We start from the raw sequence: 54922 nt of genomic DNA, 5'->3' as shown, positions 1-54922 counted from the left end.
AGACCGACGGGTTGCTCGGTGCTGAGGTTGCCGCTGGCAGTTTGACCGGTACAAATCCCGGTGTTTTATCCGCTCGCTGCGCTTCACTCATCCAGCGCCGGACCATGTTGGCGTTGAGGCCGTTATCCAGGGCGATCCGGGAAACGGAAGCACCGGGTTCCAGGCATTTGGCGACAATCTGCGCTTTGAATTCGCGGGAAAAACGGCGACGGCGTTGGTAGGGCTTGGTTACGCTTAATTCGTTCATGTTAAGTGTCCACTAGAAAATAAGTGGACACTATCCTGACGGCGGCAGCGCCTGGCTCAAGATGGGATTACCGGACGCTTACGTTTTTCAGGCACGGAGGAAATTTGCGGAGTTAACAGCAACAGCTCCTGATCGGCAAAGCTGATTTCGGGAGTGAGCCCTTGCATGACTTCGTCACCGAAGGCAGAACGTTTGCCCAGAGGGATAACAATGCGAGTTGCCAAATCGCTCAGAAGGCTGCTTTGAATATCCACAAGGTAAGGGTAGTGAGCCTTGCTGATTTTGCTCGGGTTGGGGTACACATCGAACTGTGCCATCAGAACTCCCTGAATTCGTCGCCGAAGCATCCATGTTGTTCGACGAAATCGTTATAGCTTTTTATCGCAGCGCGATTTTCTTCAACCCATTGAGCGGCTTCGCGTTTCGAAAGCTCTTCTTTCAGAGCTCGTTCCAGGGTGGCAGACAAATTAATGTTCAGTTCCCGGGTTTTACGCAGCAGATCGCTGTTGATTGAGAGGTTCGCTGCTTTTTTGGGGGCGGCTGAATTATAGAGTTCGGCCATGAGGGCCTCCGAGAAGGTCTAAAAGACACCATTTTATCTTATGCGCATGACCATGCGCATGCAAGCATTTAACCAATGGCTGTTGTCAGACGCGCCTGCGCTGGCGCTCCGGCACGCCGCAAAGCCAGGGCGTTACACCTTATTGATCTTGCCTTGACGATAGTACGGCAACGCCGTATATTTTGGCAATGCTATTCATCGAAACCTCAACGTTCACCAAGCTATTGCCGAACTACCTCACGGACGAGGAATATCGTGGGCTTCGAACCTACCTCTTGCAGAAGCCGGATGCCGGGGATCTAATCAAAGGCTCTGGTGGCGTTCGTAAAGTTCGATGGGCACCAGCGGGTTCGGGAAAGAGCGGTGGTATCAGAGCCATTTACTACTGGAAGAAGTCTGACCACGAGATATGGATGCTCACGCTGTACAGTAAATCAGAGCGCGTCAGCATTCCTGGCCATACGCTCAAGCAGATAGCGGAGGCAATCAAAAATGGGTGACAGGAACCTTGGGGCAGAGATTCTTGATGGCATCAATGAAATCAAGCAGTTCAAGAAGGGTAAATTGGCTCTACGAACCCATGAGCTATCAGAGCCCTCACCGCCTAAAGTGATCAGGCTGAAGTTGAACATGTCGCAATCTGCGTTTGCCGGTCTTATGGGCGTGAGTGTGCGAACCCTTCAGGATTGGGAGCAGGGTCGGCGTGAACCGCAGGGGCCTGCGGTTGCGCTTCTGCGCATTGCTGAGCAACACCCGGAAGTTTTCAATCAGCTTCACTGACCAAAGTGAGGTGTAACCAGGCCATGCACCGGATGCCAAACCCTCTGCTTCGCTGCGGTTTTGTCACCGGTGATGGCGGGCGTTATGCAATACGTTCGTCTTGACGTACGTACCCAAAAGCGTACACTTAATTAAAAGTTAAACACGCAAGAGGTGCGTCATGACCGGAATCACAGCAACTGAGGCGCGCAGTAACCTTTATCGGTTGATCGATGAGACTGCCGAGTCCCACCAACCAATCGTCATCATGGGTAAGCGGAACAAAGCTGTTCTGGTTTCCGAGGAAGACTGGTCTGCAATTCAGGAAACACTTTACCTGCTCTCCGTACCAGGTATGCGGGAGTCTATTCGTGAGGGGATGGATACCCCCGTGGATGAATGCGATGAGGAGCTGGACTGGTGACATGGAAGTTGGTTTACACCAAGCAAGCCCAGAAAGATGCAAAGAAGTTGGCTTCCAGCGGCCTTAAACCAAAAGCTCAGGAACTTTTAGCGCTGATAGCGGAAGATCCATACCGTAAGCCGCCTCCGTTTGAGAAGCTCATTGGTGATCTTTCGGGGGCCTATTCACGCCGCATTAATATTCAACATCGTCTGGTTTATCAGGTACTGGAAGACGAGCGGGTGGTGAAAGTTCTCAGGCTCTGGAGCCACTACGAATAATGCATAACCAGCCTCTGTTGCCGGACAATTTTTCCACCGCAGCGCGGCTCCAAAATTGCCGCAAAGTTTCGCGTTAGCTGTGATTGCCCCACCTGAAAAGTGATACTATAGTGGCACTGTTAGTCTGATTCAGGGTGAGCCCATGAAAGTTGAGCTGGTTACGAACCTCAAGCGCCAAGCCACAAAGATTCTGGCAGATCTGCACCTGACTAAAGAGCCGATACTGATCACGGAGCACGGTCAGCCATCCGCATACCTTGTCGATGTGCAAGATTACGAGTTTATGCAGCGCCGACTTGAGCTGCTTGAGGGGCTCTCACGAGGAGAGCGGGCTGTACTTGAGGGAAGAACGTACAGTCAAAGTGAGGCCATGGAAAAAATGAGTAAATGGCTGAAGTAATCTGGACGGAGCCCGCCCTTCAAGAACTGGATGCGATCGCTGAGTACATTGCTCTGGATAATCCTGCAGCCGCAAGTCACCTGGTCCAAGAAGTTTTCGATAAGACCGAGCGCTTGGAAGATTTTCCCCAATCCGGACGGATTCCACCAGAGCTCCCTAATTCAGTATACAGGGAGATAGTGGTTCCACCGTGTCGCATTTTTTATCGTGAGGATGATAAGAGAGTTCTCATTCTCTATGTCATGCGAGAGGAGCGACAGCTTCGGGCGTACATGCTTGGGAACAGCTAACCAGGCGCGGCACTCGGATGCCTTTGTCTCCGCTTCGCTACGTCAAAGTCACCGGTGCGCTTCGGCGTTAAAGCTGAAAAGCCGAGTCGTGGCACCTGGTAGCCATCCGTGTCAAAATTGAGTGATATGTGAACGAGAGGTTTTGTCCATGAATCTCCAGAAAATTGAAGACGAGGCGCTCCACCTCCCTAAAGAGGAGCGAGCCCAGTTGATCCAGCGACTGGTGTTGAGTCTGGAGTCTCCGTCAGAAGAAGAGCTCAGGTCCGATTGGTTGCTTGAGGCGCGGCGCAGGGGTGAAGAGCTCGACAATGGCACAGTTCAGGCTGTGTCTGGTGAGGATGTCATGAGGAAGGCTAGAGCACTGATTAAATGAACTATTCTTTTCACCCGGCAGCGGAAGCCGAGTTCCTGGAATCAGTTGGTTATTATGAATCAAAAGTTCCGGGATTGGGTGGTGCCTTTATAGAGGAATTTGAGGCCCTGGCCAATTTAATTGGCGAGTCACCAAAAGCCTGGCAAGCTGAGTTGCCGCCAGATATTCGTAGAGCGCCCCTTCACAGGTTTCCCTTGTCTATCGTTTACCGAGAGAGCCATGATGGTTTTCAGGTTCTGGCTGTTGCCCATGACCGCCGGCGTCCGCAGTACTGGCTGGGAAGGCTTTAACAATCGGCTGCACAGCGACTGATTTTCCGCCGCTTCGCGGCTCTAAACCGGCGCGTGAGCCTGGCGTTATGCAAGGAGGAATCATGAAGCCACGGATTAGTATGATCACTCTGGGCGTGGGTGATATACAGCGGTCGATTGAGTTCTATGAAAGGGGCCTTGGCTTTCCCCGAATGGACTCTCCGCCGGAGGTAGCCTTTTTTACTTTGAACGGCACATGGCTGGGTTTGTACGGTCGTGACGCACTAGCGGAAGATGCGCAGGTAGGTGCAGTTTCCGGTGGCTTCGCTGGGTTCAGTCTGGCGCACAATGTAAGTTCAGAAGGTGAAGTTGACCAGGTCATGTCTCAGGCTGCTTCCGCGGGCGCTGTTGTCACGAAGTCCGCGCGAAAGACGGAGTGGGGTGGCTATGCAGGCTACTTTTCAGACCCTGACGGCTATCTTTGGGAAGTCGCACATAATCCATTGTTCTGGGTCGGTCCTTCCGATAAACCCGCATAACCAGTTGCAGCCGTTTGCCGCTAATCTCATTCGTTAAATGTTTAGAGGGATCTATGGCAGGGTGCGGGTCGCAAAGGTGAAGCGTGAGTATGGCATTAACCAGCCATTCATGTTCGTTCTGCACTTCCCTCTCAGGCCATGGAAGGGGTTCTGATGACTGCTCATTTCGGCTCTTGTCTGTGTGGCACCGTAAGCTTTGAGGTAACAGGTGATTTCGAAAGCTTCTACCTGTGCCATTGTCAACACTGCCAAAAAGATACAGGTTCGGCTCATGCCGCAAATCTGTTCTCGCATTCCGCTACATTGGTCTGGCAGTCGGGTGCAGATGCGGTGACTTGCTTTACGCTGCCAGGCACTCGTCATCACAAATGCTTCTGCAAGTTGTGTGGCTCAGCATTGCCGAGCACTCAGATCGCAGGTTTGCTTGTCGTTCCGGCAGGGTGTTTGGACACTGAAATCCCTATGTTGCCAACGGCGCACATCTTCTCATCCAGCAAAGCCGTATGGGATGAGGGATTAGAGGATGTGCCAAAGTTCGAGGGTCTGCCAGGTTGAACCACCGCAGCTAATCGGTGGCTGTATTCAGACGCGCCTGCGCTGCCGTTCTGCCGCAGATCAGGCACCGCACTCGCTTTGAACCCTCGCCGTGAACTCACGACGAAGACGCTCGTTCTCCTCGTCGTCCACGTACACCCGTTCGCCGTCGTTGTTGATCCGGTAAATCTTCGACACGCTTTTCAGATACTTCAGGCGGCCGCGCAATTGCTCGCAGCGGGCTTGCCGCTCTTCGGCCGCAGCTTCCTGGCGGGCCTTCGCCTCGTTACGCTCGGCCCGCTGTTTCTCACTCTGTTCCAGGAATTCGTTCACCCTTGCTTTACGTGCACGAGCAGCGGCGTCCTCGTCTACCGGCGCCGGGGTCACTTTGACTTCATCGGAAACGGCGCCCGCCGGTGGCCGGTCGCCAAAATGCGTCTGGCCGTTTTCATCGACCCAGCGGTAGGTGCCTGCTAAGGCGGCGACAGGGGTAGCAAGAAGGCAAAGCAACAGCAGGAAAACGTTCATGGGTTCCCGGTCCTTGAGTGTATAAGTCCTTTTTGAGGATGTTACCTCGAATATTACTGTCTGATTGAGCTACATTCGAGGTTTTCCGGCCACTGACCGCCAAGGACAAGGAGCGCCCACCACCATGAAAATAACCAGGAAACACCTCAACGACGCGGTCAGTGAGCAGATCCTTACCTCGCAGCAGGCAGACCGGCTGTATGACTTCCTGGGGCAACAGCCCGGCGTGGGCCCAGCGTTCAACCTCACCAACGTGCTTTACTACCTTGGTGGTCTGATTGCCATCGGTGCCATGACGCTGTTCATGAATCTGGGCTGGGAGGCCTTTGGTGGTTGGGGCATTTTCTTTATCTCGCTGCTGTATGCCGGCGTGGGACTGCTACTGACCGGGCGCTTCCGGTCCATGGACCTGGCCATCCCTGCCGGCATCTGTGCGACCTTTGTGGTAGCACTGACGCCGCTGGCCATCTACGGGTTGCAGTTAGCCCTGGGCGTATGGCCGGATGACAGTGTTTACCGGGACTATCACCGCTACATTCGCTGGCACTGGCTCTATATGGAGATGGGCACACTGGCTGTCGGGGTTGTGCTGGCCTGGATCTATCGCTATTCCTTTATGATCATGCCCATCGCGGTTACCCTCTGGTACCTGTCGATGGATGTTGCCGCCATGCTGATGACCGGGTATTACGACTTCCAGTTCCGTGCGCTGTTCTCCATGTACTTTGGCCTGTTGATGACGCTGACCGCCTTCTGGGTGGATTTCCGATCCCGGTCAACAGCGGATTACGCCTTCTGGCTGTATATCTTTGGTGTTCTGACTTTCTGGGGCGGGATGACGGCGCAGGATTCGAGCAGCGAGTTGTCCCGTTTTCTCTATTTCTCCATCAACCTTCTGATGATCACTATCGGCGTGGTGATTGTCCGGCGGGTCTTCGTAGTCTTCGGCGCGCTGGGTGTGTGTTTTTACCTTGGCCACCTGGCGTGGGAGGTTTTCGAGGATAGCTGGTTTTTCCCGATGGCACTCACGGCCATCGGCCTGCTGATCATCTACCTCGGAGTTTTGTGGCAGAAGAATGAGGAGCCGATTTCCCGGAAAGCCCGGTCTGTGTTGCCAGCCGGGCTCCGGGAGTTGCTGGCAGCCCGGTCTGACTGACACTTTCGGGGACCGTGCTATATTGGGTTCGCACTCCCGCCTCGCTGGCCATGACTGGCCAGCCCATGCGCACAGGAAAGACCGACATGAGCACCGAACGCAGCTCTGATACCACCGGTAGTTCCCCGCGCGAGCCGGGCAATAAGCTGTCTCACCCGCCCCGTTCAGCCGACCTGATCGGTACCAGCCGGCTGATCATTGACGCCTTCGACGGGGTAACAGACATTGTCGAGGTGATGCACCGCAATATTTCCGGGCTCGCGCCGATTATTGGCCCCGGGCGGCCCGGCCCGACCAGGGGGATCACCGGCCTTGTCTACCGCAACATCCGTCGGGTCTCCGCCCTGACCGGCCAGGGCCTTGAGTTCACCCTCAGCCGGTTCGCCCCCATGCTCGCCAACCAGGAATCGACCGCACGGAGGGAGGCCCTTTTAGCCGCCATCAACGGCGTACTCGGGGACTACCTGGTGGCCTCTGCCAATCCTTTGGCGATTCCCATGGAACTGCGATACGGCGGAAGGCGCTTAATGCTGGAGCACCAGGCACTGCTTGCGACCATTCCGCACCCGTCGAACCGCCTGCTGGTCATGGTTCACGGCCTGTGTATGAACGACCGGCAGTGGTTCCGTAACGGCCATGATCATGGCAAGGCGCTGGCCCACGATCTTGGCTTTACACCCTTGTATCTGCGCTACAACAGCGGGCTTGCGGTGCTGGAGAACGGTCGGGATTTCGCCCTGATGCTGGAAGCGCTGATCAGCGAATGGCCGGTACCCGTTGAGAAGCTGGTGATCGTCGGGCACAGCATGGGCGGACTTGTCACCCGCAGCGCGTGCCTGCAGGCGCAGCACGCCGGCTACCACTGGCCAACCCGACTCCGGAAAGTGGTTTTCCTCGGCACCCCTCATCAGGGCGCACCACTGGAACAGCTGGGGAATGGGCTGGAATTCCTTCTGGGGGTCAGCCCTTACAGCGCGCCGATTGGCCGACTTGGCAATATTCGGAGTGCCGGCATCCGTGATCTCCGTGAGGGTACTATTGGCCAGGTTACCGGCCCGGAGCCCGGGAGCAGAAAAGCACCAGAAATCCCTCCCCCCGGCACCCGCTACTACGCTGTTGCGGCAACCATTCGGTCTTCCCCGGCCGCTGCCAGCACGTTGATCCCCGGGGATGGCCTGGTCCCGCTCAGGAGCGCACTTGGCCAGCACCGTGACCCTGCGCGCTGCCTGCCTATCCCGGAATCCCGACAGGCAGTTTTTAATGGCCTGAACCATTTCGACCTGCTCGATAGCCAACCGGTTTACCAGTGCCTGCTGGGATGGGTGACTGAAGACGGAAGCCCTGAAAGTTGAACGGACCGGGTTTTCAACAGGAGGCCGGAAGTTATGGCTGACGACCTCCAAGACATGATGTCGTTTATTGCGGGATCCAATGCGTACCGACTATTGTCGCCGGTAGTACTCGAGGACCTCCCCGCTCCGCGCTGCTTCTACGTGACAACATTCGAGCACTTTTTCCCGGAGCAAGGCCCTGCCCCGGCTGACCCGGCTTTTGGCTGCCGACGGCGACAACCCGGTTTCGCGGGCCCAGGCCGCCACACTGCGGCCTTCAATGGCGGTGGCCAGGAGGGCCTCACTGTATTTTCCGGGCAACTGGTCGATAAACGGCCTGAGGCAAAGTGCAAGGGTTTGTTCAGGGGGCAGTGAGAAAGGCTCCCCCGCCTCAAGATCGTTGGGTATCACTTCGACGGGGCGTTGACGACGGTAGTGGTCAATCAAGGTGTTACGAGCAACACGATACAGCCAGGCCGAAATATTGGCAGGCTGTTCACCTTCCTCGAGCGCCCGGGTTGCTTTTTCGAATACCTCGTGCAGCAGGTCTTCTGCCAGTGACGGGTCATGAACATTGGTACGCAGAAAGCCCAGCAACCCACTACGAAAGGTAAGGTAGGCATCTTCCACGCCCGTTGCGGATCGAGCGACTACCGCCCGATCCGTGGCACCGTTTGTCCCCAGGGTCTGACTATCCACAACAGGTTTTCTCCGCTCCACTGCCTGATGTTCCTGTCGGTTTATCCACGGTTTCCGCCAGCACAGGTGGACTGCCGAAGTGGCGTATTTCGCCCATGGTTACGAAGTGCTCCCAGGGCACGCCCTGAGGGTCCATGAGCCAGTGCTTTTCACTGTTTGCGTAACAGCACTGGGTTGTGCCTTCGTCCAGGATGGCGGCATCCGCATTACGAGCACGCTCGCGCAACCGGGCCAACTCATCACCATCATCCATTTGAAACCCAAAATGATCCAGCCCGGATGAGGCTCCGCGGGTTGAAATAGCGAAGTTGATGCGTGGGTCATCCAACATCCATTTGGCGTAGTCATCTTCCCGGCGACTGGGCGCCTGACCAAACAGGGTGGTATAGAACCGGATATTGGAGTCCAAGTCCTGGACTGACAGGTGCACATGAAAGCGTTTCATCAGATATCTCCGTCTCGTCATTGGTTTGCTGTATCGCTACAGGTAAGACGCAGAGACATCCGGATGGTCGCAGAATTTTCCAATCACCCGCCTTTCACACTCCGATATCCTCGTTCCATAACTCGGGGTTCTCCCGGATAAATTGCTCCATCAGTGCGATGCAGTCCGGGTCATCCAGGACCTCCAGCTCCACACCACGGCTTATCAGCAGGTCTTCTTCACCCCGGAAGCTTTTGTTTTCGCCAATGACCACATGGGGGATGCCATAAAGCAGGATGGCGCCGGAGCACATGGCGCAGGGGGACAGGGTGGTATACAGGGTTGAGCGGGCGTAGACAGCGGCCGGGTGACGACCGGCGTTCTCCAGGGCGTCCATTTCCCCGTGGCGGATAGCACTGCCCAGCTGTACCCGCTGGTTACGACCTGAACCCAGCACCTTGCCATCGCACACCAGTACAGAACCAATGGGAATGCCGCCCTCCGCCATGCCTGCCTCGGCTTCAGCCATTGCCAGTTCCATAAATCGGTCCATAGTGCCTCCGCTATCGGTGGGGTTGTATCGAAGATAGCACACAGCAGTTCACCAGGGCCGGTGTGTTGCGAAAGGCTATCCCGTGCCCTGGCATGGCACCTGGGAGGCATTAATCGACCGTTTCCACCCTGTTGCGGCCTTTCTCCTTGGCCCAGTAAAGGGCCTGATCTGCTCTCTGGATCAGTGAGTTTTCGGGTTCCTGCAGCTTGAGCTCCGCGACACCGATACTGACGGTGATCGGCCCCAGGGGAGACGCCACATCGCTGGCTATGGCAACCCTCAGGCGTTCGGCAAGTTCTTGGGCCTCACCAAGCGCCGTTTCCGGTGTAAGCACAGCAAACTCCTCACCACCCCAGCGGCAGACAATATCGCTCTCCCGGGCAAGCTGTCTCAGCAGGTTCGCCACCTGACGCAGCAGCTCGTCGCCAACGGTATGCCCGCACTGGTCATTCACCGGTTTGAAATGGTCAATGTCCAGGAACAGCAGGGAAAGGGGGCGCCGGTAACGGGCAGCGGTGGCAATGGCGCCCTTGAGCAAGCGGTCGAACCCCCGGCGATTATAGATGTGGGTCAAGTGGTCCCGCTCCGCCGTCCTGCGTTCGGTAAGGTCCCGGACCAGGGCATAAAACCCCATTACGGTGTCGTTGGCGTCATAAACCGGGATGTACTCGGCTTCAACCGGTCGGGGCCCGCCCCTGGAATAGGGGACCGTCATCTCAAAGCGCACTCGCTCCCCGGCCAGGGCTGTGTCCACATAGTGTCGTATTTTGTTGAAGGCGGTTTCGCCCAAAACGTCTTCAACCTTCCTGCCAAGTATCTGGTCCGGATGAACATCGAACCACCGGCTGTAGGCGGCGTTGATTTCGCCATAGCGATACTGGTTGTCCACAAACGAAATCAATATCGGCAGTGCATCGACCAGCAGGGTGCGGCGGTCCTGCTCACTCTTGAACTGGCGCGCATCATACAATGAGGCTGCCAGCACATGGCTGGCCATTTCCAGCAGTTTCAGCTGGTCACGCTGAAAGGCGCCGGGCTCACTGGAGTATACCTTCAGGGCGCCAAAACAATGATCGGCATGGAGCAGGGGCACCAGCATGCCCGAACGGAAACCGGCCTGTTCGGCCTTGTCCTGGTCGACACGGCTATCCAGGTGTACATCCGCACAGAAAATCGGGATCTGTGCCTTGTAGCAGGTTCCTGACAGACTGGCGTCCACTGGTAACCGAAAACCTGCCACCGACCGTGCCCGGCCTGCAACGGCGGTGTACACCAGCATGTCCCCTTGCACTTCCTCGACCGCTGCCGCTTCGGCAGCGGTTGCATCCATGGCTACATCGACCACTTTCTGGCGTAGTACCCTCAGGTCAAGGCCTGCTGTGCTCACCTTGCGCTGCATACTGGCGAGGAGCTCAAGCTGCGCCTGCCGATGTTCCAGCGCACGAGGCTGGGTGAGGTCACGCAGGACGGCAATACGATAAGCGGGGGATTCGGCCGACGCCGGGGAACGGATCGACCACTCCACGTGAAGCGGCGCGCCACCCTTGCGATAATTCAAAACCTCGGTGGGTGTGGTGTTACCCGACCGGAATATGCCCTGCCAGTCGGCAGGCGTGTCCTTACCTTCCAGCAGCGCCGGTGTCTTGCCTAACACCTCGGAAGCCGAATAACCGGTAATGGCGTAAAAGGCTGCATTGGCGTAAACAATCGTTAACGACGGATAGGGCCCGGTAATGAGCACTCCGTCTGATACCGTTTCCAGAGCGGCCTCAAGCACCGTTGTATCTTTAATGGCAGAAGTCATTGCGGTGTCGCCAGTGCAGGCTAAAGCTGTTGATACGTAGTCACTATATACACCTAAAGTCAAAATAACACAGACAATGACTTGAGAACCCCAGAAAGAAGCAGGGCCAGGCTGCCTTTACCGCTCAGCACTTTCCGGTTAGTGTTCAGCGAGCACTGACCGGGGAGACACCATGAGTTTTGCCGCCATCCATGAACGGGCCATTTCACGCAAGGGTGGCCCGGATAGTCTGAGCGCCCTGCTACCGCGAGTCGCTACGCCGGACGAACTGACCAGCCTGGGCGATGATCGTTACCTGGCCGAACTTACCCGCTGCGTGTTCCGGGCCGGTTTTGTGTGGCGGGTGATCGACAACAAGTGGCCAGGCTTCGAGGCAGCCTTTGACGGCTTCGTGCCACTTTACTGGCAGCAGGTTCCGCCGGAGGTGCTGGAAAACCTGGCCGGCGATTACCGCATCGTGCGCAACCTGCAGAAAATTCGCACCGTACCCGAGAACGCCCGCATGGTGGTTGAGGCCGCCCGCGAATATGGCAGTTTCGGTAACATGCTGGCCCAGTGGCCATCCGACGACCAGGCCGGACTGCTGTTGTGGCTGAAACGCCACGGCGCCCGCCTTGGCGGCAACACCGCCCAGTACTTTCTGAGGATGGTGGGCTGGGACGGGTTTATCCTGTCACAGGATGTGCTCGCCGTGCTGCGCCTGGAAGGCCTGCTGGATGCCTCACCGGGCAGCAAAAAGGCGCTGCTGCAGGCCCAGAGTGCCTTTAATGACTGGCATCGGGAAACCGGCCTGCCCTACAGCCATCTGTCAAAGATTGCGTCCTGCAGCATCGAGCGTTAAGAGGTTCAGGCGTCTGCGGCTTCGTCTGCATTGAGGAGTTGCGGCTTCTTCAGGGCTTTCTGGAACAGGTCCTTGTTCTCGGCAATGGCCAGCGCGCAGCGATCCGCGGTCTCTTCATCCAGGCCTTCCACCTTGCGAGTAAGGAACTCCCGGATCTCCTCGGACAGTTCCAACACCTTGTCACGGGCATCGGCGTCGGCCTTGTTGGAGAACAGCAGGGTGTCAGGGTGCTTCAGTGCCATGTCCAGCCCATCCTTATCGGAGAAGTAGACTGCTTGTACCGCCATGGGAGTGCCTCGCAGTGATGGTGGGTTAATTGCTGTATGAATTTACAGTAATTATACCGCGGGCACAATGTTTGTGGGAGGGCCCAACCTTCACCGTAAGCGAGCGCTTCCCGACCGTTGCTCAACGGCAGGCAGGATGTACCGCTCCATCAGGGCATCCAGTTTCTGGGTAAACGACGGGGAGGATGGGGGCGACGGGTCCGATGTGATCACGGCGGTCACCGCCAGGTCCGGCACCACATAGAGCATCTGGCCGCCGTAGCCCCGGCCGTAGTAGACCTCATATCCGTGCAGTTTGGTCACAAACCAGCCATAGCCGTACTGGTCATCGGTATAGCGGGATTCACCTCTTGGTTGCCAGGAGGTGTTCACCCAGCCTTCAGGCAGTATCTGTACGCCGCCGTGACGACCGTCATTTCGATACAGCTCGCCGATGGCAAGCAGCGCCAGGGGTGACAGGCGCATGTCATTGCCTCCGAAGTAGATGCCCTGGGGGTCGGTTGGCCAGGAGGGAATGGTGATATCCAGCGGTTCGCCCAGCCACGACCGGGCCAGGACCAGCGTGCTTTTCCCTGTGGTTTCTGTCAGCGCGGCGGAAAGAATATGGTAGCTACCCGTGGAGTACAGCATGTCGCCACCGGGTTCATCTACAAAGGGTTGCGTCAGCGCGTGGTTGACCCAGTTGTCGCTATTCACCCAAGGACCGTAATGCGGACCAGAAGTCCGCTGCAGTCCTGCCTGCATGGAGAGCAGATGGCCGATAGTGATCTTCCGTACCCGCTGATCGGCAGCTGGCGGTACAGAGATCACCTCGGTAATCGGCTGCTCCGGTCCCTCGAAAACACCTTCCCTGACCGCCACCCCCACCAGTGCTGCCATCACCGTCTTGGACAGGGACTTGATATTGACCGCTTTATCCAGCGCCGGGCCGCGCACCACCTCGGCCAACACCGGTTCACCGTCCACGGCAACCAGCACGCCGTGGAGTCTCTCCAGGCTCCGGGCCTCCTCAACGAAGCCATCGATTTCCAGGGGGTTATCCGGGTTGCCGGCCCCCTGGGCGGCGGCGGACGCGAGTAGTAAGCCGGTGAGGGCAAGAATTCGGCGAAGCCAGTGCGGAATCATTATAGTTGCTGTCCCTGTTAGCATCATGCTTACAGCTACGACCGTACCACACTGACCGATCAGCCCCCTCCCCTGTTTGATCAGCCAACGATTACCGTCGGGTTGCCGACAACGATAGTGCCGCCATGGACGGTTTTATCGCCAACACGAGCGACCGCCTGGCCGTTGATGAATACGGATGAGGAGCCCTTGGCAATGGTGTCCGCGGGGCCGCGGCAGACGACCTTGTCGCCCACACGGGCAGCAGGCATGCCACCTATCACCACGTTGGAGGAGCCGGCCACAATGGGGCCGCCTATATGGTCTTTCTTTCCGGTTTTATCGGGACAGGTGTGATAACAACTGAGCGTTGCGGCGGGCTTGCCCATCCTGGGGTTCCTCCCTGTGTCGTCCATGATTACGAAGAGCTTTACCGGCGAAAGTATATACTGCGTCAGGTGCGGGTCCAATGACCCGGTTGGCAATCCAGGCTTCGGGGCGTCACCGCGGCGGGGACGTTGCGTCACGGCCTGGCCATAAGGATATCCTCAACCAGCCTTGCCAGCTCAAAGACGTGTTCATCGTGGGCGCCCATCTCGGACAGCGCACCGGCCAGTTTCAGCAGGTAGTCCGCATTCGGCCCGCTCGGGCCATGGGAACGGGCAATCTGCTCGGCCATTTCATCCACCGGCGCCGGCCCCAGGAAGGCAGCGTTGTCCGCACCGGCGACGTAGACCAGGCCGTCCACTGATTCCTCCTCGCTGAACCACAAAGGCGTAAAAAACCTCAGGTAGCCGTTCTTTTCACGGTGGTCAAGATGTTCGAAGGTTCGGGGGGATACCCGGTAAGCCACACCCATGCATTCGACTCCCGGAGCCTCCACCAGCGTAGCGACGCGGCCCGGGGACTCCGGGGTACCCCGGTGGTCGTGGGAGCCTTGCCAGAACCGCCGGGCCCAGCCTTCGATGGTGGCAACGCGCTGCTCCAGGTAGGGAAAGTCCACCTTGTAGATCAGCGAGCCATAGCCGAACAACCAGACATCGTCCAGGTGATCCAGGTTATGCCGTTGGCGGTTCAGGGCCGAGGTATCGAGTGCCATGCAATTGCTCCGGAATGCGGTCAATAAGTCGATCCGCGCCACCTGCTGGCGGGACCATCCACCAGACAGGGCGAAAAATGACCAGACAAAGGCTATTCTGCAGCGTTAAGCTTGAACCATCAAAGTCCGGCTGGTGGCCGTGATTGCGAGCCCGGCCTGGGTGATAAGCTGATTGTTGCGGAGGAAGGCCATGAATACGGTGTTCTACACAGAACTGGATTCGCCTGTCGGAACCCTGCTGATCACCAGTAATGGCAACGCCATTACCGGGCTTCATATGGAGGAACAGGCTACCCGACCGGTGATCGGCCAGCACTGGGTGCGGGATGACCAGCGCCTGGATAACGCCAGGTCGCAGCTGGTGGCCTATTTCGAGGGGCAATTACAGCAGTTCGACCTGCCCCTGGCCGGTGCCGGCACGCCGTTTCAGCAGCAGGTGTGGCAGGCCTTGCGGGAGATTCCCTTTGGACAGACGGAAACCTACGGTGAGCTGGCGCGGCGGGTTGGCAACGCAAAGGCTTCCCGTGCCGTCGGGCTGGCCAACGGGCGCAATCCCATAGGGATTATCGTGCCCTGTCACCGGGTGATCGGCGCCAACGGTTCGCTGACTGGCTACGCCGGCGGTATCGAACGCAAGAAATGGCTGCTGGCCCATGAGCAGGCGCACATGGGCCAGTGACGCCGGAGGGGCTCAGTCCCAGACTGGGGCAAAGTCCGGATTGGCGATGCGTTCACCCCGATCCAGCTCGTCGATGGCGCGGATTTCCTCGTCACCAAGTCGGATTTTCAGGGCATCCAGGTTTTCCGTCTGGTGCTTGGGCCGGGTGGACGATGGAATCGGTACCACGCCCCGGGATACACACCAGGCAATGGCAATCTGTGCCGGGGTCACGTGGTGGGCAGCCGCAATTTTCTGAAGGGTCTCATCTTCCATCACCTTGCCCACCGCCAGCGGCATATAGCCGGTTACCGGGATGTTCAGGTTCTGGGCATGCTCCACCACCTTACGGTTGGCCAGGAAGGGGTGAACTTCCACCTGGTTGGTAAAGATCGGAGTGTCGCCCAGTATGGCCTTCGCCTGGTCCATCTGGGCACAGGTGAAATTGGAGATGCCGATGTGGTCAGTCAGGCCTTCTTTCTGAGCCTCTCTCAATGCCCCCAGGTACTCCTCCATGGGCACTTCGTCACCCGGTGACGGCCAGTGGATCAGGGTCAGGTCCACATGATCGGTTTTCAGCTGCTGCAGGCTCGTCTGCAGGCTGTTGATCAGGTCGCTGCGGTGGTAGTTGTCGAACCAGATCTTGGTGGTGACGAAAATTTCCCGACGGGGAATCCCGCTGGAAGTAATACCGTCGCCCACCTCTGCTTCGTTACGATAGATCTGGGCGGTATCGATATGGCGGTAGCCCAGTGACAGGGCACTGCGGACCGCCTCCCGGGCGTCATCACCTTTCAGACGAAAGGTTCCCATACCGATGGGTGGTAGTGCATCAAAGGGCATAATGTCCTCCTGTCGCGTGGCCCGGCTGTTGCCCTGACAGGGGCTGCCGAAGGGGCCGTGGAAGTGTGGGGGAAGTCACTAACCTACGATGGGGCTGGGCAGCTGGTTCTGCAAGTCGCCGGATAGCTCCGCGAAGGTTACGCAATGGCAATGCCAGCAAGCCCGGCACCATTAACTCAACAACAGCAATACGCCACCGAGGTATAGCACCATAATCGCCACACTCTCGGCGCCGATGCGGCCAATGCCCACCCGCTCCCGGCGTATCAGGCCCATCATCAGTATGCCGGACATGAGGATGGTCAACGCTACCCAGAAGCGGGCGTCGTTACTCATGGCGTGGTAGATCGATCCGTCGCGGTAGGCCAGGTCAGACGCCGCGGTGAACAGGGTATCAAAGGCATTACCACCAATAATGCCGCCTACCGCCAGGGTCAGGGCGCCGCGGCGCACCGCCGCTACCGAGGTAACCAACTCGGGAATGGAAGTGCTGATTGCCGTCAGCATGACGCCAATCACGGTCTGGCCCAGACCGGTTTCCCGGGCGATGGTGGTGGCGGATGGTTCCAGCGCCCAGCCAGCCACCCCCAGCACGGCCATCAGCCCCAGGAACTCGGTCCACAGCCGCACCATGGAAGGCATTTGGGTGGTGTCATCCGGCGTGTCTTCCCGGGTATCCAGGGTCACGGCCGGGCGCCACATGGGGGATTCGGTAGCGCCCTGCACCAGTTTCAGGCCATACAGGTAAAAGCCGAACAGTGCCGGTGTGACCGGGTGAATGCCAAAGACCGTCACATCCGGCAGCATGGGCGCGAGCATAATCACGGACAGCAGGCAAATCAGCAGTCCGTTCTGCATCATGTTGGGAGCGGAAGCCGCGGCGTGCTCCAGGTTGGCACGGCGGTAGACCATGTCCGCCACCGCCAGGAAGAAGGTCTGAACGGCAATGCCACCCAGGGCGTTGCTGACCGCCAGCTCGGCGTGGCCGTTCCAGGCTGCAGTAACCGAGAGTACAGAGCCACCGAGGGACGTGGCCGCGCCAAGCAGCACGGCGCCGGCAGCGGCCTCGCCGACGCCGGTACGATCCGCCAGCTGGTCCACCACCCGGGTAATCCGGGTGCCGGCGATGGCGATAACCAGTGCGCAGGCACCGAAAACCATCAGTGCCTGGGCGAGACCCCACTCAGACGGCTCCAGCAGGAACACCGGGGCGGGCTGTCCTTATTGCCCGCGCTTGCGTCGCTCAGTAACCGGCTCGCCACCGATGCCCCAGTTATCCGTGTTCACTTCATCGATAACCACTACGGTGGTGGCCGGGTTCTTGCCCAGCACATCCTGCAACAGTTTGGTGGCGCCTTCGATCAGGGCTTTCTTGTCATCCGCAGACACGTTCTCGTCGGTAATCTTGATGTTTACGTAGGGCATGTGGGCTGTTTCCTCACAGGGATTGGAAAGAGCTCTCATCCTGCCCCCTCAACCGTGGATTGGCAACACATCAACGGTCACGACACAGGGGCAGCAATGCCAATAACCCCAGTACCGGCCCGAGAACCAGCAACCAGGTGACACCGGTACCCAGGGACTGCCAGTAGTTCGCCGTCAGTTCGATGGCGAACACTGTTAGCAAAAAGCCAATACTGTTCATGATGGCCAGGGAGCTGCCCACCGCGTGGCCAGGGGCGGCTTCTGCTGCAAGGGCGGAAAACTGCGGGGAATCGGCGATGACGGCCATACCCCAGACCAGCAGCAGGATCACCGCCAGCCAGGTTGGCACTGCCTCAAACCAGGGCCACAAAAGACACATCAGACCGGACACCCACAGGGCCCCGAACGCCACCCGGGCACTGCCGATCCGGCGGCTGAGCATGCCACCGAGGACGCAGCCCACGGTGCCAGCCGCAATAAAGGCAAAGGCGGTCACCGAAACCAGGGTCCGATCACTCCCCAGCGGGCCCAGGCTTGCAGCCACCAACAAAGGTGCAAGGGCCCAGACCGCATAAAGCTCCCACATGTGGCCGAAGTAACCCAGGGCGGCCGCGCGAAAGCGGGGTTCACGGAAGGAACGAATCACACCGCCCCAGTCGAATCGCCCTGTCGCTGGCAGGCCAGGGCCATCACCAAGACGGGCGATCATCAGGCCGGCAGCAATTGCCAGCACCGAGGACGCCAGCACCACCGGTTGCCAGCCCCAGCCGGGGCTGATGGCCCGCATCAAGTGGGGGAAGGCCGTTCCGAGGGTCAGCATGCCCACCAGCCAGCCCAGGACCAGGCCCTTTTTCTCAGGTGCCCAGCTGGCCACCAGCTTCATGCCCACGGGATAGATGCCTGCAAGACAAAGCCCGGTGACAAACCGCAACGCCAGACCGATTTCCAGGGATGGGGACAACGCGAACAAGCCGTTCGTCAGGGCTCCGGTGACCGCACTGACCAGGAAAATGCGGCTTGCCCGCCAGCGGTCCGCCAGGCCGGACAGGGCGAAGGCAAGGGTGCCAATGATAAAGCCCAGCTGCACTGAGCCGGTCAGGCGACCCAGGTCTTCCGTGGTTACGCCCCAGGTGTCTGCCAGGCCGGGCAAAACAGCGTTGGGCGTGAACCACAGCGAGGTTCCAAAAAACTGGGCAACAACGATCACCCACAGGGCAGTGCGCGTATTGGCCATGACTGAACAACTCGTCGGTAGCGATGTTATGCCGGGCCAACCAACCCGGCCGGACCATCACACAGGCAAGGAACAATCAAAGCATGTTAACAGCAATCAACCCGGCAATGGTCACCGTGTAGATCAGCCCCAATACCGCCAGCAACCCATCCAGTGACACCATGGCAAGGCCAAACACCGCAATAGCAAAACCAGCAGCGGTGGCCGAGAAGGGGATGATTTCCATCAGCGGCATGGCGCAGGCAATCAGCACACACACGCCACCAAGCAGGTAACTGCCTGGGCGCCTCACCACCAGCACCAGGCGGGGATGGAGCCGGGCATCGACATACTCCGCCGCCGGCTCGATAAACCGAATGCCCCGGAGAAGCTTTTCCGTAGGCAGCGAGCGGTTCATCAGCAACTCTGGCAACCAGAAACCACCGCTGAGCACCAGCATCTGCACCGAGATAAACAGGATCAGCAAGCCGCTGAGGGTTGGCACCCCGGGAATGCCGCTTAACGGTGAGAACAGCAGGATGCCGATAATCATCAGCACCGGCCCATAGGAACGGCGTCCCACGGTATCAATGATGGCACCAAGGGTTACCCGTGGCCGGCCAGTCGCGGTTTCACTGATGCGGTCGAGCACTTCTCGGAGATTCGCAGGGTCAGTCATGGGCTGGGTGTAGCCAACGCATTGGCCACTGGTTGTTCCTTCCTTTGCTGCTTGATATATCACGATACCGGTTCGGCCTCAGTGGGGAAATGAACCCTTATTCATCTTTCTGTTGCCAGCCTCCACCGATCGCCTTGTAGAGATCTACGGTCGCCTGCAAACGGGCCAGTCTCAACTGAACCAGCTGGTCCCGGGTCTGGAACAGGGTACGCTGGGCGTCCAGCAGGGTCAGCAGTTCATCACTGCCGGCACGATAACGCAAATCGGTCAGCTCCAGGGTCCGCTCGGCCCGCTCACTCACTGTCCGTTGCAGGGCCTCCCTGCGTTGACTGGTCTGTAGCCGGTCCAGTGCATCGTCCGTTTCCTGCAAGGCAGCGAGTATCGCGCCACGGTAATCCTCCACCAGGGCGCGGCGGCGGGATTCGCTGATGGCGGTCTGGGCGTCCCGCGTGCCCCCGTCGAACAGGTTCTGGGCCAGGGTGATGCTCCAGCCCAGGGTTTCCACCGGATTGGCCAGGCTTGCCAGGTTCGCGGTGCTGGCCCCGGCATTCAGACCAAGGGATACCGACGGTAACCAGGCCGCCCTGGCCTGGGCCAGGTTGGCGTCCGCTGCCTGCAGCTGCGCCTCCGCAATGGCCAGGTCCGGGCGCCGGGTCAGCAGGTCTGAGGGTATTCCCGCATCAACCGCTGGGAGGGTCAGGTCCATCAACGAGTGCGTCCCGGTATCGGCCTCGAATCCCAGCGGTGACACGCCAACCAGCACAGCCAGCGCTGACCGGGTCTGCCGGTATTCCAGCGTAATGGGTTCAAGGCCTGCCCGCTGGTTGAGCACTTCGGTCTGCTGGCGCAGCAACTCGGCGCGGCTGGCGGCACCGTTGCGATAGCGGGCGTCGACAATGTCTTCAGTGCGTTCGGCGATGGCCAGGTTCTCCCGGGCGACCCGCAACTGCTCGTCCAGCGCCATCAGGCGGAACCAGGTGGTGGCGACGCTGCTGGCCAGGGACAGGCGGGCGCTGTCGTATTCAAACACCGTGGCCCTGTAACCGGCTTCCGCTTCATCCCGTGCGGCCGCCAGCTGGCCCCAGAGGTCCAGCTCGTAACTCACATTGAGGCTGGCGGAGGTAGACTCACTTCGGTTTTCGGAGCCGCCATCATCCGTGGTCCGCTCGCCGGTGCTGCCACTGAGGTTCAGGGACGGGAACAGGCTGCTGCCGGCCACCCGTACCTGCTGTTCTGCCTGGAACACCCGCTCAGCCGTCACTGCCAGGTTCGGGCTACCGGCAAAGGCCTGCCCAATCAGTTGATCGAGTTGCTCTGAACCGAACGCCTGCCACCACTGCTCATCCGGTGCCTTGGCACCTGCCGTCAGCGGTACATTCCATCGCTCATCTGCCCGCAACTCCGGGCGCTCAATCGGTGAGGTGGTGGCACAGCCTGCGAGGGCGACGATGACCCCCGTAACCGCAGCCGTTCTGAAAAAAATGTTCAACATCCGGTTCCCCTATTCCGTCGCCAGTGCCGTGACCGGATCCAGCCGCGATGCCTTGCGGGCTGGCAGATAGCCGAACAGCAGCCCGGTACCGAAGGCGCAACTGAAGGCCAGCACCACCGGCATCAGTGAGTAACTGACCGGTGTTCCCAATTCATTGATCGTGGCCGCGGCCCCCAGCCCCAACGCGACGCCGATCAGCCCGCCAAGGGCCGATACCGCCAGGGCTTCGAGCAGGAACTGCTGCAGGATATGGCGGGTGCGGGTTCCGGTGGCCATGCGAACCCCGATTTCCCGGGTACGTTCGGTGACGCTCACCAGCATGATGTTCATCACCCCGATACCGCCTACCAGCAGTGATATGGCCGCCACCGACCCCAGCAGCCAGGTGAAGGTGTCCTGGGTTTCGGAAACGGTGTCGATCAGCGAGGCCATGTTGCGGATCTGGAAGTCCTCCACGCCGTGGCGCTGGAGTAGCAGCTGATGTACCTGGGCCTGCACCTCGTCCATCAGGGTCGTATCGTCCACGGCGATGGTCACGTTGCGCAGGTGGCGCTGCCCGAAGAGGCGCATGCTCCCGGTGGTGTAGGGCACAAACACCACGTCGTCCTGGTCCTGGCCCATGGGCGATGCGCCCCGCTCGCTCATTACACCAACCACCTGGAACAGCACGTTATTCATCAGAATGTAGTGGCCCAACGGGTCCTGCTGGCCAAACAGTGCCTCTGCCGTGGTCTGGCCCAGCACAGCCACCGGCGCGTATTCACCCTCGTCGGCCTGGTTGAAAAAACTGCCCCGCTGCACCGGCCACTGGCGGGCGACAGGGAACTGCCAGGAGGTGGCGTTCACCTCCGCCTGGTGGTCGGCGTTGTCATAGCGCAGGGTCTGGCTGCCGGTCAGTTCCGGAATCGCCGCAGTTATATTGGGCAAGGTGTTGATGGCATCCACATCCTCCGGCACCAGGGTGGCGATGTTCCAGCCGCCGCGCCGTTGCCCCGGCGCACCCGGGCGAACCAGCAGCAGGTTGCTGCCCATGGCGCTGATGCGCTCTACCACCTGCTCCCGTGCGCCGTCGCCGATGGCGAGCATGGTGATTACCGAGGCTACGCCGATCACGATCCCCAGGAGGGTCAGCGCTGTGCGGAACAGGTTGCCGGTCATGGACCGCAGCGCGGTACGTGCACCCTGATAAAACTCCCGGAATAATGAGGGCGAGTGCCGCAAGGGTTCCCGTTGCAGCGGCTTTCGCTGGTGTGAGGTATCGGGGCCGGGGTCACTGAGAATCTGGCCGTCGGCGATTTCGATGCGCCGGTGGGCGTGGTCCGCCACGTTGCTGTCGTGGGTGATCAGGATGATGGTGTAGCCTTCGTTGGAGAGTTCCTGCAACAGGGCCATGACTTCCCGGCCACTCTGGCTGTCGAGGGCCCCGGTGGGCTCGTCTGCCAGGATGATTTCACCACCGTTCATCAGGGCACGGGCAATGGAAACCCGTTGCTGCTGACCGCCTGAGAGCTGACCCGGGCGATGCTCCCTACGCTCATCCAGGCCCAACCGTGCCAGCAGCTCCCTGGCCCGGTCCTGCCGTTGCGATCGTTTGAGGCTGGCGTAGCTGGCGGGCATTTCCACGTTCTCGCAGGCCGAAATGCCCGGCAGCAGGTTATAACTCTGGAACACGAACCCGAAAGCTTCCCGACGCAGGCGGGCCAGTGCGTCGCTGTCCAGGGCGGAGACGTCCTCGCCATCAAACCGATACTCACCACTGGTGGGCCGGTCCAGGCAACCGAGGATGTTCATCAGGGTGGATTTGCCGGACCCCGAGGCACCCATAATGGCCACAAACTCCCCCCGGTGGATGGTCAGGTTGATGCCCCGCAGCACCGGTACCGCCACTTCACCGTTGTAATAGGTGCGGGTGATGTTCCGCAATTCGATCAGCGCTGTGGTCACGGTCAGAACCCCATGCCGACCATGCGGCGGGCACGGTTGCCGTCCGTTTGGCCGCCGGCGGACCGGGGGCTGCTGACAACCTCTTCGCCCTCTTCCAGGCCGTCCAGGATTTCCGCCTGTACCCGGTTGGTAACACCCACGGTGACGTCCCGCTGCTGCGGCTGACCGTCACCGCCCACGACCTGGACCGTGGCCCCCCCTCCGCTGGTTTGAAGGGCCGTAACCGGTACCAGCAGGGCATTCCTGGCGGCGTTACTGATAAAGAACACCTGGGCCGTCATCTGCGTCATCAGGCGGCCTCCGGGGTTGGGCACCTCAAACACCGCGTTGTATAACACCACATTGTTTTCCACCGTGGGGGTCGGCTCCAGCCGGTCCAGGGTGCTCTCCCAGCGCCGCTGCTGGCTGCCCAGGGTAGTGAAGTACACCGGCATGCCCGGTCGCAGCTTGCCGATATCCGCTTCGGACACCTGGGCCTCCACCGTCATGGTCGACAGATCGGCGATGCGCATCAGCACCGGGGCCTGCTGGTTGGTGTTCAGGGTCTGGCCCTGGCGGGCCTCGATGGAAACCACGGTGCCATCCATCGGTGCATAGATCTTCGCGTAGTCCAGGTTGGCCTCTTCCGCACGCAGGGTGGATTCGGTCTGCTGGATCTGGGCGCTGATGGCTTCAATCTGTGCGTGGGCGGAACGCAGCGCGGCTTCCGCCACCTGGGCGGCTTCGCGACTGGTGGCTTCCTCTTTCAACAGGTTCTGCTGGCGGCGGTGCTGAATCTGCGCCAGGGTGAGCTGGGCTTCCCGTTCCATCAGCTGGGCCTGCTGATTGCGCAGCTGAGCGCGGGTGGCATCAACCCGGGCCACGTAGACTGTCGGGTCAATTTCGGCCAGCAGGTCGCCCTTGCGAACCTGGTCGCCGGTGCGCACATGGATAATGTCGAGCTGGCCGGAAACCTGGGCTCCCACGTCCACATAGTCCCGGGGCTGCAGAACACCGGTGGCCGTCACCAGGTCTTCCAGGTCGCCCCGCTCCACCGGAACGGTCAGTAATGAGGGCTGGGCGGCCGGCCGGTCGACATACCACCAGGCGGCAACCAGAGAGCCAATGACCAATACCAACAGCAGAAACCCGCCAAACCGCTTGTACCAACCGCCCGTTACCGGCGCTGCCATGTTCCATCCTCACTCGTGGTCCTTTAAAGCAGGATGGATTATCGGTAATGCAATATCGGCATAATAGGGCGAAACCAGGGGTTTACACGGCTTTTACATCGGTTGACGAACCTCATCGCTGCATTCCCCTGGAATACTGCAGAACGCGGGTCGAAACTGGCCCGGTTTGCGGGAAGTGACGTATAGCACTACTGTCAGGACCTGGCGTCACAACCGAACCAGACAAACTGCAGAGTGAGCGAACAATGAGAAAAACCACACTGAGCCTGCTTTTGTGCACCCTGGCCCTGCCCGCATTCGGCCAGGAACACCCGCACCATAACACCCACCAGGGGCAACACCCCGGCGCCACGGAGCAGACCAAGCTGACCGAGGCCGGCAATTCGGTCTTCGCCACCATTCAGGAAGTGATCCACCACCTGACCCAGAACCCGGACACTGACTGGAGCAAGGTCGACCTGGAGGTTCTGCGCCAGCATCTGCTGGATATGAAAGACATTGCCGAAAACGTCGAGGTCGTGGACCAACGGCGAATGCCTAACGGTGTGACCCTGGTAGTCGCCCCCCTGACCACCCGTGCAGACGAAGCCCTGGAGAGGGTGCTTTCTGCCCATCCGGAACAGCTTCGCCGGGAAACCGGCTGGGAAATGATCGTCGGTCGTCAGGGGGACCAGTTCCGTATTACCACCACCAGCGAAGATCCTGACGACACCGCCATGATTAACGGCCTTGGCTATATCGGGCTGATGGCGTATGGAAGCCACCACCAGGCCCACCACTGGGCCATGGGCTCTGGCCAGAACCCTCACCAAGGCCACCACTGACCAAACCGTAATCCTATAGCCCGTCACACTCCTGCTGATCTGTGCTACCCCTGATATCAGGTATTACCACTTCAGCAGGAGGTCCCATGTTCATCCAGAAGATCAAGTCCGAAGGCCTGTCCCACCTGTCCTGGCTTGTGGGGAATGATGGCGAGGCATTTGTCGTCGACCCGCGCCGGGACTGCGAGGTCTACGTCGAGGAAGCGGCCAGGGCAGGTTGTCGTATCACCCACATTTTCGAGACCCACCGCAATGAAGACCTGATCTCCGGCGCGCCGATACTGGCAAACCTCACCGGTGCACGGGTGCTCCACGGCCCGAATGCTGCCGGTGATGTTGCCTACGCCGACACGGCCCGGGAGGGCGACACCTTCGAATTCGGTAATCTCCGGGTGCGGGTACTGGAAACACCGGGACACACGGACGACAGCCTGTCCTTCGTCATATATGACACGGATTTCGGTGAGGATGCGGTAGGCGTGTTCACCGGGGATGCGCTGTTTATCGGTGATGTGGGGCGTACGGATTTCTACCCGGACCGGGCCGGGGAAGTGGCCGGCATGCTCTACGACAGCCTGCAGAAAATTCTGAAACTCGGAGACCAGGCCCTGGTCTATCCCGCCCATGGTGCGGGCTCGGTATGCGGTGACAACATGGCCGACCGGGAGTTTTCTTCCCTGGGCTATGAGCGCAAATACAACGACATGCTCAGAATATCGTCCCGCAACAAATTCATTGATGCCAAGCTCGCCGAGCACCACTATCAGCCGCCCTACTTCCGGCTGATGGAAAAGCTCAACCTGACGGGGGCGGAACCGGCCCCCAGGGTAATAACACCACGACCACTGTCACCGGCAGAATTCCGTGCGCTACCCGGAGGGCCCGCCATCGTGGACGCGCGTACCGTCAGTGCCTTTCTGGGGGCGCACCTGCCTGGCAGCCTGGCCATCCCCGCACCGATGATCCCGGCGTTTGCCGGCTGGTACATCGAGCCTGGCCAGCCGGTGGTGCTGGTGGTATCAGACCCTGAACAGGCTCACGAAGCGGCACAGCACCTGGTACGCATCGGCCTGGACAACCTTGCCGGTTTCCTGACGACCGACATGCCGGAATGGTCAGCCCGCGGGCTACCGTTCCACTCCCTGCCGGTGATGCACGTGGACGATATCCGGGAACGCTTCCAGAACCCGCCGGAGAACTGGCAGTTACTGGATGTACGCAGCAAGACGGAATACGAAGAGGAGGCTATCGAAGGGTCGGTTCATATCTATGCCGGAGAACTGGCGGACAAGACAGACGAGCTCGACAAAAACCGGCACTACACGGTGATGTGCGCCAGCGGTGCCCGGGCGACGATTGCCGCCTCGGTACTGGAGCGGGCCGGGTTCAGCAAGGTGGATGTTTTCCTGGGCTCCTTTGGCGCCTGGAAATCCACCGACTGAACCCTGCCGACTGAAACACAGGGGCGCCCGTCCGCATGGGACGGGCGCCACCCTGTTTACACGGTTCTCAGTAAAGTTCGCCCAGGGAGGCCTTGCGGAACGGCTCGACGTCATCGGCCCGTCCTTCCTTCACCTTGACCAGCCATTCCGGGTCCTGCAGCAGGGCGCGGCCGACGGCAATCAGGTCGAACTCATCGTTGTTCATGCGCTCGATCAGCTCGTCGATACCGGCGTCCTCCACGGCTTCCTTCTTGCTGGCAAAGGTGCCGGCGATAAAGTCTTCGGTAAGGCCAACGCTGCCGACAGACATGGTGGGCAGTCCGGTCAGCTTCTTCACCCAGCCGGCCAGGTTCAGGTTGGAGCCTTCAAACTCCGGCTCCCAGAAGCGGCGCGTGGAGGCGTGGAAGATATCCACCCCGGCATCGGCCAGGGGCTTGAGGAAAGCTTCCAGCTCTTCCGGGGTCTGGCAGAGCTTCGCGTCATAGTCCTGCATCTTCCACTGGGAGAAACGCAGCATAATGGGGAAGTCCGGACCGACCTTTTCACGGATGGCCTTGATGATCTCAATGGCAAAACGCTGGCGGTTGGCCATGCTGCCGCCGTATTCGTCGTCCCGCTGGTTGGTGCCTTCCCAGAAGAACTGGTCGATCAGGTAGCCGTGAGCCCCGTGCACTTCCACGCCGTCAAAACCGATAGCCTTGGCGTCAGCGGCGGCATCGGCAAATGCCCTGACCACGTCCTGGATGTCCTCCTTGGTCATGACCTTGCAGACCACCTTGCCCGGACGATTCATGCCGGAAGGCGCATAGCCCGGTACTGAAGGATCCGGCTCCATGCCTTCCTTGCGCACTGCACCCACATGCCAGAGCTGGGGGAAGATCTTGCCACCGGCCTCATGGACCGCGTCTACCACCTTTTTCCAGCCTGCCAGGGCCTTTTCACCGTGAAAGAAAGGCACGTTCTCGTAGCCGTTGGCCGCCGGGTGATTGACGGTGGTACCTTCGGTGATGATCAGGCCAACGCCGCCTTCGGCACGACGCTTGTAATAGGCCACCACATCATCGTTGGGCACATTGCCCGGGGAGAAATTCCGGGTCATGGGGGCCATGGCGACACGGTTGGCCAGTTTCAGGGATTTCACTTCGAACGGTTCGAACAGCGGTCCGAGATTCATGGACATGGGTGGGGTATCTCCTGTCTGAAAGGGAACGGGGGCCAGGCCCCGAAATCTGGTTTCATTAAGCAACCTTATTAAATCCGGTTTCAGTTTGCAACCCTGTTGGGTACAATTTAACCATGGCGAGAAAACGTTTTGACGATTCAAGTTGTTCGGTTGCGCGTGCGCTCAATGAGGTGGGTGACTGGTGGTCACTGCTGATTGTGCTGCAGGCCATGTACGGAACCCGTCGTTTTGTGGACTTCCAGCAGGAGCTGGGCATTGCCCGCAACATCCTTGTGGATCGCCTGTGCCGACTGGTCGACAACGACGTACTGCGCAAGGTAGATGTGGGCGAGCATGGTCCCCGCTTTGAGTACCGCCTCACTGATAAGGGCCGGGACCTGTTCCCGGTAGTCATCGCCCTGCGCCAGTGGGGTGACAAGTATAACCCCTGCCCCGAAAAGCCCCCGCTGGACCTCCGTGACCGGCGCACCGGCCAGCCCGTTCGCCAGCTGGAAGTACAGGATGCCGAAGGCAACCCCCTGTCCGTGCGGGACGTTTTCGTTCAGGAAGATCCGCAGGACGACACGAAGCAGGCCTGACCCGACTCCCCTCCTGCCTGTTCAGTCAAATCCGGACCTTTTGAGCTGGATCAATGTTCCGATCGCATTCCCTGCAGCCCCCGGTATCACTTGCGTTAGATCAATTCTCCTAACCGCCACCGGTGTAGCCTTGGCCCGTCAATAACTTTTGGTCAAGGAGTCATTTCTATGTCCCGTAAACTCACTCTGGGCATCCTCGCAGCCGGCTTACTCGCAGCAGGTTCCGCACAGGCTTATCAGGCTGGTGATATTATCCTCAGGGCCGGCGCTGTAGCCGTTGATCCCCAGGATTCCAGCAACAATCTTGCGCTGGACGGCACCTCGCTCCCGGGGCACAAAGTCTCTGTAGACTCCGATGTTCAACTGGGACTTTCCGGTAGCTACATGCTGACGGATCATTTCGCAATCGGATTGCTGGCAGCTACACCCTTCCAACACAACATCAGTGGTGACGGGAGTGTTCTGGGCGGTGCTGGGAAGCTTGCCGAGACAAAGCATCTGCCGCCAACCCTGACTTTGCAGTACTACCCACTTCACAGCAGTCACCGGGTTCAGCCGTATGCCGGGGTAGGCGTCAACTACACCAACTTCTTCGAAGAAAAGACCACTGAGACGCTGACCAATTATCTGGGCGCTGACTCCACCTCCATCGAACTGGACGACAGCGTAGGCGTTGCTGCAGAACTGGGCGTGGACATCAAACTGGACGACCGTTTTGGCCTCAACGCTGCCATCTGGTATGCCGACATCGACACTGAAGCCACGATCAAAGCCTATAACGGCGGTAACCTCTCATCCACGAGCAAGGTCGACGTCGAAATCGATCCCATGGTCTACATGGTGGGCTTCACCTACAGCTTTTAACTTGCAGTGTGAGACGACCGTGCCCGGTACCCTGGACTGGTGGTGCCGGTCGCGTTCTCCCTTTGCGGGGGCCGGGATTCCGGCACCCCGCTTTTTTCGTCTGGCGATAACGAGAAAGCCGCTTCCGGTTACCCGGAAACGGCTTTCTCGCACGGCTAAGGTTCAGATCACATCAGGCAGACTGTCGCTGCGCCGAACGACCCTGGCCCTGGCCACGTCCACGGCTGCGACCACCCGGCCCCGGGCTGGCCTGGCGCTGACCGCCAGGGCGACCTGCACCATTGCGGCCATTGCCGCCACCGCCGGAACGATTGCGGGCCCGGCTCGGGTCGGCCTTGGCCTTGGGTTTGAGCGGCAGGTTGTTCTGGGGTTCGAAGCCTTCCACTTCCTGGCGGGGCAGCTGCTTCTTGATCAGCTTCTCAATACCCGCCAGCAACTTGCCTTCATCCGCGCTCACCAGCGACAGGGCATGGCCACTTTCACCGGCACGGCCAGTACGACCGATGCGGTGAACATAGTCTTCCGGTACGTTAGGCAACTCGAAGTTAACCACCTGGGGCAGCTGTTTGATATCCAGGCCGCGGGCCGCGATGTCGGTGGCCACCAGCACGCGAATATCCCCCTGCTTGAACTCCGCCAGCGCGCGGGTACGGGCGCCCTGGGACTTGTTGCCGTGGATTGCTGCAGCGGTAATGCCGTCGCTTTCCAGCTTCTTGGTCAGGCGGTTGGCGCCGTGCTTGGTACGGGTGAACACCAGCACCTGGTCCCAGTCATTGTCCCGTACCAGCTTGCTCAGCAGCGCGCTTTTCTGGCTTTGATCCACTGGATAGACGGACTGCTTGACCTTCTCGGCCGTGGTATTGCGGGCGGCCACTTCCACCTGTACCGGATTGTTCAGCAGGCCCTGGGCCAAGGTGCGGATCTCATTGGAGAAAGTCGCCGAGAACAGCAGGTTCTGACGCTTGGCCGGCAGCAGCGCCAGGATCTTGCGGATATCGCGGATGAAGCCCATGTCCAGCATGCGATCAGCTTCGTCCAGCACCAGGATTTCCACTTCGTTGAAGCGCACGGCGTTCTGCTGATAAAGGTCCATCAGCCGGCCGGGAGTCGCTACCAGCACGTCCAGGCCCTTACGCAGCTTCATCATCTGCGGGTTGATCTTGACACCCCCAAATACTACGGCGGCCTTGGTCGGTACGTACTTGCTGTAAAGGTTCACGCTGTCGTGTACCTGTGCCGCCAGCTCACGGGTCGGCGTCAGGATCAGGGCACGCGGGCCCTTGCCCTCGCGGGGATTTTCACTGAGTCGCTGCAGCAGCGGCAGGGTAAAGCCGGCGGTCTTGCCGGTGCCGGTCTGGGCGGCTGCCATCACATCCTTGCCGGACAGTACGGCCGGAATCGCCTGGAGCTGGATGGGAGACGGGGTTTCATAACCCTGATCGGTGGTTGCACGGACCAGTTGCTCGGAAAGACCGAGGGAAGAAAAACTCATATTGGATAAACTCTTGATTGTTCTGCCTCCACGAACGCCGGAGTTAACCGGTAATCAACGCGGGCAGATGCCATGACGGAGCATGGGAATAAGACGACTACAGTCGCTCACCGGTAACGGGAGGACGTCCTCTGGCGGGTCGTATGAAGTATTCGCTAGCAGGCTTTACGCCAAAAACTGCGGATCCTTAGAGGCAGGATGCGGGCACAGTAACAGGTTGCCTGTGGGATAGCCACTGCAAATCCACCTATATTCCCACGGAACTCAATGCCTCCTTCCCGGTCAGGAGCCACTGATCAAAAAGGAGTTATATAGATATGCCCATTCGCTTACCTGCAAACATCTCGTCCAGGCAGATCCCGGTCGTGGCTGGCGCCCTTTTAACCCTGGCTACCGCCGGTGCTTTCGCAGAAGGCTACCCCAAGGCCGTTCAGCAACTGGAAGACAGGGGAGCTGAGATCGTCGGAGAGTTCGATGCCCCGGGTGGCATGAAAGGCTATGTTGGCGAAATGCAGGGCCGCCCCATGTCGGCATTCCTCACCGCCGACGGCAAGCACGTGATCATAGGCACTCTGCTGGCGGAAGACGGCACCAATATCTCCCAGGAGCAGGTGGAAAAACTGTTGATGGAGCCCCGCTTCGCGGAAGCCTGGAGCAAACTGGAAGACAGCGACTGGGTCGGCGACGGCTCCGATGAAGCGGAGGTTGTGCTCTACACCTTTACCGACCCGAACTGCCCCTACTGTTACCGGTTCCGGGAGATGGCTGATCCGTGGATCGAGTCTGGCAAAGTGCAGTTGCGCCACATCCTGGTCGGTATTCTGAAGGAGGACAGCGCTCCCAAGGCGGCCACCATCCTTGCCGCAGACGATCCGGAAAGCGCCCTGAGGCAGCACCACGAAAACTACGAGGATGGAGGCATAGAGGTCGACAGGTCCGTGGTCAGCCAGACCTACAACGACGTAATGGCCAATGGTGAACTGATGAGCAGCCTCGGTTTGCAGGCCACCCCAAGCACCTTTTACAGGAATGCAGAAGGCAAGATCGCCATGAAGCCCGGAGTACCGAATCCGAAGGACCTGGAAACCATGATGGGCGGGCCGAGGCCCTGATAACCCGCCCCCTGAGAGCAGCCCGGCTGGAGACCCTAGCCGGCCAGCCAGGCTGTAAGCGCGGAGGCCAGCCCGCCAGTCAGGACCAGCAGAACCATCGACAACCTGAAGTTCCAGTACAGACCTATCTGGCGGGCCGGGTAGCCGGTCAGACGCTCCATCAACAGGGAGTTGGCTGCATAGGGTGAACCTGCCGCCGTAATACCCCAGCCGCTGACCATGGCAATGCCCAGGCCGAGGGTTGCCTCCGGCGGCCAGAGTGGCCCCAGTACGCCACCGACCAGTGTGCCAATCACAATCGGATTAAAGCCACCGGTGCCACCAACGTAAAAGACCCATGGCACCAGCAACGCCAGTAACGGAAAGGCCCAGCCCGGGAAGGCGAAGCTGTCGCCCATCAGTCTGAGGGCCAGCATGCTGATCAGCGCACCGATAAAGGCCGAGCCCCCGACGATAATCAACTCGTTGCTGACCGGGGCCATGGTGGGCAAGTCCAGCCTGCGTTCCTTCACACCCCGGATCGAAAACCCGATAACCACCGCCGCGAAACAGCTCAGGGTCACTGCCCTGGAATAACTCAGTCCGGCCAGGCCGCTAAGGGAGAATACCCCTGCACAAATGAGAGAGATGATGCCGGCGAAGCGCAGCCATGGTGACAACCCCGCCTGGATCTCTTCCTCACCTGCAACAACCCGGGATTCCTCCTCCCGCTGCCATGCACCCCCGAGGAGAATCAGCACGCCCAACGGCAGGCTGAGAGCAATCAATTCCCAGCTTTGCAGGCCTGGCAGGAAGGTTACTGTCATCACCACCGAGATGGACAGGGGGGAGCAGATGGGTGAGACGGCAAAGCCGCGGAGCACCGCTCGCACCGCATTGCGGGTCATGGGTGAATCGCCCTTTTCCCGAATCCGGTGACCGATCAACGACCCGACCACGCCAACCGAGCCGAAGTTCAACGGCACCGATAACAGCCCGGTGCCAAACGCCAGGCTGTAATAGCGGGCCAGCGGTTGGCCGCTGAACAGGCTGCCCGATATCCGTAAAAGATCCCTTGAGTTGCCCAACACAGAAGACAGCAGCATGACCGTCAGGATCAGTGCAGACAACCGGGTCATGTTTTCACTGGCTGAGAACAACGCCGCAGGCTGGACCAGGGCAGCAATGCTGGCACCTACTACCACCAGGGCGAACAACATGCGGGCTACCAGCCGCAGTTCCCGCCACGCCAGCAGCACGGCCAGCACAACGCAAACCGCCCCCGCCACCATGGCGCCGGGCACGAAGGAAAGCACCCCGCACAGCAGGGCGATATAGGCCAACAGGGAACGCAGGCGTGCGACGGGCGCCTGAAAAGCTTGGGTCATCGGCAATCACATTCCGGGAAGAGTGAGCTATCATCAACTCTGGGCATTCATCATACACGATCCTGCTGAACCGTTATAAAACTTATAGTTAGCTGACAATATCAACAATAATGCGCTTACTCTTCCTCCGTTTCACCGCCCCCTGCAGGCAATACCCATGAAACCCAAGTTCAGCCTGGTTGGACGTTACTCGCTACTTTCGCTGACCCTGATCGTCGGCTCCGTGGCCATCCTCAGCAGCCTCTACGCCGCCGTGGCGGATTCGGTGACGGAACGGCTGGCGGGTGAGCGACTGGAAGCCCAGGTGGCCGGTACCGCCAATCGGCTGACCAACTTTATCGAGAACCGGATCTATCAACTGGAAACTCTGTCCACCCATCCCTCCATGCCCCTTTACCTGGCCTTCAGCGATGCGGTGCCGGATGGCGTACGGGAACTGGTGAGGGTGGAGGCGGACTCACCGGATCTCTACGGCATACTGTTCTTCAATAACCGGGATGAGCTGACCGAAGTCGTGCCGGGACAGGCTGCTTCCGGGCCGCCCTACTGGGACCGGGACAACTGGACGATTCGAGGCTTACCGCTGATCACCCTGGGTAACAGCGAGGTCATCGGTCCCCAGCGTGCCGACAACTCCGGTCCTGGCTGGATACTGATCCGCCAGCCACTACGGGACCCCAGTCGCCAGGAAGTGGCGGGTGCTATCGGGCTCCATGTCCGGCTGGCCTCCCTCACCGAGCTGATGCGCACAGAAAACCTGGCAGGTGTGCTGCGCCCCTATCTGCGGACCCCGGCCGGTGACCTGCTCGAGCCAACCGGAAACCCGGTACAGTCGCCACCGGAAAACCTGCAACCCGGCCCGGAGGTACTCCCGGGCTGGCGTATTGACTATCAGGTTGCAGCTGGAGAAATCCTCAGCCCCCTGCGTAGCGCCCAGTGGGGGCTCTACGCCCTGGCCGGGGTCATGGCCCTGGGAACGGTGGCCCTGTTCTGGGCCCTGGCCCGCAGCCTCCGGCGACGGGTAACCCGGCTTGTGGACGGCGCCGAAACCCTCGCCAGCGGTGACTTGCATTTCCGGCTACAGACACCGAAGAATGACAAGGATGAGATCGACGTACTGGCCCATTCATTCAACGCCATGGCCGACCGGCTGCAGGATATGATCGGTCGCACCGTGCAGGCCGAGAAGATGGCGGTGCTGGGCGAATTTGCCACCGGCGTCGCCCATGAGGTACGCAATCCCCTCGCCACCATCAAGCTAACGGTTCAGGCGCTGGAGAAAGGCGAGCCCGATGACCAGCGACGGGATCTCCTGGTGGCCGTGGAGGAAGAGATCGATCGCCTGAACCGGGTAGTGGGTGATCTTCTTGATTACGGACGTCCTGTCGCCGGGGAACCCCAGGCCGTGGGTATACGGCGAGTGTTCCGCCATGCCACAGTCCTGACGTCTGGCCTGGCAGACCAGCGACAGGTGACCGTGTCCGCCACCGGCGACTCCCGCCTGGCGGTCTATGCCAGTCCGGACCAGGTCATTCAGTGCCTGGTCAACCTGCTGGCCAACGCTATTGAAGCCTGTGAACCGGGTGGCACCGTGCACCTGCGCGCCTTCCGCAACGGTAACCGAATCAGCGTCGACATCACCGACACGGGCTGTGGCATGGACGCAGAGACCCTGCAACGGGTAACCGAGCCTTTCTTCACAACACGACAGCAGGGCACCGGCCTGGGCCTGAGCATTACCCGCCAACTGATTGAACTGAACGGTGGCGACCTTCAGATCCACAGCGTCCCGGGTGAGGGCACCACCGTGTCCGTCACCCTGCCGACGGCAAACAGTGATAAGCTGGAACTCGCTTCCCCGTCTCACACAAAAGAACAATCAACAGCAAAGCACCATGATGCGCTCACAGATCCTGATCGTTGACGACGAAAAGAGCTTCGTCCGCTCCATGGCCTTCGCCCTCAACGAGGCCGGCTTCCATACTCGCAGCGCCCACACTGGCGAAGACGCCCTGACACTGCTGGCGGACGAACCGGCTGACCTGGTGTTACTGGACTTGCGGCTGCCGGGCATGCACGGCATGGAGGTTCTGGCGGAGGTCACCCGGCTGTATCCCGGCCTGCCAGTGATCATGATTTCCGCCCATGGCGACACTCGCGCTGCCGTCCAGGCGGTAAAGGCCGGAGCGACCGACTACCTGACCAAGCCCTTTGCCCTCGACGAACTGTTGCACATCATTGATACGGTGACCGACCGTGCCCGCATGCAGGAGGAACTGGACTACCACCGTCAACGAAGCGCCAACGCCTCCGGCCTGGTGGGCTCCAGCCAGGCCATGCAGGCACTTTGGCAAACGCTACAGCGGGTAGCGGCCAGCAGCACCGGGCGGGTTCTGCTGCTTGGCGAATCCGGCACCGGCAAGGCCGTGGTGGCCCGGGCCATCCATGAACAAAGCCCGCGCGCGGACGGGGCCTTTGTCGAAATCAACTGCGCCGCGCTGCCCGAGCAGCTGATCGAGGCGGAGCTGTTCGGCGCCGAAAAGGGCGCTTACACCGGCGCCCACCAGAAGCGCTCCGGCCTGGTGAGCCTGGCCCACGGCGGTACCCTGTTCCTGGACGAAATCGGTGAGCTGCCCCTGTCCCTGCAGGCCAAGTTCCTGCACTTCCTGGAAAACGGGGATTACCGGCCTGTGGGCGCCACGGCCAGTCATACTGCAGATGTACGGGTGGTCGCAGCCACCAACCGGTCCCTGGAGGAGGAAGTGCGTGCCGGACGCTTCCGGGAAGACCTCTACTTCCGGCTCAATGTTATCGAGCTGACCATTCCGCCGCTGCGGGAGCGGGGTGAAGACCTGCAGGAACTGCTGGACAGGTTCATCGAGGCCCAGGCCCGCGAGGAAGGCTGCCGCCCTGTGACCATTCCCCCGGAGACCCTGGAGCGGCTGCAGGCCTATAAGTGGCCGGGTAACGTGCGGGAGCTTCGTAACCTGGTCGAGCGGCTCACCATCCTGCACCCGGGCCAGCGCATCCGCCCGGACCAGCTGCCTCATGAGTTCCACCCGGGGCCAGGCTCTGCCTCTGACCAGGCCACGACCACCTCACTTGAACAAAAGCTTGAACAGACCGAACGCCAGATGATCCGCCAGGCGCTTGAACAGACCGGTGGTCACAAGAGCAAGGCGGCAGAACAGCTGGGGATGTCCAGGCACGCCTTCAAGCGTCGCCTGCAGCGACTCGGGCTTATTTGACCCTCCCCGCGTTGAGCGGAATTCGCTCATGAGAATCGATTATAACGAGCGGATTCCGCTCACCCCTTCCCTAACGAGCTTCTCTACAGCCCGCAACGGGGCTGACCACCGCGTTGGTCCCTCTTTTGCTACAGGTTTCTCGAATCAGACAACAACAAACGATCATCCGATACCGGGCTGACCGGATCAGGAGGCAGATGTGTCGGGACCCCTCACCCGCCATCGTCATAAAGACACCACAGCATTTCCTGGCTGCACCAGCCAGGGTCGCCATGGCTGGACCTCAGCCGTGATTGCCCTGGTATGGCTGCTGGTTTCGCCGGTCGCCATGGCGCTGCCTGCAGACACCCCTGTGGGTCGGGTAGAACTCGGCGCCCCGAAAGACCAGGCGGACGCCACCATCGCCTGCATGTACCCCATGACCGGAAGGTCCGCCAGCTATGGCCGCGACAGTATTGTGGCCATTCGCATGGCGCTGCAGGAGCTGGCCCGGGATCCGCAAAGCCCTGACCTTCGCGTCATCGTGGATGACTCCCGCTCCAAGGCATCGTTTGCCGTGCGCATGGCCGAGGATTTCCTGCAAAACGACGACGCCGATATTCTCTGCGGCATTGTCAGTTCGGGCGTGGGGATGGCCGTCAGCCGACTCGCCCGCCAGAAGCAGGTCATTCTGATCGGTACCGACCACGCCTCGTCCCGGGCGACCCTGGAGGAAGGCCATGATTACTACTTCCGCGTGTCCAGCGACACCTGGATCTCCCATGCTGCCGGTGCCCGCTACCTGAAAGAACTGCAGAAAGAGACAGGCTGGCGGAAACTGGCGTTCCTGGGCCCGGACTATGAATATGGCCGTGTCGCCTGGCGTGACCTGCAACAGGCCCTGGCGCTGGAAGGTGTCCGCTTTGAACAGACCGGCACCTACTGGCCACGGCTGTACGAACCGGACTACTCCCTCTATATCCAGTCGTTACTGGAAAACCCGCCGGACATTCTGGTCGTCGGCCTGTGGGGTGGTGATTTTACCGCCTTTATCGAGCAGGCTCGCACCACTCGCCTGTTCGAGCAGATGCGGGTGGCCAACTTTGATACCGGTGGTGACTACGAGACCCTGGTAGCCCTTGGCAGTGAGCCGCCCCCGGGGCTGATCCTGTCTGCCCGGCACCACGTCAACTGGCCGGACACCGACCGTAACCGTCAATTTGTGCAGGACTTCCACGAGCTGTCCGGCCGCTACCCCAGCTACTCGGCCCAGGGTGCCTGGGCGGGCATGATGGCCATTGCCCGGGCGATTCGCCTGGCCGGCGATGTCAGTGATACCCGGGCAGTGATTACGGCCCTGGAGGGCCTGGAAGTCCCCCTGCCAAAAGACCCGGACGGATTTACCTCCTATATTGATCCACAGACCCACCAGATTGCCCAGGCCCAGGCCATCGGAACCCCGGTCTCCGATGACCGCTTTCCTCCGGCCCGGGTACTGCTTGGCAACTGGCGGGTGTATGACGCCGAATCCCTCAAACCCTCGCCCGCTTTGATTCAAAAGCGACGTGGAGAAACCGGCGGCTAGCCGCCGACAACCCGAAACCCATGCAGCATCCGTAAGCGCACAAAAACAACCAAGGAGCACGCAATGAAAACAACCCAACAACGAACTATCTGGCAGAAAACCCTGCTCAGCACGGCCACTTCCGTGGCGCTGGCATCCGCCGGCGTTATGGGGCTGGCTACAACCGCCCACGCCCAGGACAGTTTCAAGGTAGGCTTCGTCACCTTCCTGTCCGGTGGTGCATCCGGCCCCTTCGGCGTTCCGGCCTCCCAGGGCGCCAAGCTGGTGGTGGAAGCCATCAACGAAGGCACCCTGCCTGCCCCCTACGACTCGGTGGGCGTCAACGGCCTGCAACTTGAAATGGTTGAAGTGGACGAAGCCGGCGGCCCCACCAAGCAGGTAGAGGAGTACCGCAACCTGGTTCAGCGGCAGAATGTTAACGCCGTGATCGGCTATATCTCCTCCGGCGACTGCCTCGCTGTCGGCCCGGTAGCGGAAGAGATGCAGACATTCACCATTGCCTTCGACTGCGGCACCTCCCGCATGTTCGAAGAACTGGAAGACCCCAAGTACGTATTCCGTACTGGCCTGGACGCTGTTGCGGATAACGTCGGCGCAGCCCGCTACCTGGCCGAGACCCGCCCGGACGCAAAGCGCATCGCCGGAATCCAGCAGAACTACGCCTGGGGCCAGGACTCCTGGCAGGATTTCACCCTGGCCATGGAACAGCTGATGCCAGAGGCGGAGATCGTCAACAACCAGACCCCTCAGATCTTCCAGGGCAGCTACGGCACGGAGATTTCAGCCCTGCAGACCCGCAGACCGGAAATCGTGCATTCCTCCATGTGGGGGGGTGACATGGAGTCCTTCGTGGCCCAGGCCAATGCCCGCGGCCTGCTGGCCCAGGCAACCGCCCTGCTCACCACTGGTGAATCCGGCCTGCACCGGTTTGACGGCCAGGCACCCAACGGCACCATTCTTGGCGGCCGTGGTCCCTTCGGTGGCTTCATGCCCGAGAACGACCTGAGCGAGTGGTTCAGCAAGGCCTACGAGGAAAAGCATGGCACCCCGCCCAGCTACCCCGCCTCCAAGGCGGCCCAGGCTATCCTGGCGCTGAAATACGCGGCGGATAACTCCGACGCCGACGGCGTGCCCAGCTCTGAAGAACTGGCGGCTGCCCTCAAGGGTGCGAAGTTCGAATCTGTCAGCGGCACCGTCAATATGGGCCTGGCTGGTGGTCACCAGGCGGTTCAGCCCATGCTCTACGGTGAGTATCACTTCGAGGACGGCCAGGCTGAACTGCGTAACGTGAAATCCTACCCGGGCGACTGTGTGTCAGCGCCGGACGGCTATAACGCCCAGGAATGGATCAAAGAGGGCTTCCCCGGCTCCAGCTGCGACTGATCCATTTATTCAACCGACCACCGGTGGCGTTCGCGCCACCGGTGTATTCACACACAGGAGTAACCCTTGATGTTAACCGTCTGGGCGATACTGATTGACGGGTTTATCTACGCCTCCTGGCTGTTCCTGGTGGCAGCCGGGCTGACCGTCATCTACGGCGTTATGCGCATACTCAACATGGCCCACGGCAGCCTCTATGCCCTGGGTGCCTACGCCGCCGCCTCGGCCCTTGGCTGGTACTACGCCGACGGGGGCGACCAGCTGTGGATGGCCTTTGCCATTATCGCGGTGTGTGCCGTCGCCATCGGTGCGGTTACCGGCCTTGCGATCGAGCGGGGCCTGCTGCGCATTATGTATGGCCGTGATGAAATCCTGATGCTGATCATCACCTTTGCCGTACTGCTGATTCTTGAAGACGTCATGAAGCTGGTCTGGGGTACCACACCCTACTTTGCCTACCAGCCCTACGCCGCCATGGGGCGGATCAATATCGACGTACTGACCGTGTCCCGCTATGACCTGATGGTGCTGGTGGTGTCCATCGTGATTGGCGTCGGCCTCTGGTTCTGGCTGGAACGTACCCGCATCGGCAAGATCCTGCGCTCCATCATCCATGACCGGGAAGTATCGAAGGCCATGGGTGTGAATGTGGGCCGCATGTTCACCATTACTTTCATGATCGGCGCAACCCTGGGTGCCATCGCCGGTGGCATCACCGCACCGATCATTTCCGTGGTGCCGGGCATCGGCATTGAAGTCATCGTGCTGGCCTTCGCGGTAGTTGTTACAGGCGGGCTCGGCAGCATTACCGGTGCCGCGATCGGCGCCATCATCGTCGGCCTGGCCAGGGCCACCTCGATCCATACCATGCCCGAACTGGAACTGTTCATCATCTACGCCGTCATGGCCGCGGTACTGGTATTCCGGCCCCACGGGCTCTTTGGTCAGGCGGTAGCGAGGAAAATATGATGAAAGCAGACAGAACCGAACTGTCACTGATCGGCGTTGCCATCGCCGTTGCCATTGCCGCCCAGTTCAGCCCCAACTGGCTGGTTTTCACCCTGACCCTTGCCATCTCCACCGGTCTGGTGGTCATGGGCGTGGTCATGCTGATGCGGGCCGGCCTGGTCTCCTTCGGCCAGGGCCTGTTCTATTGCCTCGGCGGTTATGCCGTAGGCCTGGGCGGACGCTTCCTGGGCATTACCGACGCCCTGGTACTGATAGGCCTCGGTGTGGTGGCCACGGTCGCTATCGCCATGATCCTCGGGTTGCTGGTGACCCGCTACCGGGAGATTTTCTTCGCCATGCTGTCGCTGGCCTTCTCCATGATCCTTTACGGCATCCTGGTGAAAAGCCATGGCCTGGGCAGCACTGACGGTTTCGGCGTAGTGGACTGGACACTGCTCTGGTTCGACTCGAAAACCGGTGACAGCGCCAATATGGCTCTGATGCTCGCCATTGCCCTGGCGTTGTTGATCGCCCTGTTCCTGAACCGTTACTTCAAGTCCAGTATCGGCCTGGCCTGCGAGGCAATCCGGGAGAACGAAGTGCGGGTCGAATACATGGGGATCTCCCGTCAGCAGACCCTGTACATCAATTATGTAATTGCTGCGGCCATCGGCTCCGTGGGAGGCTCCATGACCGCCCTGGCCGCCGGCCACGTGGACCCTACCATGGCCTACTGGACGATTTCCGGCGAGTTCGTGTTCATCGCCATCCTCGGCGGTACCGGCCATGTGGCGGCGCCATTCATCGCGGCGCTGATCTTCACCCTGGTAAGAACCTACGCCATTGAGCTGGCCCCCAACGCCTGGCAGATGATCCTCGGCATTGTGTTGCTGCTGATCATCCTGTTCCTGCCCAAGGGCATCTGGAGCCTGTTCACCCGCAAGAAAGGGGCCGCCTCATGACCGAGATTCTGAAAACCGAGGGGCTGTCCCGCTATTTCGGAGCGGTGACCGCCGCAGAGAATATAAACGTTACCATTACCGAAGGGGAAATCGTCGGTGTCATCGGCTCCAACGGGGCCGGCAAGACCACGTTTATCAATATGGTGACCGGGTACCTGCCGCCCTCGAAAGGATCGATTTCCTTCGACGGCAAGCCCATCAAGGGCCTTGGCCCCCGCAAGCTGATGCGCAAGGGTCTGACCCGCTCGTTCCAGATACCACAGCTGTTCCTGGAACTGCCGGTCATCGACAACCTGTCCATCGCCCTGGCCGCAGCGGAGCACAAGCAGTTCCAGATGCTGTGCCCGGTGCATACCCCGGAACGGCTGAAGGCAGCCGAGGAAATCCTCGAACAGATGCACATCACCGAGTACCGGGACGAAATGGTAACCGCCATGCCCCAGGGTGCCCGCAAGCTCCTCGACATTGCCATCGCCATGCTGGGCAAGCCCCGAATGCTGCTGCTGGACGAGCCCACCAGTGGCGTCAGCATGGAGGAAAAATACACCCTGATGGACACGGTCATGGAAGCGGTCCGTGCCCGCGGCCTGACCGTGCTGTTCGTGGAACACGATATGGAAATTGTGCAGCGCTATGTCACCAGGGTGCTGGCCTTTGCCAGTGGCGTGGTGATCAAGGATGGTCCGGTTGACGAGGTCCTCGCCGATGAAAAGGTGCAGGAACTGGTCACCGGCAAGCAACACAAACCAACCGCATCCGGGGGAGACGCCTGATATGAGCCTTGAAATATCCAATCTCGACGTCTCCATTGAGGGCATCAAGATACTCCGGGACATCAACCTGACCATTCCCACTGGCAAGATGGCGGGACTGATCGGCCACAACGGTGCCGGCAAGACCACCCTGATCCGGGCCATTATGGGTCTGTTGCCGCCCGACAAGGGTTCGATCACTTTCAAGGGTGAGGACATCACCCGGCTGCCCTCCCACCGCCGGGCCAACATGCGCATCAGTTACATGCCTGAAGACCGGCGCCTGATCCCGGAGCTGACGGTCACCGAGAACATGCTGATGCCGGCCTGGGCCAACAAGATCCGGGATGGTGAAGAGCGCCTGAAATGGGTCTACTCGCTGATGCCGGAAATCGCCGACTTTGGCGAGCGCAAGGCCCTGCAGCTTTCAGGGGGCCAGCAGAAGCTCGTTGCTCTGGGCCGCGCCCTGATTCCGGGCCGGGAAATGATCCTGCTGGACGAGCCCTTCGAAGGGGTGGCACCGGTGTTGGCCAAGCGCCTGTCTGCGGTGATTGCCGACCTTCGGGGCGAGGGTCTGACCGTGCTTATTGCCGAGTCCGATGACAGCCATTCCGCCGACCTGGTGGACGCCACCTGGCGGATCGAGCGGGGCGCGGTTTCACAAGGTCGCAGGGATACGTCAGAATCATCGGGACTGACCGATTACTGATGGATCCGAATAAGGAGAACAACCATGAAAATTCGTGCTGCGGTACTACAAGCCATTGGCGCCGAACGCCCTTACACTGAAACAAAGCCGTTGGTTATCGAGGAGCTGGAGCTGGACCCACCCGGCGATAACGAGGTGCTGATACAGATCAAGGCCGCTGGCCTGTGCCATTCGGACCTGTCCGTTATCGACGGCAACCGCCCGCGCCCGGTACCCATGGCCCTGGGCCACGAAGCCGCCGGTATCGTCAAGGAAGTGGGTAACGGCGTCCGGGACCTCAAACCCGGTGACCATGTGGTCGCAGTATTCGTGCCCAGCTGTGGTCATTGTGAGCCCTGCGCAGAGGGTCGCCCGGCCCTGTGCGAGCCGGCCGCGAAGACCAATAACGCCGGCACCCTGGTGAGCGGCGAGCACCGACTGCATCGGGCTGATGGCACTGCCATCAACCATCACCTGGGGGTTTCCGCGTTTGCGGACCATGCGGTGGTGTCCCGGGATTCCCTGGTGAAAGTCGACCCGGAGCTGCCCCTGCACCATGCAGCGTTGTTCGGTTGCGCCGTGCTGACCGGGGTCGGTGCGTCCATCAACTCCGCTGATATCAAGGCAGGCCAGACCGTGGCCGTCGTCGGCCTCGGTGGCGTAGGCCTCAACAGCGTGCTGGGAGCCCTGGTGGCCGGTGCCAGTGAAGTGATCGCCATCGACCTGGATGACAGCAAGCTGGCCCTGGCGAAGGAACTGGGTGCGACCCACACCTTCAACTCCGGTGAAGAAGGCGTGGTGGACGCGATCAAACAGCTCACCAACGGCGGCGTCAACTGCGCCATCGAAATGGCCGGCTCCGAGAAAGCCCTGGAGTTTGCCTACCAAATCACCCGCCGCGGCGGCACCACGGTGACCGGCGGCCTGGCCCACCCAGAAAAGAAGGTCGCTTTGCAACAGGTCAGCCTGGTGGCAGAAGAACGCACGCTCAAGGGCAGTTACGTGGGCAGCTGCGTGCCGGTAAGGGATGTGGCCCGCTACGTCAGCCTGTTCCGCCAGGGCAAGCTGCCGGTGGACAAACTGCTGAGCGACACCCTGACCCTGGACCAGATCAACGAAGGATTCGAGAAACTGGCTGCCGGTAAGGCCGTGCGACAGGTGATTCTGTTCGACTGACAATCCACACATAACAACTACACTACGGCTACCACTTTCTCCCTTGCACCACCCACCGGCGGTTGTTACCGCCGGTGGTTAATCACAACAACAAGCAACGCAACAAGGAGAACAACCATGCCCTTCAAACCATCCCTCCTGGCCCTGTGCACAGGAACCCTGATTGCCGGACTGTCCACTGTGGCAATTGCACAGCAGACGCCCATGGATACCCTGCAAAACGACGCACCCAACAACTGGGGCAAATGGGGAGAGGACGACCAGGTAGGCGCCCTCAACTACCTGGGTGAGGAACAGGTAAAAAACGGCGCCGGAACCATCAAGAGCGGTAAAACCTTTACCCTGCAGATCCCCATGACCTCAGGCTCCGGCCCGGTGTTTCCCGGCCGCGTGCCCACCCAGCATTTCATGGCCACGGACGCCGGCGTCTACATGGCAGGCAAGGCTGAACCGGCCCCGGGCGGTATGAAGTACTCGGACGACGTCGCCTTCATGTACCTGCAGGGCACCACCCACGTGGATGGCCTGGCCCATGCCTGGTATGGCAACCAGATCTACGGCGGCAAGGGTGAGGAAACCTCCGTTCACGGTCACACCCACGCGGATGTCGGTGAGATCGGCGAAAAAGGCATCGTCGGTCGAGCGGTCCTGCTGGATGTCGGCCGCCATATGGGCAGCGATGACCTCCATCGCCTGCCCACAGACACCTGCATCAACCTTGAAGACCTGGAGGCCACGGCAGAAGCCCAAGGCACCACCATCAACAAGCGGGACATCCTGGTGATCCGCACTGGTTCCATCGCCCGCTTCTGGGAAGAGGAGCCGGACGAGGAATGGAACGCCATGAACGAGCCCGGCCTGTGCCACAGCAATGAACTGCTGAGCTGGCTGGACGAGATGGAAACCCCGATGATTGCTACCGACAATATCGCGGTTGAGAAAGTGGTCCAGGAAATCGACGGGCAGACCTACATTATCCCGCTGCACGGCGCATTGATGCGGGATATGGGTGTGGTGCTGTCAGAAATCTGGTGGCTGGATGACCTGGCGGCGGACAGTGCCGAGGACGGTCAGTACAGCTTCATGCTGGTGGCGGCGCCCCTGAAAGTGGAACAGGGTACTGGCTCCCCGGTTAACCCGGTGGCTATCAAGTAGGAAATGAAGGCCCGGCCCCGGAGTCTACCGGGGCCGGAAACCCCGATTCATTCCGGGGCGCTGTTTCCACGGCGCTACTGGTTCTCGTCATCCTGGCGCCGTTGAGCGCCATTCTGCTCCCCTTGATGCTCGTTTTGCATTTCCTTGCGCTCCTCGCGGTACTCCTGGCGCATCTGCTCGCCGTCCCGGCGATGCTCTTCCCGCATCCGGTCGCCCTGCTGGCCTCCGCGACGGCCCTCAGCATTGCGGTTCCCTGCCTCGTCCGCCTGCTCCGTGGGCGACGCGTCTGGCATATTGTCGCCGGTCGGACGAATCGCCTGGCTCTCTGGAGAGGCGGCCCAGGCTGAAGAGGTGATCAGCAGCATGGCCGTGATGGCAGCAGATAGTGATTTATTCATGGCGCCTCCCTGTTTTTCGATGCAATAGGTGCCCTGGTTGCTGTTCACTTCCAGGTGCATACGCCGCGCAGGGTCTGTGTCATAGGGCTCTGGAACAGGACATGTTCCCCAGCACCTCCCACCTGCCCGGGCAAGATATAACTTTTAATATTGCACCGGGAAGGCAGGATTTAAAGGGTCGTAGAATTACCAATGGGACACAACGGGGCGATGCCTTTTGCTGAACCACCACTTCAAACCCGCCGTAAATCAGTCGCTTACCATCAAACGGCATCGGGTTGGTGTCCGGTTGAAGACGCGGATCTTCCATCACCTGTTGCATGCCCCGGTCCCGGGTGGCCTTGTCGGGCCAGACGATCCACGAGAACACCACGGTCTCCTCCGGCTTGCATTTCACAGCCATGGGAAAGGACGTCACTTCACCGTCGGGTACGTCATCTCCCCAGCACTCCACAAACTCGGTGGCGCCATACTCCCGGAAGACCACCCCTGCATCGCTGGCGTGGCGAACGTATTTTTCACGATTGGCTGTGGGTACAGCCGCAACAAAACCATCGATATAGCTCATTACCTGTTCTCCTCATCCTTCGGTGGCAGCTCCCGCACGGGCCTGACCTCGATACTGCCCAGGCGTGCCGGCGGGATATGGCTGGCCAGTTGCAAGGCCTCGTTAAGGTCCCTGGCGTCCAGCAGGTAGAAACCCGCCAGTTGCTCCCTGGTCTCGGCGAAGGGGCCATCGGAGAGCTGGACCTCACCATCACGGACCCGCAACGTTGTCGCGGACTCCACCGGCTGCAGTGCCTGCCCGGCCAGGTAGTGGCCGCCCTCCGTCAATTTCTCCACACAGCCCAGGCACTCCTGGTTCAGGTCATGCCAGGCCTGCTCGGTCATATCGTTGATAGTGCTTTCCTGGTAGTACACCAGGGCCACGTATTTCATAGGCATCTCCCAGTGGCACGCCATTGTCTTTGACCATAGAGTATCTTCATCGCCTGTCCTCCTTGCTTGTCGTTCGTCTGAAAACAGACCGGGCACTGTTACAGTCCCGGGTTATCTTCCAGTCGAACCACAACACCGGATTTCGACACGGCAGATGATTTTTTTCAGGAGGACGACAGTTCCTCCAGGCGTCGCTGCAGGAAACGGCGCTCCGGCTCCTGCCGGACCAGGGTCAGGGCTTGCTGATAAGCCAGTCGGGCCCGGTCCCGGTCACCACAACGTCGGTAAAGGTCGGCGCGGGCGGCGTGGAACAGGTGATAGCTCTGCAGGACCTTGTCGGCAGCAAGCTGGTCCAGCAACGCCAGCCCGTGCGCCGGGCCATCCCGCATGGCGATGGCCACCGCCCGGTTGAGGGCCACCACCGGTGTTGGCCACTTCTGGTAAAGCAAGCCGTACAGTGCGGCAATTTCAGCCCAATCGGTGGAGGCAGGGTCCTTCGCATCGGCATGGGACGCGGCGATGGCGGCCTGGAGCGTATAGGGACCCGGATCCGGGTGAGCCAGCGCCTGCATCAGCCAGTGGCGCCCCTGTTCGATCTGACCCTGGTCCCAGAGCGAACGATCCTGCTCCTCGAGTGTCACCAGGTTGCCCTCGCCGTCTTCCCGCGCCGCCCACCGGGCATCATGCAGCAACAGCAGGGCCAGGAGCCCGTACACCTCCGGCCGTGGCAGCAGCCGGGACATCATGGCTCCCAGCCGGATCGCTTCCGCTGCCAGGCTGACATCCACCACCCTCGCACCTTCAGTAGCACTGTAACCTTCGTTGAACATCAGATAGATCACCTGCAACACCGGTGGCAAACGGGTCGGCAATTCCCGCTGGTCCGGCACTTCGTAGGGTATCCTCGCTTCGCGGACCTTGCGCTTGGCCCTGACAATGCGCTGGGCGAGGGTGGCGGGTTTCTGCAGCAACGCACGGGCGACCTGTTCGGTGGTCAGTCCACACACTTCCCTCAGGGTCAGTGCCAGCTGGGCCTCGCGCCCCAGGGCCGGGTGGCAGCAGGTGAAGATCAGGCGCAGGAGGTCATCCTGATAGATCGCGGTCCCCTGGTCGGACGGCCCCTCTACCTCTGGGGTCAGTAGTTCACTGTGGCGCCGGGCGGTCTGTTGCCGTCGGATGTGATCAATGGCCTTGTGGTGTCCGGTACGAACCAGCCAGGCAACCGGGTTTCCGGGCGTGCCTTCGGAAGGCCACTGGGCAAGGGCCGCGGCGAAAGCCTCCTGAAGGCATTCCTCGGCCAGTTCAAACTCGCCGGTCAGGCGTATAAGTGTTGCCAGAACCTGCCGCGAATGTTGCTGATAAAGCTGCTCCAGATCCACCTTTGAGCTCCTTCTCCGGGGAAACAGAAATCACGTAGTTTACCCACAGATTATCCTGAAAAATTGCGCACAAATTCAGCAGACGTGTCCTATACTGGGACACTTGAACCGCGGGAATGCGGTATTTCATATCCGGATTGTAGTGGAAGCAGGCCGTATTGCTCATGTCCGTCACCCGTCATACTCCCAGCCCCCAGCCCCACTGGGTTGTTAACATGAACCGGCGCAACCGCAGCCTGTCCTTTGTGGCGGCTTTCCTGACCCTCGCCAGCCATGTCTGGCTGCAAGGTCTCTCTCCCTGGCTCTATCCGACCCTGGCGGTCAGCTTTCTGGTATGGCCCCAACTGGCCTATCTCCGGGCCCGGCGATCAGCCGATTCCATGCATTCGGAATTCAACAACCTGGTGATCGACTCGATCATTTTCGGCCTGTGGATCGCTGGCCTTGGCTTCCCGGTATGGATCACCTTCATTCTGGCCATCAGCATTACCATGAACCTGACCGTATTCCGGGGATTGCCCGGCATGGTACAGGCCATGGCTGGACTGGCCGGGGGGATTGTGGCCGGCGGGCTGTTTGTCGGTTTCTGGTGGCAGCCCGGGACCCACTGGCTCACCACAGTGTTGGCTATCAGCTCCATTTCCATGTATTTGTTGATGGTGGGCCATGTGTCGTTCAGCCGTAACCACTCCCTTCATGGCGCCCGTGAACGACAGCGCCAGACCGAGCAGGAGCTCAAACAGCAAATCGAGGAAAACCGGCAGCTGCAGGAACAGTTACGGGAACAGGCCAACCGTGATCCGCTGACAGGTCTGTACAACCGTCGCTACCTGGAGGACAGCCTGCACCGGGAAATGACCCGCTGCCTGAGGCAGGGCGACCCCCTGAGCCTGGTGCTGATCGACCTGGATCACTTCAAATCGGTGAACGATCGCTACGGTCATAGTGCAGGGGACCTGGTGATCAACCAGCTGGCCAGCGTACTGTCAGCGCTGTCTCGGGCCAGTGATATCGTTTGTCGTTTTGGCGGGGAGGAATTCCTGGTGGTGCTACCGGGCACAGGGCTGGAAGCCGCAGAGGCCCGCGCCGAGGATTACCGGCGCATGTTCGAGAAGACCCCGGTGGCGGTAGGCGACAACCTCCTTTCCGTCACCCTGTCGGCGGGCGTGGCCTGTAGCTATCGTGAGATACCGCCCGACGACCTGATTCGCCAGGCGGACCTGGCCCTTTACGAAGCCAAGGAGGCTGGCCGCAACCGGGTTGCCTGCCGGGCACCCTGGACCAGCGAGCCACAAAGCGCCTGAACAGGAGGAGCTGTAGGCTCAGTCTCCTGTGGTCGGTGCCCCTACCGCAACTTCGGCGGGGAAGCGCCGGATTCGCAGGGTCAGGTAGACCCCTGCCAGCAACACCACGAAGGTAAAGCCAAACGCCACCCGGAAGCCCCCGCTAAACTCGATCAGCCAGCCAGCCACCGCCGGCCCCACCAGCTGCCCGGAAGCGAAGAATACCGTGACAAAGCTGAAGGCAATGGGAATGTACCTGGGCGCCACCTGGTCGGTGGCGCTGGCCTGGATCAGGGCAAACATGCCGTTGACCGACAGCCCCATCACCAGGAAGTGCAGGAAAAACGTAACCAGCGACTGATCGAGCAGGGGCAGCCCCATGGCCAGGGTCACCAGCGCCAGCGAGGCGGTCAGTGCGTTGCCACGTCCCCAGTGGTCCGACAGCCAGCCCCACAGGGGACCCGCAGCAATGGACATCAGCCCCATCATGGCCATGAAGGCACCAGCGGTCGCCTCGGCATGGCCTTCTTCCACCATGAAGCTGATCATGAAAATGGCCTGCACGATGTAGGTGACGCCAATAATGCCGTATACCGTGGCCACGGTGATCACCCGGTGATTCCGGTAGATCAGCCATTTGTCATCCGAGGGTGGTGTTTCTCCAGAGCTCGCGGCCAATCGCGGCGGGTCCTTGGCGAAGACGGTAATCAGCACCGCCACAATAACCGCCACGCAACCGAAGATTCCCCAGCTGACGCGCCAGCCATTGTCACCGAACAGGTTGGTCATCAGGGGAGCCAGCGCTCCCACCAGCAACATCCCCATACCCACGCCGCTGGTCATCAGGCCAATCACCAGCCCCCGTTTTTCCGGGTACCAGGTGGCCAGCAGTGACACCATCGGCGCAAAGCTGAAAGCGGTACCGAAACCCAGCAATGCCATCAGCCCCAGCAATAGCCAGTAATGGGACGCCACGGTCAGCCCGGCAAATCCCAGCGCCACCGAGACCAGGCCAAACACGATCGTGGGCTTTGCTCCGAAACGGGCGGCGGCCACACCCCCGGCCAGTACAAACAGCAGATAACCGAGGGCGGTAATAGTGCCGAGTACCCCCGCCTGCTGGTAACTGAGACCAAGATCTGCCCGCATGGGCGGCAGGATGACCCCATAGGCCATACGGGCAAAGGCAATAACCACCAGGCTGGTGAGCAGCCCGCAGGTCACCATGATCAGCAGATTCGGGCGTTCCGGCGTCGGAGACATCTTCGCTTCCAGTAAAAGGGTTCAGAACAGCCTGCACGGTGAAAACCGGGCGGCCGGTGGAATATCGGTACAACCGTTGGAGTTTCCCGTCCCGGAGAGACTATGTGCTTCCGGGAGCGGGTCAGGACCAGACGCTCAGTGGCTGGCGGCCGTTCCTCCGTGGCCGTTATGGACCGGGCCTGCGCGGCGGTCGATCTCCTGTTGCAGGGATTTGCAGAGTCCGAACCCGAAGGCCGCCTCCGCCACCACGAACAGTGGCCCGATCAGCAGTCCTACGATATCGTCCACGAAAGCCGGTTTGCGACCCTCATAGTAGTGACCGATAAACTGCGCGACCCAGCCCACCACAAACAGCCCGATACCCCACGCCAGCCAGGCCGTCGTGGACAGGGCAGCCACCTGCATACCAACCCAGACGGCCAGGGCCATGAGCACACCCATGACAACGCCAAAGCGAAGATCAAGAACCAGGTAATAAAGCACGCTTGCCAGGGCGATAAACCAGATTGGCGACATGGTAACGCCGGCGACTTCGAAGGCGGGGCGGGCCAGCAGGATGGCGATGGCCACCACAATCATCGGAATACCGATGAAGTGGGTGATGATGTTGCGTTTGTCGCGGTGATAGCTGGCATAGTTGGCCAGCTGGTCGGTTATTGTTTTCATTATGATGCTCCTGTTCAGCAAGCCCACGGAAAGTTATCCGTGGACTCTTGCATCTGTGAAGATAGCTGCCTACAGGAATAATTACCAGAGGGGCGCCGGGTGGTCTTGCGTCCACACGCCGCTCCCGACAAACAGCCTGCTATTTGCGCACCCAGCGACCGTTCACCTGGATATACTGACCTGAAGGCGTCTTCTCCAGGGCTTTCTTACCGGCCACGGCCTCTACCTGGCTGACAGGAATATCATGCTTTTCAGCAATTCGGGCATATTCGGCGCGCCGGGCTTCGTTAATCGCCTCAACGATGGCTTCGGCCTCACCACCTCCGGACACCACACCGAGGTATCCTGTCGGCATCTCACCCACCTGCCCCGAGCTCTTGGCGCTTTCGAGGCGGCCCTTGGCTTCATCAAGGGACAGGGCAGCCGCCGGCAGTGCCAGCATCATGGCCATCAGTATGGCGGTAGCGTATTTGAACAGTGTCATCATGCAGCTCCTTGAAACCATGTTGACCGGGCTCAGAACAGGCCCTGGTCGGTAAAGAGTTCATCCACTTCCCGGTCTACTTTTACGTAGATCTCATGCTGGATCTTAACGTTCAGGTTGACTGTAATCGGCTCCTTGGGCGCCGCCATCTGCACGGTAGGGGTGCAGGCGGCCAACAGACTGCCCAGCAACATTGCGGCCACTGCCGCTCCCGCTCGGGTACTTGCCTTCATGGTCTCTCCTTGCCTGTTCCGGCCTCGCCCCGTGGCGAAGACCTGACTATTGGGTATCGACACCGTCCTGCTGCAAACGTTCGCGGACCCTTTCGGTGACCGCCTCATTAACCCGGCCGCTCAGCTGCAGGCTGGTCAGCAATGCCGGTATATCTTCCTCAAGATTGATATTGAGCACCACCGGGCGGTCGCTGTCCACCCCGGGGCTGCTACCACGAAGTTGCAGGTCCAGTACCAGGGTGCCGTCTTCGGAGTAGCTGATCCCGCTTTCAAGCAGTTCATAGTGAAAGTCTTCCATGGCACGGGTGACCAGGGCCATGGCTTCGTTGGTGGCCGCCATGGCCTGCAGCTTGTCCGCTGGCAACTGTAGCCGACCCCCGGGGGGCAGTGCCGACAGGTGTCCGCCCTCAATGCGTACACCCCGGTCGCTGATCATTAATGGCAGCTCACCTTTCAGGGTGCCCTCGCCGGCAAGGCCCTCAGTGGGATAAAGGTTCATCAAACGGGATAACTGCAGTCCCTGCACCGTGACAGGCACCCTGATCGGCACTCTGTCCAGCTGCCAGGTGTGCGGTGCAACACTCAGGGTACCGCCTGCAAACCCGGCCTGGGCACCCTCCAGCACCAATTCGCCAGCCATGGGCTGCGCAAGTGCAGCCCCATAGGTACCAGCCAGCCTGACAGGGCCTATGGGCATGCCCGGGTTTAGCTCAGCGAGCCCAAGATCCGATGTGCCGATGGTTAACCGATCATTCGCCAGGCTCGCCTGAACCTGCCCCGAAAGTGTCTGCCAGGCCATCTCCTCATACAGGCCCGAGGCCCCGGCGAACGTCAGGGTGGCATCCGCCGTGAGTGGACTTTCGGGGTGCCAGGTCAGCTCACCGACAAGTCGCGCCTCGCCTTCCTCAATGATCAGTGACCCGGGCCAGGCCCTCAACGTTTCAGCCAGTTGGTTGGCCTGGTTGCCTGCATCCAGTGTCATGGTGCCAGTGCCCTGCACGCCCTGGGCGGGATGGTATCGAACCCGCAGTGGCAGTCTTGCCCCGACATCATTGACCAGCGTGCCGTCAACGGTCAGCGCGCCGGCCCACATCAGGTCTGCCGCCAGCTGCCAGCCCTGGGTAACAAGGGCGTTGTGCCGAACCTCACCGATGCTGAGCTGAACCGGGCCTTCCACCTGCAGATCACCATTGCGATAAACCAATACCAGCCCTGCTCCTGACAGGGCCAGCTTATCCAGCCACATCAGCTCGGCGGCGGATAACGGGTCCAGGTGTCGCACCTGAACGACAGCCCCGGGCCCGAGCGTGACACGGCTACTGTCAGGCGACAGCTGCCCACTGAGGGGCATATCGAGCCGCACATCATCCAGCACCCAGCCTGCCTGTTGCCACTGCTTCAGTGCCGCAGTGAGCCGGCCCCCTGAAACATCCAGGCGCCAGTTGTCCCCGGTGTGCAGCACCAGGTCGCCCTCGAACCCCGGTACAGCCCCGCCTTCAGTGGTCAGTGTTACCGCCACAGGCCAGTCTCCCTCCGCCGCAGAGCCTGCCAACGGGGTGAACCGCAGTGTCGCCGAGTGAGGAAGCAGCGGGTGCCACTGTGCGCTAACCAGCGGCGACAGCCAGGGAAAAAGGCCACCGATAGCCAGGTCACCGCCAGGCACGGTGTCGGTACCCGTGCCCAGCTGAACGTCTCCCGCTATCGTCAGGGTCTGGTCACCCCGCGCCAGGGTGGCATCCACCTGGGCCGTGGCGGAGTCGTCGTTCCGGTCAAAAAGAAGCGCGCCACTGAACCGGCACTGACCGCCCTGACAGGGGAAGTTCGCCTCAAGGTTATTCACCGACAAATGGCGGGGTAGCCAGAACGGTACAGAGTCCGGCAGCGTCAGCCGCAATGCTTCAGCACCCGGGGCAGGGTTTGATGCTTCCGGGCCTGCCGCTGTCAACTGCTGGATTCGGGCAGAGCGGGCCACCAGCCGGTCCAGCTGCCAGTCAGCCCAGTCCATGGTGATGGCCGGCCCGAGGGTCTCGAGAACCACCGAACTTCCCTTCCCGGTCCAGGTCAAGCTGACCGCATCAAAGGCCAGGCGGTTCCAGCCCATCTCCACACCGGACACCTCGAGCTGCTCTACGCCCAGGGCCTCCAACTGCATTCTGGCCAGCCACCAGGTGCCTGCCAAGAGCACAACCAGCAGCAACAGGCCCCAGAGCAATACCTTCAGGCATCGACGGATGAGCAACACGGCCTCCCTGCAAAAATTCATGGAATGACAAAAGCATAGCGTCAGCGGCAGATTCTGGAAAATGCTTTATGATGGGTGCTGAAGGCCAACCCTTAACGGATCAAGGAGACCCGATGGAAATTCAGCGGAACAACAACACCCACAGCGTGGTTATGGGCTACCTGCTCTGGATCTTCGGATTCCTGGGTGCCCACCGTTTCTACTATGGCAAACCCGTCACCGGCACCATCTGGTTTTTTACCCTGGGGCTGCTGTTTATCGGCTGGATCATTGACCTGGTCCTGATACCCGGCATGGATCGGGAGGCTGATCTGCGTTACCAGCAGGGACCGGTCAGCTACAACATCAGCTGGATCCTGCTGACCTTCCTCGGTGTGTTCGGCATCCACCGGATGTACATGGGCAAGTGGATTACCGGGATTATCTATCTGTTTACCGGCGGGTTGTTCTTTATCGGGGTGTTGTACGATTTCTGGACCCTTAATGAACAGATTACCCTGAAGAACAGCGAACGTCTGTAAACCGGGTTTTTGCCAGTTCCCGGTTTGCGCCCGCAAACCGGGGATTCATTAAATATTCGCAATCGCAACAATCCAGTCCAGCCAGCCCGCCGTAAACCACCACAGCATCGATGCAAACACTACTGAACACACCACACATGGGCTCCGATAACCGGTTGCCCCAGGAGGAGTCAGATATGAATCTGCCCAAGTTCGCGATTGCATTGGTTGCCTCTTTTGGACTGATGGCGTCAGCCCAGGCTGACCATCATGGCGACATGAAAGACAAGCCGACCATCACCGACATCGTGGTGAACTCTGAAAACCACACCACACTGGAAACCGCCGTGGTTGAAGCTGGCTTGGCTGAAACCCTTGCCGGCAAGGGTCCCTTTACCGTCTTTGCACCCACCGACGACGCCTTTGCCGCACTGCCCGAAGGCACCGTCGAGTCACTGCTGAAGCCAGAGAACCTGGAGCAGCTGCAGGGCATTCTCACCAACCACGTCGTGGAAGGTAAGGTCTCTTCCCAGAAGCTGCTGGGCCTGATCGAGACCGGTGAGACCATGTACACCATCGAAACCATGAACGGTGACGTCATTGCCCGCACCGAATCTGGCGCTGTGACCCTGGAAGACGCCCAGGGCAACAAAGCCACGGTTACTGCCACTGACATTGAAGCCAGCAACGGCGTGGTACACGTGATCGACGGTGTGCTGCTGCCCTGATCGGTAAGGTTGGAAGTGGTTGCCGAACTGCCTACTGAATGTTCGGCTTGCCCCGGCTCCCCCAGGACGCCGGGGCTTTTTTATGGTTCTTCGCAGATAACCGTGAAAAAGTAGGAGACGGCGGTAAAACCGGTTAGTTTTGAGTTCGCCAAAACAACAAAGCCAATCGACTCACCGC

Annotated in this window: 63 protein-coding genes and 1 pseudogene (1 of these 64 cut by a window edge); 32 read left to right on the top strand and 32 right to left on the bottom strand. The window is 60.2% G+C overall.

Annotation, left to right across the window (positions count from 1 at the left end):
* The 3 genes from tnpA to BM036_RS15355 form a co-directional block, all read right to left on the bottom strand.
* Positions 1-247 carry part of the coding region annotated (gene tnpA / locus BM036_RS20205; RefSeq protein WP_218144821.1) for an IS66-like element accessory protein TnpA on the bottom strand (this coding region is incomplete at its 3' end). The annotated region extends 301 nt beyond the left edge of the window, so 247 of the 548 annotated nt are shown.
* Between the two features lie 56 nt (positions 248-303).
* Positions 304-564: a CcdB family protein gene (locus BM036_RS15360; RefSeq protein WP_091853972.1), complete on the bottom strand. Its 261-nt coding sequence runs from the start codon at positions 562-564 to the stop codon at positions 304-306.
* Positions 564-809, bottom strand: a complete 246-nt coding sequence (locus tag BM036_RS15355; protein ID WP_091853970.1) for a type II toxin-antitoxin system CcdA family antitoxin — start codon at positions 807-809, stop codon at positions 564-566. Before BM036_RS15355 ends, BM036_RS15360 begins: the two co-directional genes overlap by 1 nt.
* Before the next feature lie 188 nt (positions 810-997).
* On the opposite strand from BM036_RS15355, the gene BM036_RS15350 reads away from it, so the two are divergent.
* The 10 genes from BM036_RS15350 to BM036_RS15305 all read left to right on the top strand — a co-directional run bounded on the left by BM036_RS15350 (position 998) and on the right by BM036_RS15305 (position 4660).
* Positions 998-1309 (top strand): type II toxin-antitoxin system RelE/ParE family toxin, encoded by a 312-nt coding sequence (locus BM036_RS15350; protein WP_091853968.1) that lies wholly within the window; start codon positions 998-1000, stop codon positions 1307-1309.
* Positions 1302-1589: a helix-turn-helix domain-containing protein gene (locus tag BM036_RS15345; protein WP_012137897.1), complete on the top strand. Its 288-nt coding sequence runs from the start codon at positions 1302-1304 to the stop codon at positions 1587-1589. The genes BM036_RS15350 and BM036_RS15345 overlap by 8 nt, the downstream gene beginning before the upstream one ends.
* A gap of 160 nt (positions 1590-1749) precedes the next feature.
* Positions 1750-1992, top strand: a complete 243-nt coding sequence (locus BM036_RS15340; RefSeq protein ID WP_058092928.1) for a type II toxin-antitoxin system Phd/YefM family antitoxin — start codon at positions 1750-1752, stop codon at positions 1990-1992.
* A complete protein-coding gene (locus BM036_RS15335; RefSeq protein ID WP_091853965.1) occupies positions 1989-2252 on the top strand; it encodes a Txe/YoeB family addiction module toxin in 264 nt (87 codons plus the stop codon). Before BM036_RS15340 ends, BM036_RS15335 begins: the two co-directional genes overlap by 4 nt.
* A 142-nt stretch (positions 2253-2394) precedes the next feature.
* Positions 2395-2652 carry a type II toxin-antitoxin system Phd/YefM family antitoxin gene (locus BM036_RS15330; RefSeq protein ID WP_091853963.1) on the top strand — a complete coding sequence of 86 codons (258 nt, stop codon included), beginning with the start codon at positions 2395-2397 and terminating at the stop codon, positions 2650-2652.
* Complete coding sequence (locus BM036_RS15325) at positions 2640-2942, top strand: type II toxin-antitoxin system RelE/ParE family toxin (protein ID WP_091853961.1); 303 nt, start codon at positions 2640-2642, stop codon at positions 2940-2942. Before BM036_RS15330 ends, BM036_RS15325 begins: the two co-directional genes overlap by 13 nt.
* A 148-nt stretch (positions 2943-3090) precedes the next feature.
* The gene (locus tag BM036_RS15320; RefSeq protein WP_091853959.1) at positions 3091-3315 is read left to right on the top strand and encodes an addiction module protein; all 225 of its coding nucleotides are present in this window, start codon (positions 3091-3093) and stop codon (positions 3313-3315) included.
* Positions 3312-3605 carry a type II toxin-antitoxin system RelE/ParE family toxin gene (locus BM036_RS15315; RefSeq protein ID WP_091853957.1) on the top strand — a complete coding sequence of 98 codons (294 nt, stop codon included), beginning with the start codon at positions 3312-3314 and terminating at the stop codon, positions 3603-3605. The genes BM036_RS15320 and BM036_RS15315 overlap by 4 nt, the downstream gene beginning before the upstream one ends.
* 83 nt (positions 3606-3688) lie before the next feature.
* Entirely contained in the window at positions 3689-4105 is a 417-nt protein-coding gene (locus BM036_RS15310; protein ID WP_091853955.1) for a VOC family protein, read from the top strand.
* 138 nt (positions 4106-4243) lie between these two features.
* Positions 4244-4660, top strand: coding sequence for a GFA family protein (locus tag BM036_RS15305; protein WP_342714483.1), 417 nt, complete (start codon positions 4244-4246; stop codon positions 4658-4660).
* 60 nt (positions 4661-4720) lie between these two features.
* Here the strand turns inward: BM036_RS15305 and BM036_RS15300 are convergent, their stop codons facing one another.
* Positions 4721-5167 (bottom strand): DUF4124 domain-containing protein, encoded by a 447-nt coding sequence (locus BM036_RS15300; protein WP_177186078.1) that lies wholly within the window; start codon positions 5165-5167, stop codon positions 4721-4723.
* 124 nt (positions 5168-5291) lie between these two features.
* Here BM036_RS15300 and BM036_RS15295 point away from each other — a divergent pair, with 124 nt between their 5' ends.
* Together BM036_RS15295 and BM036_RS15290 are read left to right on the top strand one after the other, a co-directional pair.
* Entirely contained in the window at positions 5292-6323 is a 1032-nt protein-coding gene (locus BM036_RS15295) for a DUF2157 domain-containing protein (protein WP_091853951.1), read from the top strand.
* Positions 6324-6409: 86 nt separating this feature from the next.
* Positions 6410-7675 (top strand): esterase/lipase family protein, encoded by a 1266-nt coding sequence (locus BM036_RS15290; RefSeq protein WP_091853949.1) that lies wholly within the window; start codon positions 6410-6412, stop codon positions 7673-7675.
* Positions 7676-7765: 90 nt separating this feature from the next.
* Here BM036_RS15290 and BM036_RS15285 read toward each other — a convergent pair whose 3' ends face one another.
* The 4 genes from BM036_RS15285 to BM036_RS15270 all read right to left on the bottom strand — a co-directional run bounded on the left by BM036_RS15285 (position 7766) and on the right by BM036_RS15270 (position 11134).
* Positions 7766-8353 carry a sigma-70 family RNA polymerase sigma factor gene (locus BM036_RS15285; RefSeq protein ID WP_177186077.1) on the bottom strand — a complete coding sequence of 196 codons (588 nt, stop codon included), beginning with the start codon at positions 8351-8353 and terminating at the stop codon, positions 7766-7768.
* On the bottom strand, positions 8346-8798 hold the full coding sequence (locus BM036_RS15280) for an ArsI/CadI family heavy metal resistance metalloenzyme (protein ID WP_091853946.1): 453 nt from the start codon (positions 8796-8798) through the stop codon (positions 8346-8348). The genes BM036_RS15285 and BM036_RS15280 overlap by 8 nt, the downstream gene beginning before the upstream one ends.
* A 94-nt stretch (positions 8799-8892) precedes the next feature.
* The gene (locus tag BM036_RS15275) at positions 8893-9330 is read right to left on the bottom strand and encodes a nucleoside deaminase (RefSeq protein WP_091853944.1); all 438 of its coding nucleotides are present in this window, start codon (positions 9328-9330) and stop codon (positions 8893-8895) included.
* Positions 9331-9439: 109 nt separating this feature from the next.
* Positions 9440-11134, bottom strand: a complete 1695-nt coding sequence (locus BM036_RS15270) for a sensor domain-containing diguanylate cyclase (RefSeq protein ID WP_091853942.1) — start codon at positions 11132-11134, stop codon at positions 9440-9442.
* A gap of 172 nt (positions 11135-11306) precedes the next feature.
* Between BM036_RS15270 and BM036_RS15265 the strand changes: the two genes are divergently transcribed.
* Complete coding sequence (locus BM036_RS15265) at positions 11307-11975, top strand: DNA-3-methyladenine glycosylase I (protein ID WP_091853939.1); 669 nt, start codon at positions 11307-11309, stop codon at positions 11973-11975.
* A 5-nt stretch (positions 11976-11980) separates the two neighbouring features.
* Here BM036_RS15265 and BM036_RS15260 read toward each other — a convergent pair whose 3' ends face one another.
* From BM036_RS15260 to BM036_RS15245, 4 genes are all read right to left on the bottom strand, one after another.
* Positions 11981-12262 (bottom strand): YebG family protein, encoded by a 282-nt coding sequence (locus BM036_RS15260; RefSeq protein ID WP_091853937.1) that lies wholly within the window; start codon positions 12260-12262, stop codon positions 11981-11983.
* Between the two features lie 90 nt (positions 12263-12352).
* A complete protein-coding gene (locus BM036_RS15255; protein ID WP_091853935.1) occupies positions 12353-13387 on the bottom strand; it encodes a serine hydrolase domain-containing protein in 1035 nt (344 codons plus the stop codon).
* Positions 13388-13467: 80 nt separating this feature from the next.
* Complete coding sequence (locus tag BM036_RS15250; protein ID WP_091853933.1) at positions 13468-13755, bottom strand: PAAR domain-containing protein; 288 nt, start codon at positions 13753-13755, stop codon at positions 13468-13470.
* Positions 13756-13889: 134 nt separating this feature from the next.
* The gene (locus BM036_RS15245; RefSeq protein WP_091853931.1) at positions 13890-14465 is read right to left on the bottom strand and encodes a gamma-glutamylcyclotransferase; all 576 of its coding nucleotides are present in this window, start codon (positions 14463-14465) and stop codon (positions 13890-13892) included.
* Positions 14466-14655: 190 nt separating this feature from the next.
* Here BM036_RS15245 and BM036_RS15240 point away from each other — a divergent pair, with 190 nt between their 5' ends.
* Positions 14656-15144 carry a methylated-DNA--[protein]-cysteine S-methyltransferase gene (locus BM036_RS15240; protein WP_091853928.1) on the top strand — a complete coding sequence of 163 codons (489 nt, stop codon included), beginning with the start codon at positions 14656-14658 and terminating at the stop codon, positions 15142-15144.
* A gap of 12 nt (positions 15145-15156) precedes the next feature.
* Here the strand turns inward: BM036_RS15240 and dkgB are convergent, their stop codons facing one another.
* The 8 genes from dkgB to BM036_RS15200 form a co-directional block, all read right to left on the bottom strand.
* A complete protein-coding gene (gene dkgB, locus BM036_RS15235) occupies positions 15157-15966 on the bottom strand; it encodes a 2,5-didehydrogluconate reductase DkgB (RefSeq protein WP_091853926.1) in 810 nt (269 codons plus the stop codon).
* Positions 15967-16137: 171 nt separating this feature from the next.
* Positions 16138-17172, bottom strand: coding sequence for a sodium:calcium antiporter (locus BM036_RS15230; RefSeq protein ID WP_245742669.1), 1035 nt, complete (start codon positions 17170-17172; stop codon positions 16138-16140).
* A 15-nt stretch (positions 17173-17187) separates the two neighbouring features.
* The gene (locus BM036_RS15225) at positions 17188-17391 is read right to left on the bottom strand and encodes a 2-hydroxymuconate tautomerase family protein (RefSeq protein ID WP_091853924.1); all 204 of its coding nucleotides are present in this window, start codon (positions 17389-17391) and stop codon (positions 17188-17190) included.
* 70 nt (positions 17392-17461) lie between these two features.
* Positions 17462-18625, bottom strand: coding sequence for an MFS transporter (locus tag BM036_RS15220; RefSeq protein ID WP_091853922.1), 1164 nt, complete (start codon positions 18623-18625; stop codon positions 17462-17464).
* Positions 18626-18701: 76 nt separating this feature from the next.
* A complete protein-coding gene (locus BM036_RS15215; RefSeq protein ID WP_091853920.1) occupies positions 18702-19283 on the bottom strand; it encodes an exopolysaccharide biosynthesis protein in 582 nt (193 codons plus the stop codon).
* Positions 19284-19380: 97 nt separating this feature from the next.
* On the bottom strand, positions 19381-20775 hold the full coding sequence (locus BM036_RS15210; protein ID WP_091853918.1) for an efflux transporter outer membrane subunit: 1395 nt from the start codon (positions 20773-20775) through the stop codon (positions 19381-19383).
* A gap of 9 nt (positions 20776-20784) precedes the next feature.
* Positions 20785-22719, bottom strand: coding sequence for a MacB family efflux pump subunit (locus tag BM036_RS15205; protein WP_091853916.1), 1935 nt, complete (start codon positions 22717-22719; stop codon positions 20785-20787).
* A gap of 2 nt (positions 22720-22721) precedes the next feature.
* A complete protein-coding gene (locus BM036_RS15200; protein WP_143066622.1) occupies positions 22722-23891 on the bottom strand; it encodes an efflux RND transporter periplasmic adaptor subunit in 1170 nt (389 codons plus the stop codon).
* 245 nt (positions 23892-24136) lie between these two features.
* Here BM036_RS15200 and BM036_RS15195 point away from each other — a divergent pair, with 245 nt between their 5' ends.
* Both BM036_RS15195 and BM036_RS15190 read left to right on the top strand, forming a co-directional pair.
* A complete protein-coding gene (locus BM036_RS15195; protein ID WP_091853914.1) occupies positions 24137-24715 on the top strand; it encodes a hypothetical protein in 579 nt (192 codons plus the stop codon).
* A gap of 86 nt (positions 24716-24801) precedes the next feature.
* Positions 24802-26157, top strand: coding sequence for an MBL fold metallo-hydrolase (locus tag BM036_RS15190; RefSeq protein ID WP_091853912.1), 1356 nt, complete (start codon positions 24802-24804; stop codon positions 26155-26157).
* Between the two features lie 67 nt (positions 26158-26224).
* Here BM036_RS15190 and BM036_RS15185 read toward each other — a convergent pair whose 3' ends face one another.
* Positions 26225-27337: an NADH:flavin oxidoreductase gene (locus BM036_RS15185; RefSeq protein ID WP_091853911.1), complete on the bottom strand. Its 1113-nt coding sequence runs from the start codon at positions 27335-27337 to the stop codon at positions 26225-26227.
* 116 nt (positions 27338-27453) lie between these two features.
* Here BM036_RS15185 and BM036_RS15180 point away from each other — a divergent pair, with 116 nt between their 5' ends.
* On the top strand, positions 27454-27918 hold the full coding sequence (locus tag BM036_RS15180; RefSeq protein ID WP_091853909.1) for a winged helix-turn-helix transcriptional regulator: 465 nt from the start codon (positions 27454-27456) through the stop codon (positions 27916-27918).
* A gap of 168 nt (positions 27919-28086) precedes the next feature.
* Complete coding sequence (locus BM036_RS15175) at positions 28087-28782, top strand: OmpW/AlkL family protein (protein WP_091853907.1); 696 nt, start codon at positions 28087-28089, stop codon at positions 28780-28782.
* Positions 28783-28954: 172 nt separating this feature from the next.
* Here BM036_RS15175 and BM036_RS15170 read toward each other — a convergent pair whose 3' ends face one another.
* The gene (locus BM036_RS15170; RefSeq protein ID WP_091853905.1) at positions 28955-30274 is read right to left on the bottom strand and encodes a DEAD/DEAH box helicase; all 1320 of its coding nucleotides are present in this window, start codon (positions 30272-30274) and stop codon (positions 28955-28957) included.
* Between the two features lie 317 nt (positions 30275-30591).
* On the opposite strand from BM036_RS15170, the gene dsbG reads away from it, so the two are divergent.
* Positions 30592-31386 (top strand): thiol:disulfide interchange protein DsbG, encoded by a 795-nt coding sequence (gene dsbG, locus BM036_RS15165; protein ID WP_091853903.1) that lies wholly within the window; start codon positions 30592-30594, stop codon positions 31384-31386.
* Between the two features lie 35 nt (positions 31387-31421).
* Here dsbG and BM036_RS15160 read toward each other — a convergent pair whose 3' ends face one another.
* Positions 31422-32753 carry a hypothetical protein gene (locus BM036_RS15160; RefSeq protein ID WP_091853901.1) on the bottom strand — a complete coding sequence of 444 codons (1332 nt, stop codon included), beginning with the start codon at positions 32751-32753 and terminating at the stop codon, positions 31422-31424.
* A 157-nt stretch (positions 32754-32910) separates the two neighbouring features.
* Here BM036_RS15160 and BM036_RS15155 point away from each other — a divergent pair, with 157 nt between their 5' ends.
* From BM036_RS15155 to BM036_RS15110, 10 genes are all read left to right on the top strand, one after another.
* Entirely contained in the window at positions 32911-34677 is a 1767-nt protein-coding gene (locus tag BM036_RS15155; protein WP_091853898.1) for a sensor histidine kinase, read from the top strand.
* Entirely contained in the window at positions 34649-36001 is a 1353-nt protein-coding gene (locus BM036_RS15150) for a sigma-54-dependent transcriptional regulator (protein ID WP_091853895.1), read from the top strand. The genes BM036_RS15155 and BM036_RS15150 overlap by 29 nt, the downstream gene beginning before the upstream one ends.
* Positions 36002-36200: 199 nt before the next feature.
* Positions 36201-37565: an ABC transporter substrate-binding protein gene (locus BM036_RS15145; RefSeq protein ID WP_218144820.1), complete on the top strand. Its 1365-nt coding sequence runs from the start codon at positions 36201-36203 to the stop codon at positions 37563-37565.
* 63 nt (positions 37566-37628) lie between these two features.
* A complete protein-coding gene (locus BM036_RS15140; RefSeq protein WP_091853893.1) occupies positions 37629-38948 on the top strand; it encodes an ABC transporter substrate-binding protein in 1320 nt (439 codons plus the stop codon).
* Between the two features lie 69 nt (positions 38949-39017).
* Positions 39018-39917 (top strand): branched-chain amino acid ABC transporter permease, encoded by a 900-nt coding sequence (locus tag BM036_RS15135; protein WP_091853891.1) that lies wholly within the window; start codon positions 39018-39020, stop codon positions 39915-39917.
* Positions 39917-40858 (top strand): branched-chain amino acid ABC transporter permease, encoded by a 942-nt coding sequence (locus tag BM036_RS15130; protein ID WP_091853889.1) that lies wholly within the window; start codon positions 39917-39919, stop codon positions 40856-40858. Before BM036_RS15135 ends, BM036_RS15130 begins: the two co-directional genes overlap by 1 nt.
* Positions 40855-41631, top strand: coding sequence for an ABC transporter ATP-binding protein (locus BM036_RS15125; RefSeq protein WP_091853886.1), 777 nt, complete (start codon positions 40855-40857; stop codon positions 41629-41631). The genes BM036_RS15130 and BM036_RS15125 overlap by 4 nt, the downstream gene beginning before the upstream one ends.
* Before the next feature lies 1 nt (position 41632).
* Positions 41633-42319, top strand: a complete 687-nt coding sequence (locus tag BM036_RS15120) for an ATP-binding cassette domain-containing protein (protein ID WP_091853884.1) — start codon at positions 41633-41635, stop codon at positions 42317-42319.
* A 24-nt stretch (positions 42320-42343) separates the two neighbouring features.
* The gene (locus tag BM036_RS15115; RefSeq protein WP_091853883.1) at positions 42344-43474 is read left to right on the top strand and encodes a zinc-dependent alcohol dehydrogenase family protein; all 1131 of its coding nucleotides are present in this window, start codon (positions 42344-42346) and stop codon (positions 43472-43474) included.
* A 117-nt stretch (positions 43475-43591) separates the two neighbouring features.
* Positions 43592-44629, top strand: coding sequence for a cyclase family protein (locus tag BM036_RS15110; protein WP_091853881.1), 1038 nt, complete (start codon positions 43592-43594; stop codon positions 44627-44629).
* A 74-nt stretch (positions 44630-44703) separates the two neighbouring features.
* Here BM036_RS15110 and BM036_RS15105 read toward each other — a convergent pair whose 3' ends face one another.
* The 4 genes and pseudogenes from BM036_RS15105 to BM036_RS15090 all read right to left on the bottom strand — a co-directional run bounded on the left by BM036_RS15105 (position 44704) and on the right by BM036_RS15090 (position 47339).
* Positions 44704-45027 carry a hypothetical protein gene (locus BM036_RS15105; RefSeq protein WP_143066621.1) on the bottom strand — a complete coding sequence of 108 codons (324 nt, stop codon included), beginning with the start codon at positions 45025-45027 and terminating at the stop codon, positions 44704-44706.
* Positions 45028-45247: 220 nt separating this feature from the next.
* Positions 45248-45595: pseudogene (locus tag BM036_RS15100) on the bottom strand (DUF1428 domain-containing protein); the annotation flags it as partial.
* Positions 45595-45966: a YciI family protein gene (locus BM036_RS15095; RefSeq protein WP_091853976.1), complete on the bottom strand. Its 372-nt coding sequence runs from the start codon at positions 45964-45966 to the stop codon at positions 45595-45597. The pseudogene BM036_RS15100 and the gene BM036_RS15095, both read right to left, overlap by 1 nt.
* 164 nt (positions 45967-46130) lie before the next feature.
* Positions 46131-47339 carry an RNA polymerase sigma factor gene (locus BM036_RS15090; protein ID WP_091853974.1) on the bottom strand — a complete coding sequence of 403 codons (1209 nt, stop codon included), beginning with the start codon at positions 47337-47339 and terminating at the stop codon, positions 46131-46133.
* Between the two features lie 221 nt (positions 47340-47560).
* Here BM036_RS15090 and BM036_RS15085 point away from each other — a divergent pair, with 221 nt between their 5' ends.
* Positions 47561-48649, top strand: a complete 1089-nt coding sequence (locus tag BM036_RS15085; protein ID WP_177186076.1) for a sensor domain-containing diguanylate cyclase — start codon at positions 47561-47563, stop codon at positions 48647-48649.
* Between the two features lie 18 nt (positions 48650-48667).
* Here BM036_RS15085 and BM036_RS15080 read toward each other — a convergent pair whose 3' ends face one another.
* The 5 genes from BM036_RS15080 to BM036_RS15060 all read right to left on the bottom strand — a co-directional run bounded on the left by BM036_RS15080 (position 48668) and on the right by BM036_RS15060 (position 53513).
* Complete coding sequence (locus BM036_RS15080) at positions 48668-49891, bottom strand: MFS transporter (RefSeq protein WP_091853873.1); 1224 nt, start codon at positions 49889-49891, stop codon at positions 48668-48670.
* 135 nt (positions 49892-50026) lie between these two features.
* Positions 50027-50557: an Mpo1 family 2-hydroxy fatty acid dioxygenase gene (locus BM036_RS15075; RefSeq protein WP_091853871.1), complete on the bottom strand. Its 531-nt coding sequence runs from the start codon at positions 50555-50557 to the stop codon at positions 50027-50029.
* A gap of 139 nt (positions 50558-50696) precedes the next feature.
* Positions 50697-51041, bottom strand: a complete 345-nt coding sequence (locus tag BM036_RS15070; protein ID WP_091853869.1) for a YdbL family probable chaperone protein — start codon at positions 51039-51041, stop codon at positions 50697-50699.
* Between the two features lie 32 nt (positions 51042-51073).
* Positions 51074-51274, bottom strand: a complete 201-nt coding sequence (locus BM036_RS15065; protein ID WP_091853867.1) for a YnbE family lipoprotein — start codon at positions 51272-51274, stop codon at positions 51074-51076.
* Positions 51275-51320: 46 nt separating this feature from the next.
* Positions 51321-53513: an intermembrane phospholipid transport YdbH family protein gene (locus BM036_RS15060; RefSeq protein ID WP_177186075.1), complete on the bottom strand. Its 2193-nt coding sequence runs from the start codon at positions 53511-53513 to the stop codon at positions 51321-51323.
* Positions 53514-53629: 116 nt separating this feature from the next.
* Between BM036_RS15060 and BM036_RS15055 the strand changes: the two genes are divergently transcribed.
* Positions 53630-54037, top strand: a complete 408-nt coding sequence (locus BM036_RS15055) for an NINE protein (protein WP_091853863.1) — start codon at positions 53630-53632, stop codon at positions 54035-54037.
* Between the two features lie 176 nt (positions 54038-54213).
* A complete protein-coding gene (locus BM036_RS15050; protein ID WP_091853861.1) occupies positions 54214-54744 on the top strand; it encodes a fasciclin domain-containing protein in 531 nt (176 codons plus the stop codon).
* The last annotated feature ends 178 nt before the right edge of the window (positions 54745-54922 follow it).

The sequence above is a fragment of the Marinobacter segnicrescens genome (genome assembly GCF_900111555.1).
Classification (GTDB): domain Bacteria; phylum Pseudomonadota; class Gammaproteobacteria; order Pseudomonadales; family Oleiphilaceae; genus Marinobacter; species Marinobacter segnicrescens.
The sequence above is the reverse complement of the archived record's forward strand: the minus strand, read 5'-3'. Positions and strand labels throughout refer to the sequence as shown.

Coding starts and splice junctions, on each gene's coding strand:
- BM036_RS15195 (WP_091853914.1), top strand. CDS start 24,137: ATGAGAAAAACCACACTGAGCCTGCTTTTGTGCACCCTGGCCCTGCCC.
- BM036_RS15110 (WP_091853881.1), top strand. CDS start 43,592: ATGCCCTTCAAACCATCCCTCCTGGCCCTGTGCACAGGAACCCTGATT.
- dsbG (WP_091853903.1), top strand. CDS start 30,592: ATGCCCATTCGCTTACCTGCAAACATCTCGTCCAGGCAGATCCCGGTC.
- BM036_RS15200 (WP_143066622.1), bottom strand. CDS start 23,891: ATGGCAGCGCCGGTAACGGGCGGTTGGTACAAGCGGTTTGGCGGGTTT.
- BM036_RS15250 (WP_091853933.1), bottom strand. CDS start 13,755: ATGGGCAAGCCCGCCGCAACGCTCAGTTGTTATCACACCTGTCCCGAT.
- BM036_RS15290 (WP_091853949.1), top strand. CDS start 6,410: ATGAGCACCGAACGCAGCTCTGATACCACCGGTAGTTCCCCGCGCGAG.
- BM036_RS15275 (WP_091853944.1), bottom strand. CDS start 9,330: ATGGACCGATTTATGGAACTGGCAATGGCTGAAGCCGAGGCAGGCATG.
- BM036_RS15130 (WP_091853889.1), top strand. CDS start 39,917: ATGAAAGCAGACAGAACCGAACTGTCACTGATCGGCGTTGCCATCGCC.
- BM036_RS15150 (WP_091853895.1), top strand. CDS start 34,649: ATGATGCGCTCACAGATCCTGATCGTTGACGACGAAAAGAGCTTCGTC.
- BM036_RS15080 (WP_091853873.1), bottom strand. CDS start 49,891: ATGTCTCCGACGCCGGAACGCCCGAATCTGCTGATCATGGTGACCTGC.
- BM036_RS15220 (WP_091853922.1), bottom strand. CDS start 18,625: ATGGCCAATACGCGCACTGCCCTGTGGGTGATCGTTGTTGCCCAGTTT.
- BM036_RS15255 (WP_091853935.1), bottom strand. CDS start 13,387: ATGATTCCGCACTGGCTTCGCCGAATTCTTGCCCTCACCGGCTTACTA.
- BM036_RS15315 (WP_091853957.1), top strand. CDS start 3,312: ATGAACTATTCTTTTCACCCGGCAGCGGAAGCCGAGTTCCTGGAATCA.
- BM036_RS15240 (WP_091853928.1), top strand. CDS start 14,656: ATGAATACGGTGTTCTACACAGAACTGGATTCGCCTGTCGGAACCCTG.
- BM036_RS15210 (WP_091853918.1), bottom strand. CDS start 20,775: ATGTTGAACATTTTTTTCAGAACGGCTGCGGTTACGGGGGTCATCGTC.
- BM036_RS15065 (WP_091853867.1), bottom strand. CDS start 51,274: ATGAAGGCAAGTACCCGAGCGGGAGCGGCAGTGGCCGCAATGTTGCTG.
- BM036_RS15300 (WP_177186078.1), bottom strand. CDS start 5,167: ATGAACGTTTTCCTGCTGTTGCTTTGCCTTCTTGCTACCCCTGTCGCC.
- BM036_RS15245 (WP_091853931.1), bottom strand. CDS start 14,465: ATGGCACTCGATACCTCGGCCCTGAACCGCCAACGGCATAACCTGGAT.
- BM036_RS15325 (WP_091853961.1), top strand. CDS start 2,640: ATGGCTGAAGTAATCTGGACGGAGCCCGCCCTTCAAGAACTGGATGCG.
- BM036_RS15225 (WP_091853924.1), bottom strand. CDS start 17,391: ATGCCCTACGTAAACATCAAGATTACCGACGAGAACGTGTCTGCGGAT.
- BM036_RS15125 (WP_091853886.1), top strand. CDS start 40,855: ATGACCGAGATTCTGAAAACCGAGGGGCTGTCCCGCTATTTCGGAGCG.
- BM036_RS15320 (WP_091853959.1), top strand. CDS start 3,091: ATGAATCTCCAGAAAATTGAAGACGAGGCGCTCCACCTCCCTAAAGAG.
- BM036_RS15175 (WP_091853907.1), top strand. CDS start 28,087: ATGTCCCGTAAACTCACTCTGGGCATCCTCGCAGCCGGCTTACTCGCA.
- BM036_RS15185 (WP_091853911.1), bottom strand. CDS start 27,337: ATGTCCATGAATCTCGGACCGCTGTTCGAACCGTTCGAAGTGAAATCC.
- BM036_RS15070 (WP_091853869.1), bottom strand. CDS start 51,041: ATGACACTGTTCAAATACGCTACCGCCATACTGATGGCCATGATGCTG.
- BM036_RS15310 (WP_091853955.1), top strand. CDS start 3,689: ATGAAGCCACGGATTAGTATGATCACTCTGGGCGTGGGTGATATACAG.
- BM036_RS15355 (WP_091853970.1), bottom strand. CDS start 809: ATGGCCGAACTCTATAATTCAGCCGCCCCCAAAAAAGCAGCGAACCTC.
- dkgB (WP_091853926.1), bottom strand. CDS start 15,966: ATGCCCTTTGATGCACTACCACCCATCGGTATGGGAACCTTTCGTCTG.
- BM036_RS15115 (WP_091853883.1), top strand. CDS start 42,344: ATGAAAATTCGTGCTGCGGTACTACAAGCCATTGGCGCCGAACGCCCT.
- BM036_RS15180 (WP_091853909.1), top strand. CDS start 27,454: ATGGCGAGAAAACGTTTTGACGATTCAAGTTGTTCGGTTGCGCGTGCG.
- BM036_RS15055 (WP_091853863.1), top strand. CDS start 53,630: ATGGAAATTCAGCGGAACAACAACACCCACAGCGTGGTTATGGGCTAC.
- BM036_RS15095 (WP_091853976.1), bottom strand. CDS start 45,966: ATGAAATACGTGGCCCTGGTGTACTACCAGGAAAGCACTATCAACGAT.
- BM036_RS15270 (WP_091853942.1), bottom strand. CDS start 11,134: ATGACTTCTGCCATTAAAGATACAACGGTGCTTGAGGCCGCTCTGGAA.
- BM036_RS15345 (WP_012137897.1), top strand. CDS start 1,302: ATGGGTGACAGGAACCTTGGGGCAGAGATTCTTGATGGCATCAATGAA.
- BM036_RS15050 (WP_091853861.1), top strand. CDS start 54,214: ATGAATCTGCCCAAGTTCGCGATTGCATTGGTTGCCTCTTTTGGACTG.
- BM036_RS15280 (WP_091853946.1), bottom strand. CDS start 8,798: ATGAAACGCTTTCATGTGCACCTGTCAGTCCAGGACTTGGACTCCAAT.
- BM036_RS15265 (WP_091853939.1), top strand. CDS start 11,307: ATGAGTTTTGCCGCCATCCATGAACGGGCCATTTCACGCAAGGGTGGC.
- BM036_RS15120 (WP_091853884.1), top strand. CDS start 41,633: ATGAGCCTTGAAATATCCAATCTCGACGTCTCCATTGAGGGCATCAAG.
- BM036_RS15160 (WP_091853901.1), bottom strand. CDS start 32,753: ATGACCCAAGCTTTTCAGGCGCCCGTCGCACGCCTGCGTTCCCTGTTG.
- BM036_RS15260 (WP_091853937.1), bottom strand. CDS start 12,262: ATGGCGGTACAAGCAGTCTACTTCTCCGATAAGGATGGGCTGGACATG.
- BM036_RS15140 (WP_091853893.1), top strand. CDS start 37,629: ATGAAAACAACCCAACAACGAACTATCTGGCAGAAAACCCTGCTCAGC.
- BM036_RS15075 (WP_091853871.1), bottom strand. CDS start 50,557: ATGAAAACAATAACCGACCAGCTGGCCAACTATGCCAGCTATCACCGC.
- BM036_RS15085 (WP_177186076.1), top strand. CDS start 47,561: ATGAACCGGCGCAACCGCAGCCTGTCCTTTGTGGCGGCTTTCCTGACC.
- BM036_RS15295 (WP_091853951.1), top strand. CDS start 5,292: ATGAAAATAACCAGGAAACACCTCAACGACGCGGTCAGTGAGCAGATC.
- BM036_RS15190 (WP_091853912.1), top strand. CDS start 24,802: ATGTTCATCCAGAAGATCAAGTCCGAAGGCCTGTCCCACCTGTCCTGG.
- BM036_RS15350 (WP_091853968.1), top strand. CDS start 998: ATGCTATTCATCGAAACCTCAACGTTCACCAAGCTATTGCCGAACTAC.
- BM036_RS15340 (WP_058092928.1), top strand. CDS start 1,750: ATGACCGGAATCACAGCAACTGAGGCGCGCAGTAACCTTTATCGGTTG.
- BM036_RS15135 (WP_091853891.1), top strand. CDS start 39,018: ATGTTAACCGTCTGGGCGATACTGATTGACGGGTTTATCTACGCCTCC.
- BM036_RS15330 (WP_091853963.1), top strand. CDS start 2,395: ATGAAAGTTGAGCTGGTTACGAACCTCAAGCGCCAAGCCACAAAGATT.
- BM036_RS15105 (WP_143066621.1), bottom strand. CDS start 45,027: ATGAATAAATCACTATCTGCTGCCATCACGGCCATGCTGCTGATCACC.
- BM036_RS15360 (WP_091853972.1), bottom strand. CDS start 564: ATGGCACAGTTCGATGTGTACCCCAACCCGAGCAAAATCAGCAAGGCT.
- BM036_RS15215 (WP_091853920.1), bottom strand. CDS start 19,283: ATGACTGACCCTGCGAATCTCCGAGAAGTGCTCGACCGCATCAGTGAA.
- BM036_RS15305 (WP_342714483.1), top strand. CDS start 4,244: ATGGAAGGGGTTCTGATGACTGCTCATTTCGGCTCTTGTCTGTGTGGC.
- BM036_RS15155 (WP_091853898.1), top strand. CDS start 32,911: ATGAAACCCAAGTTCAGCCTGGTTGGACGTTACTCGCTACTTTCGCTG.
- BM036_RS15170 (WP_091853905.1), bottom strand. CDS start 30,274: ATGAGTTTTTCTTCCCTCGGTCTTTCCGAGCAACTGGTCCGTGCAACC.